Genomic DNA, 55449 nt, shown 5'->3' on the forward strand with positions numbered 1-55449 from the left:
TGAGCCGCCTATCGCACGGCCTTTCGCGTTATCGCTGCGCGACCGTGAGCACCATACGAAATTTCACATCGCCGGTTTTCATGCGCTGATAAGCCTCGTTGGCGCGCTCTAGCGGCAAAGTTTCGATCATCGGCCGTACGCCGGTCAGCACGCTGAAATCCAGCGCCTTTTCGTTTTCAAAAGGTGTGCCAGTGATCGAGCCGATTATGCTGTGCTCGCCCACGACGAGCGGCCCCATGGCAACCGCAAGCGGGTCTTTGCCTGCGCCGAGCAATATCGCTTTGCCTTGGGGCGCAAGCGCGCCCAGCAGTGCCGAAACCGTCGGCGCATGGCCTGGCGTCGATATCAACGCCTGCGCGCCGCCCATCGCTTTCAGGCGCTCGACCACGTCATCGCGTTCGGTATCCAGGTACACGTGGGCGCCGAGTGCGAGCACATCGGCGGTGATCGCGGCACCGCGTCCAATGGCGACAACACGATACCCCATGCGCCGCGCGTACTGTAGCGCCAGATGTCCCAGCCCGCCGATGCCGAACACGGCCACGGTGTCGCCCGCCTGCGCACCCGATTTCCTCAGCGCATTGAACGTGGCGATACCTGCGCAGAGCAGGGGCGCGGCTTCTTCGGCGGCGAGTTCTGGCGGAATCGCTACGAGTGCCGTTGCGCGCGCAACCATTACTTCGGCGTAACCGCCATCACAGGTCGAGCCAACAAACGGCTGGTTTTCGCAAAGCTGGAATTGCCCACGCCGACATTGCGCACACGCATTGCAATGCCCGCCAAGACGGCCTACGCCCACGCGTTGACCGGGTTTCCAGAGCGCGGGCACGCGAGCACCCAGCGCAACGATCCGGCCGACGATTTCGTGCCCTGGCACGCGTGGCGGTTGCAGCGCGGGATTGGCGCGATCGATGTCGGCGATATCGGCGCCGCAGATTCCGCAGGCTTCGACGGCGAGAAGGACTTCGTCGTCGCCGGGCATGGGTGTTACGCGTTCCACAAGTTCCAGAATGCCGGGCTGCGCAATCTGCATCGCACGGTAAGTGGCTTTCATGATCGGCTCTCTCGCGATAGGGATATCGATTCAATGGCTGCGTCTACGGCGTCGATAGCACCGGCGACGTAGCCCGGGTAGCGCGCCGACCACTCGCTGCCGATTCCCGCCAGGCGGCCGCGCCAGCTACCCGCAACAGCTTCGCTTTGCGGTGCGTGCCAGTGATGCGGCGTGGCCGTGCGGTCGGCGGCGGTTGCGCTCAGGCGGGACGCGGTCCAGTCCTTGATGATTTCGAAGTGCGGATCGCGGGCTTCGTCGCCGAACAGCCGTATGAGTTGGGCGCGGCACGCGGCGAGCAACGCGGGTTCGCCAATCCGTGCGCGCCCATCGGCTGGAATGCCGATAAAGCCGAACAACGCGGCTGCGCCTTCCAACGTAGACACGTCGTGGATTTCCGTAAGCGGGCCGCTCGCGCTGCGCGCCGCGCCGGAAAGGCCGCGTTCGCGCCAGAACGCTTGTGGGTAGACCGCGAGATACTTCGCATGCGGTGCCATCCACGTGGGCGTGTCGCGCCACGATTGCGCGAGGGCTTCCGGCAGGGGCGGATCGAATACGATCGAGGTTGAGGCCAGGCGCGGCGGCAATGCCAGCAAAACATGGGCAACGCTGTGCGTGCTCATGTTTCCCTGCGCATTAATGCTCTGAATCTCGATGGAATGCGTAGCAGCGCCGAGGTGTGTCACGCGCTGATCGAGGCGAAGGCGTTGCATCGAAAGACGTGAGCGCATCGTATCGACGAGCGCGGACATGCCGCCTGCAAGTCGCATCGATGCGGGTTCGTTTGCATACCCGCGCACGCGAACCGGCGGTGCGCCGGGAGCGCGCTCGATTAGCGTGTCGCCGCTCTCGTGTTGCGCGAAACGCGCGATGCCCAGTTCGCGCACGAGCCGGTCCAGTTGCGGCTGAATGCCCGGCCAGAACCACGTCGCGCCGAGATCGAAGCGCGCGTCGTTCGGCCCTGCGGATATGGTCTCGATTCGGCCGCCAAAGTGATCTGCTGCTTCCAGCAGCATGTAATCGTCGATGCCGCGCGATTGCAACTGCATTGCCGCGTAAAGCCCCGCAATACCGCCACCGACGATGGCAATCCTCGCATTCATGACGAAACCTCTATTGGCAGGCCGCGAAACGCACCCCTCTTCAGATAAATCATTGCGCCACCCGCACCGGCGAATACATCGCGATGCGTACCGGCAGGCAGGCGTAGCCAGCCGCCGCGCAGCAAATGCGTGTGCTCCGCAATGACTTCGCCGTCGAGCACCAGCAACTCCGCACCTTTAACGGCATCGGTCAATACGCGCTCGCCGGGCGCAAGTCGCGCGAGCATGACGCGCTCGTCTTCATCCGCAAAAAGCGGGCAAACCTCGCGGCCTTGTTCGCGTTTCCATGCATCCGGCGCATAGGTGTCGATACGCACGCTGCGCTGATCGGAAGGCATCATCTGCCCGAGTTTGACGAAGATAAGCGCGCCTTCCCGACTGGCCGGCCGATGCGATGAACCAGGCGGATTGCGCAGATACCAGCCTGCCGGATAGTGCGCCTCGTCTTCGGAAAAGCAGCCGGAAAGCACGAGAATCTCCTCGCCGCCATCGTGTGTATGGCGAGGGAAATGCGAGTCTCGCGCGTATCGCACAAGACTCGTGGCCCGTGCTTTTTCATGGCCGCTCGCGCCAGTGACGCGGTCGAGCATCACGCGCTCGACGCCGTTTTGCGGCGAGCGTACCCATTCGAAGGATTCGCTCGCGACCACGGCGCGGCGCGAAAAGTCGGCGTTGACGAGCATGGCCGTTCAGGTGGTCGGCAGCGCAGCGTGGGCATCGAGCACACGCGCCGAATACGTGAGCGCCGCGCCCGCATTCAACGCGATGGCTACGCCCAGCGCTTCGGAGACTTCCTCCAGTGTCGCGCCGTGTTCGACGGCCTTTTTCGTATGCACGGCGATGCAGCCATCGCAACGCGTGGTCACGGCGACGGCCAGCGCAATGAGTTCGTGCATCTTCGGTTCGAGCTTGCCGGTTTTCGTGGCGGCGCCGTCGATGATCATCAGGCCGCGCATGACATCGGGCGTGATCTTCGCGTAGTCGCCTACACGTTCGAGCAGGGCGTCGCGGTAGCTGTTCCAGTCTTGCATCATGATGTTCGATTCCAGTGAGTTGATGAATGACTTCGCGACTGATTTGACGAATGAGTGCGGCGCTTTCAGGCGTGACGTCCGGCCATCACGCCGCCATCCACCGGCAGCACCGTGCCCGTGATCCACGAAGCCTGCGATGATGCGAGGAACAGGATCGCATCGGCGATATCGGCGGGTTGGCCGTTGCGGCCAAGCGGATGGAACGCGTTGAAAGCGGGCAGCGTTGCCTTCACTTCGGCGTCGCTCATGAAGGTGTTGTAGACCGGCGTTTCCACCACGCCCGGCGCGACCGTATTGATGCGGATATTCGAGGCCGCAAGCTCGATCGCCAGATTGCGCGTGAGCGCATGCACGCCCGCGTTGGCGGCGGAATAAGCGGCCGAGGGCGTTGCGCCAATCGCCTGCAGCGCCCACAGTGAACCGGTCTGCACGATCGCACCGCCGCCGCGCAGTTGCATGGCCTTTGCGGCCGCCTGCGCCATGAAGAATTTGCCCTTGAGGATCGTGTCGAGAAAGCCGTCGTATTCGGCTTCGGTCACGTCCAGGAACGCTTTGGGGCGGAAGATGCCCGCGTTGTTGACGAGAATATCGACGCCGCCGAATGCTTCGGTGGCGAGCGCGACCAGCGTGGTTGCCGTGGCGGGCAGCGCGATATCGCCGGCCAGATAGCGCACGTGCACGCCGCTCGGGTCGATCTGCGCGGTGGCCTGCTTGAGTTTGCTTTCATCGCGCCCGCCGATCACCACCTTGGCGCCAGCCTGCACGAGACGCAGCGCAACTTCCTTGCCGATACCCGAACCGCCGCCAGTGACGATCGCTACCTTATTAGAAAAACTGTTACTCATGAACGACTCCTGAAATGTTCGCAAGAGACAGAGACGAAGGGTTTGATCTCTGTGACGGATACATTCTGGGCGCTCGGCAGGGCCCGCTCAAATCAGATATTCTGTGCTTTGCTGATAGAAAATCTTTCAGATATGACGACTCCGGTTTATCTCAACGCATTGCGCGCCTTCGAAGCCAGCGCGCGCCACCAGAGCTTTTCCGCTGCGGCGGCGGAACTCAACGTCACGCCCGCAGCAGTGGGACAACTCGTGCGCAGCCTGGAGGAGTGGCTGGGCGCGCCGCTGTTCGTGCGCGGCACGGGCGGCCGCGCCCGGCTGATGGCAACGGAAGTCGCGGAACGCGCCTTGCCCGATATCCGCGCCGGTTTCGATCGATTGACGCTGGGGCTGGAACGGCTCAAAGAAGGCGCGGCGAATGGCGTGCTGACGGTAACGGTCAGTCCTGCCTTCGCGGCGAAATGGCTGCTGCCGCGCATCGAGCGCTTTCACGCGCAATGTCCGGAGACCGATCTGCGGCTCGATACCAGCCTGAAGCTGATGGATTTCACCGCGCAAGGTATCGATATCGGCGTGCGTTATGGTGCCGGTACTTGGCCCGGTCTCGCGGCGGAAAAGCTGATGGACGAGGAAATCTATCCCGTCTGCTCGCCGGCGTTGGCCAAAAGCAGTCAATGGCGCACGCCGCGCGAACTTGCGGGCGAAACGCTGATTCACGATCTTTCGGTGGATAGCCATGCGGGCTTTGCCACATGGCAGGCGTGGTTCGAGGCCGCGGGCATGCCGGACGCAGCAACGCGACGCGGGATGAAGATCAACAATTCGGCGGCCGTACTGCAGGCGGCTATCGACGGACAGGGAATTGCACTCGCGCGTAGCGTGATGGCGCGTGACGACCTGGCGGCAGGGCGGCTGGTGCGCCTCTTTGCGGCGATATCGTATCGATCTGCGCTGGCGTATTACGTGGTGTATCGGCCGGAATGTGCGAGCCTGCCGCGGCTAATGACGTTTCGCGACTGGTTGATGAGCGAAGCGCGCAAGGAAACGCTGGCACGCAAGCCGCGAAGTGAAAAGCGGGCTTTGGCTAAAAGCGGCAGCACCCGATAGTCGCGTCACACGTTTGTGCACGATACATGCGAGCGTGCGCCATGACCGCCTGGGTAAAATGAAAAGCCGCTTCACGTAATCCCGACAAACCGCGCCCACGTTACGGACGAAATCGCATGCCGCTGTCCAGGATCGACCTGAATCTCTTTATCGTGTTCGAAGCGGTCTATCGCACGCGTAATCTCACGCGCGCGGCGGAACTGCTGTTCATCACGCAGCCGGCCGTCAGCAATGCGCTCGCGCGCATGCGTAAAACCTTCGACGATCCGCTGTTCGTGAGCACGCCCGCAGGCATGCTGCCCACTCCGGTTTCGGAGAACATCATCGGCCGTGTGCGCGAGGCGCTGCAATTGCTCGATTCCAGCACGCACGCGGGCGAGCGTTTCGATCCGGCGACTTCACAGCGCACTTTCCGGCTCAGCATGAACGATCTGACCGAGGCCATGCTGCTGCCCGCGCTCGAAGAAGTGCTGCAGCGTCACGCGCCCGGCATCCGCATCGAGAGCTATTTCACGACGCGCCGCGAAGTGCCCGAGGCGCTGGCGAGCGGCGAAGTGCATCTGGCCATCGACGCGCCGCTGATCGACGATCCGCAATTGGAGCAGGCGCCGCTCGGCGGCGATCACTACGCGTGCCTGCTGCGCAAGGATCATCCGTTCCGCAAAAAGAAACTGACGCTCGACGATTATCTTCGGCTGGGCCATATCCACGTTTCCAGCCGACGTCAGGGGCTCGGTCTTGTCGATACGGAACTCAACAAACTCGGCCAGCGCCGCAATGTGCTCACGCGCGTGCAGCACTACCTGGTCGCGCCGCTGATCGCCATGCGCACGGATCTCGTGCTGACCGCGCCGCTCAAACTGCTGCAACGTTACGATGCGCGCATTCTCAAGCTGCCGTTCGATTTGCCGGGGCTCGAATCGCATGGTTACTGGCATCGCAGCGTGGCGGGCGATCCGGCGCATCGCTGGCTGCGCGAGCAGATCGGTGAGTTGATGCAAGCGCAGAATCTGCAGGCGTTTGGATAGCGTCCCGGCACGCTATAGATTTCACCCGGTATCGGCTGCCGGTATCACCAGCCGGTATCACCATTAGTTATCGAGATATATAAATAGAATAAACTTCCTGAATGCCGCGCGGCCCGATATCGTACTAGCCATCTTCACGCGAGGACGGCATGGCGGATCTCTATCTGGTACGGCACGGGCAGGCGTCGCTGGGCGCGCAGAATTACGACGCGCTGTCGCCTTCGGGGCATATTCAGTCGACGTGGCTCGGCGAATATTTCGCGCAGGCCGACATGCAGTTCGACCGCATTGTGACCGGCACGATGCGCCGTCACGAACAAACTGCCGAAGCGCTGCTCGCCGGCATGCGTGCACCGAAGATCGATGTCGTGCAGGATGCCGATCTCAACGAATACAACTTTCACGCGCTGTTCGAAGCCCTCGAGGCGAGCGGCCTCATGCCGCCCGCACCTGCGGATGGCGCGATCAAGCACTTCTACAAGGCGCTCAAGTACGCGCTGCAACTCTGGTCCGAAGACCGTTTGCCGGGCCCGCTGCCGGAAAGCTGGCAGCAGTTTCAGGCGCGTGTGGCGCGCGCTCGCGAAGCCATCCAGCGCATGGGCGGCAAGCGAGTGCTGGCAGTGAGTTCGGGCGGCGCGATTGCGGTGTTCACGCAGCAGATTCTTGAGGCACCGGCATCGGCCGCTATTGCACTCAATATGCAGATCCGCAACAGCAGCGTCTCGCAATACGTTTTCAATGAAAGCGCGATGTCGCTGGTTGGCTTCAACGCGCTGCCGCATCTCGAACGCGCCGAACGGCGCAAGCTCGTCACTTACGGTTAGAAGCCGGTAAAAAGCAGGCTAAAAGAACGGGCGCAATCGCATTCACACTCTCGCAGCATGACTATGTCCGATCCAATCGACGTTGATGTCCTGAGCCGCTATCTGGCGGCGCACGTGGCCGGTTTTCAGGGGCCGATAACGCTGGAGAAGTTCGCCGGCGGTCAGTCCAATCCTACCTTTTTACTGAGCGCGCAAAGCGGCCAATACGTTTTGCGTCGCCAGCCGCCAGGCACCTTATTGAAATCCGCTCATGCCGTGGACCGCGAATTTCGCGTGATCGAGGCATTGGGACAGACTGCCGTGCCAGTCGCGAAAGCGTTGCACCTGTGCAAAGACCGCGAGGTAATCGGCAGCCTGTTTTATGTCATGAGTTTCGAGCAAGGCGAAATTCATTGGGACCCGGCGTTGCGCGATTCGAGCGTCGGAAAACGTGGCGCGTATTTCGACGCGCTGCTCGAAACGATGGCGGCGCTGCATAACGTCGATGTCGAGGCCGCCGGTCTCGCCGACTACGGCCGTGCGGGCAATTATTTCGCGCGTCAGATCGATTTGTGGACCACTCAGTATCGCGCCGCGCAAACCGGGCAACTCGACGCCATGGAAGCGCTGATTGCGTGGCTGCCTGCGAATTGCCCGGCGGAATCGGGCAAGCCTGCGCTGGTGCACGGCGATTTCCGTATCGACAATTTCATTTTCCATCGCGGCGAGCCGCGTGTGCGCGCGGTGCTCGACTGGGAATTGTCCACGCGTGGCAATCCACTCGCAGATCTCGCGTATTTCTGCATGTGTTTGCGCTTGCCGCGTCAAGGGCATATCGCCGGGCTGGCGGGGCTCGACCGCGCTGCGCTGGGCATTCCCAGCGAAGAAGCGATGGTCGCGCAATATTGCCGCCTGCGCGGCATCGACGCGATCGGGCACTGGAACTTTTATCTGGCCTTCAGCTTCTTCCGTCTCGCGTCGATTGCGCAAGGCGTGAAAAAGCGTGCGCTTGGCGGCAATGCGTCGAACGCGAAGGCTCGCGAGGTCGGCGAAATGGCGGGTGCGCTCGCGCAAATGGGCGTCGACCTGATCTGAAATCACCTTACGTTTATCCACTTTCCGGGCTTTAAAAATGTTACTTAAGATGACTAATCTATTTGATCTGAAATCGAAGATTGCGCTGGTGACGGGCGCAAGCCGTGGCATTGGCGAAGAAATCGCCAAATTGCTCGCGGAACAGGGCGCACATGTGATCGTGTCCAGCCGCAAGATCGACGACTGCGAGGCGGTGGCGCGCAGTATCCGCGAAGCCGGTGGCAGTGCCGAGGCATTTGCCTGCCACGTGGGCCGTATCGAAGATATTCACGCGATCTTCGGGCATATTCGCGAGCGTCATGGGCGGCTCGATATTCTCGTCAATAACGCTGCCGCGAATCCGTATTTCGGCCACATTCTGGATACCGATCTCGCTTCGTTCGAGAAGACCGTCGAAGTCAATCTGCGTGGCTATTTCTTTATGTCGGTGGAAGGCGGCAAGCTGATGCGCGAAAACGGCGGCGGCGCGATCGTCAATACCGCGTCCGTCAACGCGTTGCAACCGGGCGACCGCCAGGGCGTGTATTCGATCACCAAGGCGGGCGTGGTGAACATGACGCGTGCGTTCGCGAAAGAGTGCGGGCCGCTGGGTATCCGCGTGAATGCGCTGCTGCCTGGCCTTACGAAAACGCGCTTCGCAGGCGCGCTGTTCGCCGATCAGGATCTGTACGCGAGCGCAATCGGCAAGATTCCACTGCAACGGCATGCCGAGCCGCGCGAAATGGCCGGCACGGTGCTGTATCTCGTCTCCGACGCGTCGAGCTATACCAACGGCGAGTGCATCGTCGTCGACGGCGGACTGACGATCTGAGTGCCGCTATTCAGCGTGCTAGAGCACGATCGAGCATGACCGGGCACGACCCGATTCAAACCGATTCAGGAGAGCAGAATGGACTTTGCGTATAGCCCGAAAGTCGAAGCGCTGCGCGCGCAGTTGAGCGCATTCATGGACAAGCATATCGTGCCGCGCATTCGCCAATGGCACGACGAAGTCAGTGCGGGCCAGTATCCCGTATCGTTTATGGAGTCGCTCAAGGACAAGGCGCGCTCGGAAGGCCTGTGGAATCTCTTTCTGCCGCATCTGCACGACGACGAACCAGGCACGCGGCTGAGCAACCTCGACTACGCGCCGCTGGCGGAAATCATGGGCCGCATTCCCTGGGCCTCCGAAGTATTCAATTGCAACGCACCGGACACGGGCAATATGGAATTGCTCCATATGTTCGCCACGCCCGCGCAGCGCAAGCAATGGCTCGAACCGCTGCTGGGCGGCAAGATCCGCTCGGCGTTTGCGATGACGGAACCGGCCGTGGCTTCATCGGATGCGACCAATATCACCACGCGCATTCGCCGCGACGGCGACGATTATGTGATCGACGGACGTAAGTGGTTTATCACCAATGCTGCGCATCCGAATTGCGAAATCTTTATCGTGATGGGCAAGACCGATCCCGATGCGCCCAGCCACAGTCAGCAAAGCATGATTCTCGTGCCGCGCGACACGCCGGGCGTGACGGTCGTGCGCAATATCACGGTGATCAATCACACTGCGCCCGAAGGCCATTGCGAAATCGTGTTCAAGAACGTGCGCGTGCCGAAAGAGAATCTGCTCGGTACGGAAGGGAGCGGTTTTGCGCTTGCGCAGGCGCGGCTCGGGCCGGGACGTATTCACCACTGCATGCGCTCGATCGGCGCTGCGGAACTGGCGCTCGAACTGATGATCGAGCGCGCCCAGGCGCGCACGGCCTTCGGCAAGCGTTTGCACGAACACGGCTCGGTGGCGGAATGGATCGCGAAATCGCGTATCGAAATCGATCAGGCGCGGCTCCTCGTGCTGAAGGCCGCGTGGATGATCGATACCGTAGGCGCGAAGAGCGCGCGCAAGGAGATTTCGATGATCAAGGCGCTCGTGCCGACCGTGCATACCGCCGTGTGCGAGCGTGCGATGCAGGTGTTCGGCGCGATGGGCCTGAGCCCGGACACGCCGCTGGCCGATAGCTGGACCTGGGGCCGCGCGCTGCGCTTCGCCGATGGCCCGGATGAAGTCCATCTGCAAAGCATCGCGCGCATGGAGATTCAGGCGCACCCGCATGAAGCGGGCCGCGTGAGTCCTTATCTGACGACGCCGGTTTGAGCCCGCGTTTTCAAGCTTGATTTGCGGCTGCCCGCGCCCGCTCCAGCAAGTGATCGACGTCTTCGAAAGTGGTCGAGAACGCCGTCACGAAGCGCACGACGTTGGCGCCCCAGCGATCGTGATAGAAGCGGAATCCTGCATTGAGCAGCGCTTCGATCAAGGGCGCGGGCAGGCGGCAAAACACGATGTTCGCGGCGGGCGCGCCCAGAATCTCCACGCCTTCCAGTGCCGCAAGACCTTGCGTGAGACGTTGCGCGGCGGCGTTCGCCTGACGCGCATTGCGCAGCCACAGATGGTCGCTCAGATACGCGTCGATCTGCGCGGCGAGAAAACGCATCTTCGAAAACAGATGTCCGGCGCGCTTGCGGCGGAACGCGAGTTCCTTCGCGAGCGAGCGGTCGAACAGCACGATGGCTTCGGCGGCGAGCACGCCGTTCTTGGTCGCGCCCAGCGAAAGCGCGTGCACGCCGGCCTTCCACGTCATCTCCGCGGGCGAGCAGTCCTGCGAAACCAGTGCATTGGCAAAGCGCGATCCGTCCATATGCAGGCGGATATTCGCGGCCTTGCAGGCATCGCCGATCGCCTCGATTTCCGCGAGCGTATAGACGCTGCCTTCCTCGGTGGCCTGGGTGATGCTCGCGCAGGCGGGCTGCGTCGAATGGACGTCGCCAACCTTGGCGCTGGCGGCTTCCAGCAGCTTTGCCGGGTCCATCTTCGCGGCGGGGCCGTCGACGCTCACGAGCTTCGCGCCGTTCGTGTAGAAGGCCGGCGCGCCGCATTCGTCGTTATTGATGTGGCTCGATGCGTGGCAGTAGATGTTGCCCCAGGGCGGCGTCATGGCGCTCAGGCATAGCGCGTTGGCGGCCGTGCCGGTGGGTACCAGCAGCACGTCGACTTCGCGCTCGAAGATCTCGCACAGGCGGCGCTCGACGCTTGCCGTGTAGGGGTCCGCGCCATAAGGGTTGGCCTGCCCGGTGCTGGCGGCCACCAGCGCTTCGATCACTTCGGGCGATGCGCCCGCGATGTTGTCGCTCGTGAAACCCAGGGACAGCGCCCTGTTACTGCTCGTCATGGTCGTTTCCTCAACTCGGCAGGGGCATGTGGCCCCGGATGCAGACATCGTATGCCGGCGAGGGTGACGGCGCTTGTAAAAAATTGACGGAGCCGCGCTCGCGCGCCGAACGCCAGCTAGCTGCGAAAGCGCGAGGGCGCGACGCCATAGGCCTGGCGGAACGCGCGATTGAAATGGCTCTGATCGTAAAAGCCCACGGCCTGCGCGACCGTGGCAATGGCCTGCGAGCCTTGCAGCAGCAGTTCGCAGGCGCGTTCGAGGCGCAGGCGCAGCAGCCACGCGTGCGGCGTCATGCCGATGCTCAGCTTGAACTGCTTGAGGAACTGGAAGCGGCCGAGCCCGCACAGGCCCGCGAGTTCTTCGAGCGTGATTTTTTCCGCGAGACGGCTGAAGCAGTAGTCGCGCACGCGATTCCACTGAGCCAGCGACAGCGCGCCGGGCACGCGCTCGGGCACGATCGCGCGCGACTGGCGCAGCAGGTTTTCGAGCAGGGTGAGCCATTGCGTCTGCGCGTCCAGACTGCCCGCGCCGCCGTCGTGCTGCATCGAATCGTGCAGGCGCACCAGCTGGGCGGCGAGCCGCGTGTCTTCGAGCACGGCGCTGGTGAGTTCAGGCGCGCGCGGCTTGCCGCTGATTTCCTCGGCCACGCTCGCGATCAGTTCCTGCGAAAGCCGGAACGTCTTGAGCGTGTACTGGCCGCCGTCCTGCGCCATGCCATCGTGAATCTCGCCGGGCGGCATCAGCGCAACGCAGCCGGGGCCGAGCAGAACGGTCTTGCCCTTGCTGCCCTGACGCTGGATGCCCTCGCTCACGAGTCCCACATGAAAATCCAGATGGAAATGGCGATCGAAACTGAATTCGGCGAAACGCGCCGTACTCAGCACGAGGCCGGGCACCTCGGATATCTGCTGGTAATGGACGTATTCGCTCATGAATCGGGGCGCGATAAAGCGGCGCAAAGGCGTGGATAGCGCGAAGTATACCGCTCGCGCGCGGCGGCCCGAAGCGCTTCACAGCACCGGCAGCACCGCGCGAATGTGCTCCGCGAACGCGGCCGTCAAATGCGAGGGCCGCTTGCGCCCGAACTTCACGGTGATGCCTACGGCCGGCAAAGGCGGCAGGGCGGGATCGCCGTTGAGGATCGCGAGATCGGGCGGCACGGCGGTTTGCGTCATCACGGCGAAGGCCTGGCCCGCGCGCACCAGCGCCGTGAGCCCCGAAAGACTGCTGCTCGCGCAAGCGATGCGCCACGCGCGCCCGGCTTGCTGCAGCGCCTCGCAGGCAGCGATGTGGTCGAGCGTATCGGCATCGGAAAGGGCCAGCGGCAAGGGATCGAAGTGCGCCGGATCGAGGCCGGGATAGCCGATCCACACCAGCTGCTCGCGGCGGATCAGATCTTCGCCGGGCGTGGCATCGGGCAGCGAGATCATCGCCAGATCGACCGCGCGTTTGTCCAGCAACTCGACGAGCCGGGGCGTGGGCGCGCAGACCACTTCCACCAACGCATGCGGATGCTGGCTCGAAAACTGGCGCAGCAGCGCGGGCAGGAACACGGCCGCGTAATCGTCGGGGCAACCGAAGCGCACGCTGCCCGTGAGGCCCGTGCCGCTGAGATCGGCCAGCGCTTCGTCGTGCAGCCGCAGCATGCGCTGCGCGTGCACCAGCAGCCGCTCGCCCGGATGCGTGAGCACCACGCCGCGCCCGGTGCGCTGGAACAGCGGTTGATCGACGATCGATTCGAGCCGTTTCATCTGCTGGCTCAGCGCGGACTGCGTGCGCCCGACGCGCTCGGCTGCGCGGCTGAGCGCACGCACTTCGGCAATCACGGCGAAGGAACGCAGCAGATCGATTTCGAGGATGCGGCTCACGGGCGGGTCCTGAGGTATTAGCGCCGTTTTTGGCTCCCATTAATACTATTCGATTTTATAAAAGCTGGGCGCGACCTAGACTGCAAGACATCACGCCATTCCGGCCCGATCACAAGGAGAAGCACGGTGTCCCGCAACGACGATGCAACCTTCTGGCACAACGCCAGGCAGCACCTGATCCGCTACGGCGGCACCTTCGAGCCGATGATCATCGAGCGCGCGAAAGGCAGCTTCGTCTACGATGCCGACGATCGTCCGATCCTCGATTTCACGTCCGGCCAGATGAGCGCGGTGCTGGGGCACAGCCATCCCGAGATCGTTTCGGTGATTCAGGAGTACGCGGGCCGCCTCGACCATCTGTTCAGCGGCATGCTCTCGCGGCCCGTGGTCGATCTGGCGACGCGGCTGGCCGACATCACGCCCGACGGTCTCGACCGCGCGCTGCTGCTGAGCACGGGCGCGGAGTCGAACGAAGCCGCCATCCGCATGGCGAAGCTCGTGACCGGCAAGTACGAGATCGTCGGCTTTGCGCAGTCGTGGCATGGCATGACGGGCGCGGCGGCGTCGGCGACCTATAGCGCGGGGCGCAAGGGCGTGGGGCCGGCGTCGGTGGGTTCGTTCGCGATTCCGGCGCCGTTCACCTACCGGCCGCGTTTCGAGCGCGAGGGCCAGTACGACTATCTCGCCGAACTCGATTACGCCTTCGATCTGATCGATCGCCAGTCGAGTGGCAATCTCGCGGCCTTTATCGCCGAGCCGATCCTGAGTTCGGGCGGCATCATCGAATTGCCGCCGGGCTATATGGCGGCGCTCAAACGCAAGTGCGAAGAGCGCGGCATGCTGCTGATTCTCGACGAAGCGCAGACCGGCGTGGGCCGCACGGGCACGATGTTCGCCTGCCAGCGCGACGGCGTGACGCCCGACATTCTCACGCTCTCGAAGACGCTGGGCGCGGGGCTGCCGCTGGCGGCCGTGGTGACGTCGGCGCAGATCGAGGAAACCGCGCACGAGCGCGGCTATCTGTTCTACACGACGCACGTGTCCGATCCGCTGCCTGCCGCCGTGGGGCTGCGCGTGCTGGATGTGGTCGAGCGCGAAGGGCTGGTGGCGCGGGCGAACGTGATGGGCGAGCGGCTGCGCAACGGTCTGCTCGATTTGATGGAACGTTACGAGTGCATCGGCGATGTGCGTGGGCGCGGTCTGCTGCTCGGCATGGAGGTCGTCAAGGACCGGCGAACCAAGGCGCCCGCCGATGGACTCGGCGCGAAGATCACGCGCGAGTGCATGAACCTCGGCCTGAGCATGAACATCGTGCAATTGCCGGGCATGGGCGGCGTGTTCCGCATTGCGCCGCCGCTGACCGTGAGCGAAGAGGAAATCGATCTGGGCCTGTCGCTGCTGGATCAGGCGATCAAGCGATCGATTTAAATCCGCTTTAAACCGGTTTTAAGGCGGGTTTAAAACCTGGGATGGCATTCGAAGCGCAGCACGGAATCCTGCTGGGCGAGCGCTTCGACGCCATCGGTACGCTCGACGGCAAAGCTCGTTTGCATGCCGCGCGTTTCGCAGTAATCGGTGGCTTCGGCCTGCGCACGACGGTGCGCACGCGCCCACGCAAGACGTCCGCCCGAAGCGGAGGCCGTCACCATATAGGTGTCCTTGCCCGTTGCGGTTACGTCGCCCGCCGAAGCACAGGCCGATAGAACCGAGGCAGTCGCGCACAGCGAAGCGAACAAACTGAAAAAGCGGAAAGACATGCGGGGGTACATCGACAACGGTGTATTGGACTGCATTTTTTTAACTTCGTATGGGGATCAAATCTTTATCGAGCAGGGTTGTCATTCGGGCGGCGCAAGGCCGCCCGAAGCGCATCAGCAAACAGTCGTGGCGACGCGGCGATTCGTTTTATTGCGGCATTCCTGAATCGCGCGCAGCTTCACATGCTCGACGATTTTCTGGCTCGTGACGCGCCCGGCAGTGCTGCGGAATTTGCGTGCGGCCCGCGAGAGCAGGCGTTCATCGTGGACGCGATGCGCCCAGGCGCGGGCCGCGAACCAGCCCACAATCGTCCATCCCAGCAGGATATTGACCACTGTGATAGCCAGTGCGTCGCTGTGATTGCGCGCATCGGCTTCAATCGACGGAATCAGATAAAGGCTCAATGCGGCAATGAGTGCGGCGCCTTCTAAAACCTGGAACATGTCTTCACCTCAGAATTAAGCTGCAAATCTGCGAAGCACTTGTCTTGAGTGCGCCGCCATTGCGATGGAGGTGAGTTTAGGACGTTTCTATCGCAAGACAATGCTAATAGAACGAAATCAGAGTTGCGCTCAGGAAAACAATCGCGCTGTAGGTTCGCATTGGGTTGAGCGACGCGCGAAATAAAAAAGGGCAGTGAATCAATGCATTCAATCTGCCCCTTAAAGCAATGAGTTTGGAACGTGTTTTAGCGCCACATCGCCTGAAATACGCCGTCGCGGCGCACGAGCGCGTGGAATAGCGCCGCCGCCAGATGCACGACGATCAGCGCAAAGAAGCACAGCGCAAGAAAGCGATGTGCATTCCACAGCAGCGAATGCAGTGCATTGCTATGCGGCAGGATCGCGGGCAGCCGCACGCCTGCGACGACGACCGGGTAATCGGCGGCCGAAAGCATGCCCCAGCCTATCAGCGGCAACGCAATCATCAGCACATAGAACGCCAGATGCGAGAGCCTCGCGGCGAGTTTCATCGGCTCCGGCATATCGGCGGGCAGCGGCGGCGCGCCTTTGATCAGACGCGTGACCAGGCGGATCAGCGCCAGGATCAGGATGGCGATGCCGAGCGGTTTATGGATCGAGACCAGCGTGAGGTAATCGGGCCGGATGGTCGACACCATGCCCACGCCGATAAACAGCATCGACAGAATGCAGATCGCCATGATCCAGTGCAGGGCGCGTTGCAGCGGCGAAAAGCGCGCGTGAATGGGGCTCATGGCTTCGCTCCTTCCGGGGGCGTGTGCGGATAATCCTTGTCCTCCGCGGTGCGGCGGTTGAACGAGACCGAATAGGCGGCCGAGCGGGCGGCGGGGAACGGATCGTCGGATACGTGCATGCCGGCGGGCAGCACCGTGGGATCGAAGTTCAGGTCGCGGCAGGGGCCGTCCGGTTCGGGCTCGATCGCGCTGACCACGAGCGTGCCCGCTTCCACCTTGCGGCGCTCGGCGGGCCAGGCCTTGCTGGGATCGGCGGTGGGATCGCCGGGATCGGCCACGGTGACGGACAGCGTCCAGCGTTGCGGCGCGGCGTGCACGCGTTCGGTGATATCGGTGTCGAGGAAGTTGGTGCCGCGTTGCTTGAGGGCATCGGGCGAGACGGTTTCGGGCTGCTGCGCTGGCACGAAGGACCAGCGTACGACGTGGTCTTCGCCCTGCGCGTTGGTGAACACGAAACTGTTGAGGCTGTTGTAGCGCTCCTGCGCGTAGGAGGCCGTCCACGGCGCACTGCCGGCCCATGCGCCGAAGGCCGCGAACTCGGGATGCGCGCCGATGAAGTTTTTCATCGCGTCCGGGTCGGTCTTGTTGCCGGCAGCCTGCAGCAGCGCGTAGAAAGCCTGTGGCGTGGCGACGGGGAAGAACGGCGCGTCGATCATCGCCGTGCGCCATTCGCTGCCATCGGGCGCGACGATGCGCAGGCTCAGGCCGCGCACGCGCACGGTGGCCTCGGCGGCTTTGGCATCGGCGGTGGCCAGATTGAAGCGGCCGGTGACGGGATACGAGCCGGCCGCGAGCATCGGCGCTTTGGAGAGCGCCGCGCCTGCACCGTTGGCTTCGAATGTGCCTGTAAAACAGATGCCTTTGGCGTGATTGCGCCGGAAGCCGAGCGCGGGGCCGCCCGGCGGCGCGAGCCCGTTGACGACCTTGGCCGGAGTGATGCGCCCCGGCGTGAGCCAGCCGCCGGTGTAGGCGAATGCGGCCACGAGGACCACGACGACGACGGCAATCAGGACGAAAGCGCCTGCATTGGAGCCGTTAGAACCGTTAGAGCCATTGGAACCGCCAGAACCTGGTCGATCGGACATGGAACCCTCGTTGTTGGGCACAGGCACTACTGGGGACTAAGCCGCAGGATAGTGAATTTCTGCCCGAAGGGTTGCGTGCGCGTGCGAAGGCTTTAAAGCGGGTTTCGGCTTACTGGATTGAAAGCATTTGAATCGTGCGCGCGCGATTCAATGCACGATCAACGAATTGGACTGCGCATTGCCTGCACCGGCCGCGATATTGATGCCGATATTGCCGCTCGCGCCCGCGAGTGCGCCTGCACCGAGTTGCGCGATGGAACTGCCGCCCGCCATCTTGACGACGGCATTCGTGCTCTGCGTCGTAACGATTTCCGCTTGCGAAGTGGTGGCAATGACGAGTTGATTCGTCTGCGCATTGAGCGCGCCCGCGCTGAGATTCACGCCGATATTGCCGGTCGCGCCGCGCAGCACGTCCGCGCCCACGGACGCGGAAGGCGCGTCGATCGTTGCGCTGCCGGTGACGTTCTGCAGCGTGCTCAGCGTGACCGACGAGAACACGGTCGAGCTGTCAGCGTCGGACAAAGTGGCCGACGTGCCTGCAAAAGACGAAGAGGCGCCCGCGCACGCGGCGGCCCAGATGACTGCGGCGATGATCGAACGGACTTTCATTGGCGGCTCCCCAGCGTGTGCGAATCACACGGATAGATTCGATAACGACCGTGGAGCGGGGAGGTGGAGTGAGGGTTTTCCCTGGGGGGGGCGATACCGGGGCGTGGCCGAAAAAATAGCGATACAGACCGCAGCCCATATCGCCCACTTACGCATCAGTGGCAAACACCGGCAGGTGGAGTTGCCGGATAGCGTGACCAGGCGATGATCGGCATTACTCCACTTCGAGGCCGATCATCACGCTGCCGCCTTCCGTCTTGACCGGATGCGTGGCGAGATTCACGCACACTGGCGCGCCTTGCGCCTTGCCGCTCGGAATATCGAAACGCCCCATATGCATGGGACATTCGATGATTTCGCCGAACACGAAGCCATCCGCGAGCCGTGCCGTTTCGTGCGTGCACACGCCTGCCGTCGCGTAAAAGCCCGAGGGCGTGTGATAGATCGCATAGAGTTTGCCGTCGTGCGCGTATTCGATGACGTCTTCTTCGTCGATGTCGCTGGTCGCGCAGACGTGATGCCATTGCAGAATGTTCATGGTATTTCCCGGAGAGAAGAGAATTCACGCAAAAGACTCACGTAAAAAGTTCACGCAACTGCGTCGCCATGACGGCCCGGCGGCAACTCGCGCACGACCACGAACTCGGGATCACGCTGCTGCCTTGCGAAGATCGCCAGAATCTCGCGCCATGCAGGCCACAGGCCGCGATACGGCGCGGGCATCTGCGCGGCAACCGTTGCATGGAATTGCGGTAAGGCATGAAACGGCACACTCGGAAACATGTGATGTTCGATGTGGTAATTCATGTTCCAGTACAGAAAGCGCACGACGGGATTGAGCATCACCGTACGGCTCGACACGCGATGATCGAGCACGTTCTCTTTGAGGCCCGTGTGTTGCGTCAGTGCGCACAGTTCATGCAGCCACGTGCCATACGCGCGCGCCACGAACAGGAACACAATCGGCAGCCAGCTATGCGCGAGCAGTGCCCACGCGAATACGCCCAGGTAGCAGGCCAGCAGCACGCGCGAGTTATTGCACATGCGGCGATACTCGCTTTCGGGCACGACGGCTTTCGCGCCCTTCGTAACGATGCCAAAGCTATGCAGCACGATCGCGCCGAGAAACTGGATGCCATGCGAGATCCGCACGAAATCCGTCACCAGCTTCAGATAACTCAGTGGGCGCTTGAACGCTAGTTCGGGGTCCTGATAAGGGTCTGCAGTCAAGTGCGTATAGGTGTGATGTTTCGCATGCAGCCAGCGGCTATAAACCTGTTCGCGCCACGACATGAAGCAGATCACCCAATAAACCGCTTCATTGATCCAGCGCGTCTTGAAGGCCGTGCCATGCCCGAGTTCGTGGGCAGCGGCTTCGCTGAAGGCGAACACGGTTCCATACAGCAGGAAGGCCGGGATTGCCCATGCGGTGCCCAGCGACCACCACGCCAGCGCGCCTGTCGCGAACACGAGCGCGAAGAAGCCGCCTGCCCGCACGAGCCCCGGCGCGTCCGAGCGCGCGGAAAGGTCCTTGAGCGCCTTGCGGTCGATGTCCACCCGGTACCAGGACTGCATGTCGATATTCATTGCTTGACTCCGTCGCGGCAGAGGGATTTATCGGTACGAGCCTGCGTATTGCTGGACCACGGCGAGGTTGTCGCGCGTGACGAAGCTCGGCCCGGAACTGACGGTCGAGCCGGTATAAACAGGTTTGAGGCCGTATTTATCGAGGCGTGCCGTCACCTTTTTGTCCGCCTTGAGCGCGGCGACGATGTGCGTGGGATCGCTGGTCTTGTCGCGAACGGCGATAGCCATGGCGGCCACCGACAAATACCCCTGCAAATAAGGCTGCTGATCGATTGCGAAGGCGATATGGCCTGCCTGAATCGCTTTAAGAATGTCGGGCGAAAGATCGAAGGTGGCCACATAGATCTTGCCGGTCTTGCCCGCGTCCGCCACGCCGCGTAGTACGCCCATCGCCTGATCGGGGCCGAGCGCGAGAATCGCCTGTGTATCGGCATGCGAGCGCAGATAGGCGGCAACCTTGCTCTGGATGATCGTGGGATCTTCGCCGCTGTCCATGGTCGACTTCTTGTAATCCGCGCCGATGGCATCCGCGAAACCCTTGCAGCGGTCCCACAGCGCCTGGATATCGGCGCCATGATTTACGCACAGGAAGGTATGGATGCCCGCGGCTTTCGCGCGTTCGCCTGCTGCCTTGCCCGCTTCGTATTCGGGCTGGCCCACATGCAGGATCGCGCCCAGTTTCATGCCGTCGGCGGGGCCGCCGTTGATCGTCATGAGCGGAATGTGTTTCGCTTTCACGCCGCTTAGACCCTTCTGGATCATGTCGAAGTTCGGCACCGTCGTGATGACGCCCGCGTAATTGCGCGCGGCCGCCTGTTCGAGAATGCGCACCATGTCGCCGGTATCGCCCGTGGGTGGATTGCGGTAATCGACCGGCACGTTGAAATCTTCGCTCGCGTCGCGCATGCCGTTCTTGACGGTGTTCCACCAGACATTCGAATCCGAGCCGTGGCTCACCATCACGAAGCGTTCTTCGGCCATTGCGCTGCCTGCGCCGAAAGCGGTGACTAGCGTGAGCGCGCTGAGCGCTGTGATTGCGGTGGCCCGCGTGAACGCCGCGAGCGCGCGCCTGGTGCGGACTGAACCGTTCCTCTTCATGATGCTGTCTCCTGTGAATTGTCGTGTGCCGTCATTGCCAGGTTTTCTACTGCCGCTTTTCTTGCGGCTTTCTCGTGAAAACCCTCTGCTCGAATGCTGGCGAATGACGAATAGAATGTAGTTGATGGAATTCTGGCTCTCAAACGGAATGTTGAGGACTTTTCCTCAGTTCCTTCCGAACCCGAGGTACGCATGACGGCGAGAAAAAAGCCCACCATGGAGGACGTCGCGAAGGCGGCGGGCGTGAGTTACGCAACGGTGGAGCGGGTGCTGAACGGGCGCGGCGGCGTGTCGCGCGCGAAGGAAGCGGGCGTGCTGGAAGCGGCGCGCACGCTCAAGATCGACCGTGCGCTGCACGAGGTTTCGGTGCGCTGGTTGCGCATTGCCATCGTCACGCAGAATCCGGCGTCTGCGTCGCCGTATTACGCGGCGCTGCAACAAGGTTTCGAACTGGCGCAGAAGTCATTCGAGACATATCGCGTGCTATGCAGCGTGACGTTTTTCGATGATCTCGAACCGCAGTCGCTTGCGAAAGTCATTGAGCGCGCCGCGCAAAAAGCCGATGCGATGATCGTCGTGGCTTACGAACATCCGCTTGTGGTCGATGCGGTTTCGCGCGTCGCGAAGAAGATGCCCGTGGTGACGGTCGCGAGCGATTTGCCCGATAGCGGCCGCCTTGCCTACGTGGGCATCGACAATCGTTGTGCGGGGCGCATTGCGGGCGAATTAATGGGGCGCTTCGTGGGCCGCGAGGGCGGCCAGATCGTGGTGATCGCGGGTCTGCGTACCTATCTCGGCCACGAGGAGCGCGACGGTGCGTTTCGCTCCGTGCTGCGCCGTCGTTTTCCCGCGTGCGAAGTGGTGGCGACGGTCGAGAGTCGCGAAGACGCGCGCTCCACCGAGCGCCTCACGCGCGACGCCATTGCAAAGTATGCGGATTTACGTGGCATCTACAATATTTCCGTTGGCGATGAAGGCGTGGCGCGTGCGCTCAAGGCGAAAAAGCGCGAGCACGAAACGGTGTTGATCGGCCATGAACTCACGCCGGTCAGCCGCGCGCTATTGATCGAGGGCGTCATGGATGCGGTGCTCGATCAAAGCCCGTTTGTGGAGGCCGTACGCGCGGTCGAAGTCATATTGGGTCACTACAATCGCGGCACGCCTTCCGGCTTGCCATTGCAAACGCCGATTTCGATTTATATGCAGGAAAATCTGCCGGCGCAGTTTTAATCGATGCTCAATCAAAAAGGAACGCTGCGATGAAAAGATTTTGCTTCGCATTGGCCGCGATTTTGACGATGGCGGGCGCGCACGCGAACCCGCTCGATCATGGCGATTTCGTTTCTATTCCCACGCGCGCGGGCGTGACGCAAAGCCTTTTTGTCGCCACACCGGCGCAGAAGCCCGCATGGGTGATCGTGTTGTTTGGCGGCACGCCAGGCGCACTGCATCTCGGGCCGAACGGCGCCACCACGCTCAAGGGTAATTTCCTGATCCGCTCGGCGCAGCATTGGATCGACGACGGCGAGGCGGTCGTGCTGGTGGATACGCCGTCCGATCACACGGAAGGTGTCGATGATGATTTCCGCTACGGCAAGGATTCGTTCGTCGATACGCAGGCAATTGCGGCGAAGGTGCGCGAGCGCTTTCCAGAGGCGAAGATGGCGTTTGTCGGCACCAGCGCGGGTACGGTGTCGGTGGGCAATGCGATGAAGCGCGACGCGAAAATCGCCGATGCCTTTGTGCTGACTTCACCCGTGACGGTCTCGCGCAAAGGCGAGGCCACTATCGCCGATCTCGATACCGATGGCACACAAAATCGCGTGCTGGTCGTGGCGAATGCGGGCGATCAATGTCCATCGTCGCCTCCCGATGTCGCGAAACGGCTCGCGCAGAATCGTCATTATGCGTATGTCGAAGTGAATTCGAACGAAGGCGATTCGAATGGCGCCGGCCGTTGCGGCGGTCATTCTCCGCACGGCTTTCTGGGGATCGAAATGGATGTGCTTAAGGCGATTCAGGGGTGGTTGAAAGGGCAAGGCAGCGGCAATTAGCTTTCCGCTTGCCACGGCGTAAAGCCGGATTCCAGCGCAATGCAATCGCCACCGCTACCACTACCCTCAGGCAGCATCCCAACGCGCCTGCGCCACGGTCAGCTTCTTCGGGATCAGCTTGAGGTCGGTGAAAGTATCGGCGATCTGCTGCTGATAGGCGAAGGTGGCGGCATCGACTGGCTGCACGCCGAAGCTCGCGCGTCTGAGCGCGACTTCCAGCGTGGCGGCATCGAGCCCAACCAGTGGCGAGAGTTGCGTGGCCACACTGGCGATATTGTCGCGTGCATAGGCGTCCACTGCCGCGATCTCGTCGAGCAGCGCGTGAACAACCGGCGCATGCGCAGTCGCGAACTTGCGGCCTGCGAGGTAGTACTGCGTATTGCGCACCAGACCTTCGCCGGTGGCAATCGCGCGCGCATTGGCCTGACGCTCGATGGCCGCGAAGTACGGGTCCCAGATCGCCCACGCATCCACGCTATGGCTCGTGAAAGCAGCGCGCGCATCGGCCGGTGCGAGATAAACCGGCTGAATATCTTCGTAACGCAGACCGGCTTTTTTCAGCGCTTCGACCAGCAGGTAATGCACGTTCGAGCCGCGATTGAGCGCCACGCGTTTGCCGCGCAAATCGGCGACGGTGCGAATCGGCGAATCCTGCTGCACGACGATGGCTTCGCCGCGCGGCGCGGGCGGTTCGCTGCCGATATAGACGAAATCCACGCCACCGGCCTGCGCGAAAATCGGCGGTGTCTCGCCCACGGCGCCCACATCGACGGCACCGGCGTTGAGTCCTTCGAGCAATTGCGGGCCGCCGGGAAATTCCAGCCATTGCACGGCGAAACCCGATGAAGCTAGGCGTTTTTCGAGCGCCTTCTGCGCTTTCAGCACCACAAAGTTACCGTACTTCTGATAGCCGACGCGCAGCACTTTCGTGTCGTCCGCACGCGCCGCGCGGCTGCCGAAAGACAGCGCCAGAGCGCTGGCTGCGCCGGCTTTAAGAAGTAGACGGCGCGTGTCATTCGCGCTGGAGCGGTCGTGCGGGGAATTCGACATCGTAGTGTGGCCCGGAAATGAAGTAGCTCGAATGCGTGCATGCACGGCGAACGCGCATGATGCACGGCGAACGCGCATGATGCGCGGCGATTCGCGCGCCGGTCAACGAATCGCTTCGAAGTATTTCTGCTACTTATTTCGTGGGAGAGAAATAGGGGCGGCGGCTCTCTGGGTGTATAGTTGTTTGACGAAACGATATGAGCGATAACGCGACCATGTACCGTAAAAGCTTCGAAGGAATGAACTGCTCGATCGCACGCGCGCTGGAAGAAGTGGGCGAGTGGTGGAGTTTGCTCATCGTGCGCGAGTGCACGCAGGGCACGACACGGTTCGACGAATTCCAGAGCCGTTTGGGGATTGCGCGCAACGTGCTTACTGCCCGTCTCGCGCGCTTGATCGAACTCGACATTATCGAGCGTTATCCGCTGGCGGAGCGCGCGAATACCGATGGTTATCGTCTGACCGAAAAAGGCGACGATCTCTATCCGGTACTGGTCGCGCTAATGCAATGGGGCGACCGCTGGCTGGCGAAAAACGGCAAACCGCCCATCGAACTGGTTGACCGCGTCAACGGGCATCCGGTGGAAACGCTCAAGGTGCAAGGCAAGAATAAACGCCGCCTGGGCTTCAAGGATGTGCGCTTCGTGCCTGGGCCGGGCGCGACGCCCACCACGCACGAAGTCATCGACGATCGCAATCAGCGCGTGTTAGGCGAATCCTGATGGTGATAGCGCGCGCCCGAAATTAACGCCCTCAATTATCGAAAGTCCCCTGATATTCCGGCGCCGCATCCACCCGCGTATTCATTTCGAACATCACGCCGCCAGGTGCGCGGCAGAAGAAACGCGAGCCGCGTCCGTTATTGAACACGTCTGTTTCCATCTGCACGCCTTCGGCCTTGAATCGCGCATAGAGCGTTTCTACGGCTTCCAGATCGGGCAATTCAAAGCCAAGGTGGAAATTCTCCGGCCACGCGGGCGTATCCGCACCTGCATGATCGATCACGACGTCGTAGCCCGGGCGCTTGAGGATAAACGAGCGGTCCCAGCTACCGGCGATCGTAAAGCCCAGATAGCGCTCGAAAAATGCCGCCGTGGCCTAGGTATCGGCTGAGGGAAAGCTCAGATGATTGAGCTTCATGGTTTGCATCACATCTTGAGTGGCTTCTTTCATGGTCTGTCTCGCTTGCTGTGGCGGCGGCAAAATTGCTGCGCCATTCAGTGAGAACAGAATAAGAGAAGCGCCTGGCTTCGCATACTCGCATTGCCGCTCCATGCGCGGCGCAACGAAAAGCCCTTGCTACAAGGGTCTTTACGACGAAAAGGCAAGCTGAGGAAAGTCGATGCTCGCGTTTGGCGCGATGCAGGCGGGAAGGTCGGCCCGGCGAAAACCGGGCCGACCGGAAACTACATGGCGTTAAGCCGCAAGCGCGAGCGCCTGCGAGAAGTCAGCGATCAGATCGTCGATATCTTCGATGCCCACGGACAGACGCAGCATGCCGTCCGAAATCCCCATGGCTTTGCGCGTTTCGGCGCCGGCTTCGAAGAAGATCGTCGGCGCGACGGGAATGATCAGCGTGCGCGTGTCGCCCAGGCCGGTGGCCTTGATCGGCAATTGCAGCGCGTTGACCACGTCGACCATGCGTTCCGTGTTGAGCAGTTCGAACGAAAGCAGCCACGACGAACCCTTGAACAGCGTCTGCGCGACTTCGTATTGCGGATGGCTCTTCAGGCCCGGATAAAACACCTTGCCGATCGCCGGATGCGCTTCGAGGAACTGCGCGAGCGCGAGCGCATTGTCGCTGCTCTGCTTCACGCGCAGCGCCAGCGTTTCCGCGCCCATCGCAATGGTGTGCGCCTGTTCGGAAGACAGCGCCGCGCCCATGTCGCGCAGGCCCTTCTTGCGGATCTGCAGCAGACCCTGGTCCTTCGCAGCCGAGCGGCGATAGTCGTCGGCGATGTTCGGATACGCGCTCCAGTCGAACAGACCCGTGTCGGTGACCGCGCCGCCCAGCGCCGCGCCATGACCCGCGATCGTCTTCGTCAGCGAATTGATGACGAGGCTCGCGCCCACGGCCTTCGGCTTGAACAGGGCGGGCGAGGTGATGGTGTTGTCGACGACATACACCACGCCATGCTCGCGGCACACCGCGCCAATACCTTGCAGGTCGGGAATCTGCGTGCCCGGGTTGGCGACGGTTTCGACGAACATCATGCGCGTGTTCGGGCGGATGGCGCTCTTCACGTTCTCGACATCGCAGGCGTCGACGGTCGTGACTTCGACGCCCAGCGTGCGCAGCGTGCCGAACAGGCTGTTGGTGTTGCCGAACACGTAGCGGCTGGAGACGATGTGATCGCCCGCGCGCAGCAGCGTGAGGAAGGTGGCCGTGATCGCAGCCATACCGGTGCCGAAGCAGATCGTGCCGACGCCTTCTTCCAGGCTCGTGATCTTGCGCTCGAGCGCGGCCGTGGTGGGCGTGCCCTGGCGCGCGTAGTTGAAGCCGCCTTTTTTCGTGCCCTGAAACACGCCGATCAGATCCTCGACGCGTTCGAAACCGTATTGCACCGAGGTGTGGATCGGCTGGCGCACGCCGCCGTGCTCGCTGCCCGAAATCCGGTCGCCGTGAACGATGCTGGTGGTGAAGCCTTGCTTGCTCATCCTTTCTCCGCTTGTCTAATCCGCATTCAAATCGGCATTGAAATCTCTAACCTGTCGGCGATTATCGCCTGTAACCGGTGGGTCGCGAAGTCCTGGGCGCGGCTGGGAGCCTGACCCCGTCTTAACATTTTCTTGAGACGCCCTTGCTTACCATTGCAAATCACAATCATTCTTATTTGCATTAGGTGAGTACATGCAGTTGAATCGGGGAACGTGGGGCTGTCCGTCCAGCCTGCTGGTGAATCTGCTGGGCGCGACGCTCGGCTGCGCGGCGGTGCCGTCGGCGCACGCACAGGCGGCCCAGACCGCACAAGTCGCTCAAGCCACAGCAGCCACTCAAGCGGCGCAAGTCGCGCAGACAACGAGCGCGGACACAAAAACCAAGGCCAAAGCGGCCGAATCCGCGCCCGCCAAGGCCGGCGAGACGCTGCCCACGGTCGTGGTGAGCGGGAAATCGTCGGCGTATCAGACGCAGTTCGTCCAGTCCGATCTGTTCACCGCGCCCATTCTCGACATGGCGCAGAGCGTCGCCATCGTGCCCAAACGCGTGCTGGACGAGCAGCAGGCGCAGAGCCTGCAAGACATCCTCAAGAACGTGCCGGGCATCACCTTCACTTCGGGCGAGGGCAATCTCGGCTGGGGCGATATGTTCACGATTCGCGGCTTCTCGGGCGAGCAGAGCATCACCATCGACGGGATGCGCGATGCGGGCCTCGCGAATCGCTCAGACACTTTCGACGTCGAGCGCGTCGAGGTTTTCAAGGGCACCGGCACGATCGAATCGGGCGTGGCCGCGCCGGGCGGCAGCGTCAATCTGGTCACGAAAGAGGCGCATCTGGGCGATGCGTATCATCTGTCGACGACGCTGGGTTCGGCCCGCTATCGGCGCGTGACGGCCGATCTGGACAAGCAGATCGGCGAGACTTCGGCGCTGCGCCTGAACCTCATGCGCCACACGCAGGACGTGGACGGCCGCGCGATCGTGCACGACGACCGCTGGGGCGTGGCGGGCTCGCTCGCCATGGGGCTCGGCACGCCTACCACGGTGACGCTCGACTATCTGCATCAGCAGGACAACAACGTGCCCGATACCGGCGTGCCGATCGAACGCGGCACGGGCGGCCAGCGCATGCCGGGCGTGCCCAGCAACGGCTGGTACGGCGACCCCGATCTCTACAAGGATCATTCGACCACGGACCGCGCGAGCATCCGTATCGAGCACGAATTCAGCGACAACCTGCGCATCTCGAACTTCACGCGCTGGGAGCAGACCGATCGCACGACGGTGCTCGCGCCCGCGCGTTTCAATTCGACTTCGGGCACGTCATACGGTTATGTGGGCACCGGTTCGCTCGTGACGAGCGCTTCGGGTGTGCTGTCGTACAGCGGCTATGCGGCCGACCCGAATCTGTCGTCGCTGGCGGTGCTGCGCGGCAGTAATTACGGCACGTCCAAGCGTTACGACATCGTTGCGAACGAAACCAATGTGAACGCGTCGTTCGACACGGGCGGCGTGCATCACGATCTGGTGGTGGGCGCGGAGTTCTATCACGAACGTTATGGCGATCTGCCGCGCAGCGTGATGGCGCCATCGACGAATCCGGTGATGGATCTCACCAACGCCTACGGCACGAGCATGAGCGGCGTCTCGACGATGGAAGGCACCACCGGCGATTACGCAGCGGTCAGCGACGGCGGGGTCTACGTGCGCGATACCGTCACGCTCACGCCGAAGTGGATTCTGGAAGGCGCGGCGCGTTACGACCGCTTCTCGGTGAAGCAGGTGAGCGGCGCGGCCAATGCGCATAGCGTGGCGCGCAGCAATGACGGTGCGTTTAGCGGGCGTATCGGCGTGACTTACAAGCCGTTGCCGTTCGGCAGCATTTACGCGAGCTATAGCCGCGCGTCGCAGCCCTCGGCGGTGGGGGCGTCGACCAATAACGTGATTTACGGCGACACCTCGAGCGCGAGCGCCACCCTGAAACCGGCCGTCGCGCAGACCTGGGAAGTGGGTTCGAAATGGGACTTGCTGGAGCGCCGTCTTTCGCTGACCGGCGCGCTCTTTCGCACGGAGTTGAGCGATTCGTGGGATTACGGCGATACGACGTCGAGCGTGGTGCGTGCGTTGCCGCCCAAGCGCGTCGATGGCATCGAACTGGGCGTGTCGGGCAACATCACCGATAAATGGTCTGCATTTGCAGGGGTTGCAGCGATGCGCGGGCGCATCACCAAGGGCGCCAACGCGGGCCAGCGCCCGGCCAATGTGCCCAATGCCACCTTCAATATGTGGACCACCTATGAAGTGACGCCGAAATTCTCCGTGAGCTATGGCGTGCAATACGTCGGCACGCGCCGCTATACCGACAATGAATACGTGGGCGGCCAGAGCAATAACAGCAGCACGGTGAGCGGTGCGAGCGGCACGCATCCGACCTATGTGTACGACGCGGAAAAAGCGCCTGCTTTCTGGCTGCATTCGCTGGCGGCGCATTACACGGTCAGCAAGAACCTCTCGTTGAGCCTGAATGTGCAGAACCTGTTCAACAAGTTCTATTACTCGGCGATTGGCGCGTCGCTCGACGGCTTCCAGCTTTATGGCGTGCCGGGTGCGGGCCGTACGGTGCTGCTGTCGGCGGACGTGCGTTTCTGATGGCCGCGTAGAAGCCCGTAAAGGCGCATAGAAAGGATAAATCGATGATCGTGGAAATACCGGGCGTCTTTAGCCCGCAGGAATCGGCCGTGCTGGTCGAACGGTTGCGCGCCGCGCAATGGGTCGACGGCAAGGTCACGGCGGGCGCGCAATCGCAGCGTGTCAAACAGAACCGGCAACTGGCAGGCGACGACCCGCTCGCGCGCGAAATTGGCGATGACATTATCGACCGGCTCGCAAAGGATGCCGTGTTTATGTCCGCTGCGCTGCCCAAACGGATTTATCCGCCGCTATTCAATAGCTATACGGGCGGCGAGGCGTTCGGTTTTCATATCGACAATGCCGTGCGCGGTATTCGGGCGTCGCGTGAACGGGTACGCACGGATCTTTCGGCCACGCTGTTTCTGAGTGATCCATCGACTTACGACGGCGGCGAACTCGTGATTCGCGATACCTATGGCGAGCAGCGCGTGAAGCTGCCCGCCGGGCACATGATCCTGTATCCGGGATCGAGCGTGCACAAGGTCGAGCCGGTGACGCGGGGCGAGCGTATCGCCTCGTTTTTCTGGGTCGAAAGCCTGGTGCGCGAAGATGCGCAGCGCTCGCTGCTGCTCGAGATGGATGTCGCGATCCAGCGCCTCACGCAGCAGCAGGCCAGCGACGATGCGCTGATTCAACTCACAGGTTGCTACCACAACCTTCTGCGCATGTGGGCCGACTGCTGACGCTTTAGCGCTGCGTCGTCAGCGCTTCGACAGATCGATCAGGAAGCGCGTGCCCTGGCCCGGTGCGGTGTCCAGCGTCACGCGCCAGCCCTGGTGTTCGCAGATGCGCTGCACGAGTGAAAGGCCGAGGCCCAGGTTGTCGCTGTTCGCCGCGCCGCCGCGCACGAAAGGTGCGAAAACGCGGGGTTTTACGGTATCGGCGATACCTGGGCCATCGTCGGCGACTTCGAATGTGGTTGCGCTTGCGCGTATGGCGATGCACGTGCCGCTGGCGGCGTGCTGCAAGGCATTGCGGATCAGATTGGAGAGCACGATGCGCAGCAGCGCGGCCGGATAGTAGGGCGCTTGCACAACCGCATTCTGTGGCGCAATGGCGCTTTCCATGCGCAAACCGATTTGCGTCGCACGTGGCGACCAGTGAAGGACTTCTTCATTCACGACGGTGGCGATATCGCTTTGCGCGAAGCCGTCTGCTGCGGCGTTGCCGCGCGAGAGCATCAGATACGCCGCAAGCTGCTGGTGAATCTCGCGCGAGGCCGCGTGCATGCGTTGCAGTTTCGCGCGATTCGCAGCGGGCAGCGCAGGATCGTCGAGCAGCAATTCGCATGAACTCGATATCACCGTGAGCGGTGTGCGCAACTCGTGGCTCACATCGGCGGTAAAGAGTTTTTCGCGCTGCAATGCCGCTTCGAGCTGGTTATAGGTGATGTCGAATGCCGCCGCGAGACGGCCGATTTCATTCTCGGGATAAGCTTGTGCCAGGCGCGTTTGCGGCGGCAGTTCGGGACGCGTGACGACCTGTTCCGCGAGTCGCGTGAGCGGCCGCAGAAAGCGCCGCGTGAGCGCGCCGCCCAGCAAAAACGCCACCAGCAGGCCGCCGCCCACGCTGCACACCGTTACCCAGTGCGAGTGCGCGCGACGTTCTTCAAACGCGGTGTAATCGCGTAGCAGCATGTAGCGCACGCCGTCGCGATCGTCGGCCATGACGTGCCAGTCGCGGTCGTTGTGCTCTAGGCGAGTGAAGCCGGGCTCGACCTGACGCAGCCAGCGCGGGAACGTGTCGCCGCCGGGTTCGCCGTGAAAGAAGCGGTCGGGACGGCCCACGTCCTTGCCGGAGAGAAATTCGCCGCGCACGCGTTCGAGCGCCATGCCCATGTCGATCTGCTGAAGATGCCGTTCGAGCCGGTTGACTGTCCACATCGACACCAGCGAAAGCAGCCCGCCAACCAGCACGGCCAGCACCAGATAGGTGAGCACGAATTCGCGCGCGAGCGTGCGCCGCCCGCCGCGCGGCGGCGTTTGAGCGGCGAATTCAGGCGTCATCGGCGGGAGTGTCGGGCGCGCGCAATTGATAGCCGACGCCATGCACCGTATGCAGCAGCGCGTGCGCAAAAGGTTTGTCGATCACCTGACGCAATTGATGAATATGCGTGCGCAGACTGTCGCTATCGGGCGGCGAATCGAGCCAGAGCGACTCTTCCAGCTTGCTGCGCGCAACCACGGCAGGACTCGCTTTCATCAGCATTTTCAGCAGCGTCATGGGCGCGGGCGGCAAGCGTAATGGCTGGCCCGCGCGCGTGAGTTCGCGCGTGTCGATATCGAGCACGAGATCGCCAACCTGCAAGGTACGCGCGGTCGAACGGCTGCGCGGACGCTGCATGAGCGCCTTGACGCGCGCGCCCAGTTCCGCGAGCGCGAATGGCTTGATGAGGTAATCGTCGGCGCCGGCGTGAAAACCGGTAAGCCGGTCGTCGAGCGTATCGCGCGCCGTCACCATGATGAGCGGCGTTTCGCAGCCCGCATCTTCGCGTAGACGGCGGCACAACTCATAGCCGTCGAGACGCGGCAAGGCCAGATCGAGAATGATGACGTCGAATTCGCCCTGCGCAGCCAGCGTGTAGCCGTGCATGCCGTCCATTGCGCAATCGACGATGTAATTTCGCGCGCCGAGATAACTGGCGATATTGCCGAGAATGTCAGGATCGTCTTCGATCGCAAGAATACGCATGATTGACCGGAAAAGACCTGTGATTAAGTACGACGCGCGATTTTATCATTTTGAGTCGATATCGATGGCTAATCGCGTCGAATAGCCCTGCTTTTAAAGCAGGCATCCTGATTAATGAATTCGCGCCTGGGTGGGGATTGATCGGGTGCTTATTTTCATTCGCATATTGCAACTAACTGCCAGTTTTTTCGGGCACTGTTTGAACCGCGCGATCCTTATCAGGATCGCGCGGCAACCAGCTTGTTTTCCAGCGAGTGAGTTTTAGACTAACGCGGTTGCGTGGGGACGATGCGCGTCGGCAGATAGAGCGTGAAAACGAAGCACAAGAGATGGAGCAATGCCAGCGCCAAGAAAGCGGCCAGAAAATGATGCGGTAATGCTATTGCCGTGTGGCTCGCAGCCGACGAAAGCGCTATCGAAACCAGCGTCGTTGCAAAGGGGCCGCCAATGCGTTGAGCGATATTGAGCGCGGTATTGGCCACGGCCATGCGTGCTTTGGGAAGCGAAGCATAAGCCGCCGCAATCGCGGGTACGCTGATAGTGCCTTGCCCCAGACCTGTGACGAAAAGGCTCAGCGTCGCCCAGACCGGCGAGTACGCGTGGATGCTCATCCACACGAATACGAGCGTGCCGACCAGCGCCAATAGCGCACCGCCTGATGCAACCGGGCGGCATCCGAATCTATCCGTAAGCACGCCAAGCACTGCGAACGAACCCATCATGCCGATGCCGATCGCAGCGACAAGCCAGCCTGCTTGCGCGGCAGACAGCCCGCATCCGGCGATAAGAAAAAGCGGCACAGCAAGCTGGCGACCGAACAACATGCCGTTAGCGAAGAATTGCGTGAAGGCGGCGACGCGGAACAGGCGCACCGAGAAAATGCGAACGTCGATCAGCGCGGAATCGCCTTTATTTAGCGCATGTTTGACAAAGGCAGCAAGCAGGACGATACCCGCTGCGATAAACGCAATGCCTTCGAAATCCGTTGCACTCTGCAAGCCATACACCAGCGCAACGAGGCCCGGCGAAATCAGCGCAAAACCTGCGTGATCGAATTGGCGCGCTTGCGCAATGGCGGTATCTCGCGGCAGCATCCGCGCGGCTAATGCAATACCCAATACGCCAATCGGCACGTTGACAAAAAAGAGCCACGGCCACGATGCGTGCGCGAGTATCGCGCCAGCCAGCACGGGCCCGAGGATCGGCCCGAGCAGAATGGGCAGCGTCGTATAGCCCATCACGCGCTGCATGTTCTTGCCGCCTACACGTCCTATCATCATCTGCGCCATCGGCGCGAGCACGCCCGCGACGAGCCCCTGAAAGAGTCGCGCGCCTATGAGCATAGCGATGTCGTGTGCCAATCCGCAAAGCGCGGATGCCAACGTGAACGTGGCGAAGCAGAACAGATAGAGACGCCTGGCGCCCACGCGGTCGACCAGCCAGCCGTTGAGCGGCAGCATCAGCGCCATCGCCAGCAGATAGCCGCTCACGATCCACTGCGTTTGCGCGATGGGCGCATCGAGCGTGCGGCCGATCGTGGATAGCGACACGTTCACGAGCGTCGCGTCCATCTGCGCCATGAACGAGCCTATCGACACGACAAGCGCAACTTTCCAGATGCGCGGGTCGATGCGCGAGGGCGTAGGCGTGCCGGTCATGTCCTGCTGGTTCTCGCTATTGGGTTTCTGTCGAAACACGAATATAACCGCTCGAACGTGCCACGCCACGGAATATCGATCTGCCAATCGCTCGTTTGGCGCGCGCGAGGTTCGTTGCTAGATTGTCCGCACCTTCATTGACGCGGAGAAAATCATGGCAGAGACCGGAGAGCAGGGCCAACACGCAGGGGCGCAGGCAGGCGTGCATGTCATCGCCACCGACGAAGAGGCGATTGCCGTCGCGCGCGAGCTCGCCGTGCGTCTCGCCCAGGGCGCCGCCGAGCGCGATCGCGAACGGCGTTTGCCGCGCGAAGAAATTGAATGGTTTTCGCAATCCGGGCTGTGGGCGATTACGGTGCCGAAAGCTTATGGCGGCGCAGGCGCCTCATTCGTCACGCTGACGGAAGTGATCAAACTCATTTCCGCCGCCGATCCTTCGCTGGGTCAATTGCCGCAAAATCACTTCGGCCTTGTCGATGTAATTGCGCTTACGGGCACGGAGGAACAGAAGCGCTATTTCTTCGGCGAAGTGTTGGCGGGCAAGCGATTCGGCAATGGATTTTCCGAAAAGGGTACCAAAAACGTACTCGATCTGAAAACGCGCGTGCGCCGCGATGGCGACGATTACGTGGTGGACGGCACCAAGTTCTATTCGACGGGCGCTCTATTCGCGCATTACGTGCCGGTGCTCGGGCTCGACGAGGCGCGCCGTGGCTGGCTGGCCTATATTCCGCAGGGCACACCAGGGCTGACGATTACCGACGATTGGTCCGGTTTCGGCCAGCGCACCACGGCAAGCGGCACGGTCACGCTGGACAATGTACGCGTGGCTGCTTCGCATCTGCTGCCTGCGTACCGCGTCTCCGATCTGCCCACGCTGAACGGCCCGGTTTCGCAGATCATTCAGGCTGCCATCGACGCGGGCATTGCCAAAGGCGCAATCGACGATACGCTGGCTTTCGTGCGTGAACGTTCGCGCCCATGGGTGGATAGCGGCGTGGAGCGCGCGAGCGACGATCCTTTAACGGTACGCGAAATCGGCCGTCTTTATATTCAGTTGCATGCGGCCGAAGCGTTGCTCGAACGATCGGCAAAGGTGCTCGATGAAATTACTGCGCAGGAAACGGTCAGCGAAGACGATGTGGCGCGCGCATCGGTAGCGGTGGGCGAGGCCAAAGTGCTCACTACCGAAGCCGCGCTGCTCGCCGGTGAAAAGCTATTCGAGCTGGCGGGCACGCAATCGACACTGGCTGCGCACAATCTCGACCGTCACTGGCGCAACGCGCGTACGCATACGCTGCACGATCCTGTGCGCTGGAAGTATCACCTCGTCGGCAACTATTATCTGAACGGGACGAAACCCGCGCGTCACGCGTGGAATTGAGTAAGTTTCGCGGCAGGCACGTTGCATAAAAAGCGGGACGGGCAATCGAATGCTCGCCCCGCTTTTTTGATTGCCCGGAATTTCGCGTTACTTGCGATCGGAATAGATCTGGTCGAATGTGCCGCCATCGGCGAAATGCGTGGCTTGAGCCTTTTGCCAGCTACCGAAAACCTGTTCGACCGTGAAGGTCTTGAGCGGCTTGAATTCGTCGGCGTGTTTAGCGAGCACGGTTTTATCGCGCGGACGCAGATGATGTTGCGCGATGATTTCCTGCGCGGCAGGCGTGTACAGATACGTCAGGTAGGCCTGCGCTTCCTTGCGCGTGCCGCGCTTGTCCACCACCTTGTCGACAACGGCAACGGGCGGTTCGGCCAGCAGACTCGTCGATGGATACACGGCTTCGAAGTCCCTGGCGTTATCGCCTGTTTCAATCAAGCCGACTTCGTTTTCGAAGGTAACGAGCACATCGCCGATGCCGCGCTGCGTGAAAGTCGTCGTCGCGCCGCGTCCGCCTGCATCGAGCACGGGCACGTTCTTGAGCAACGCGCGCTCGAAGTCGAGCGCCTGCGCGTCGCTTGCGCCTTGCAGCTTGCGAGAGCCCCACGCGGCCAGATAGGCGTAACGGCCGTTGCCCGAGGTCTTCGGATTGGCGATCACCACCTGCACACCGGGCTTGACCAGATCGCTCCAGTCCTTGATGTGTTTCGGGTTGCCCTTGCGCACGAGAAACACCATCGTGGTGGTATACGGCGCGCTCGCATCGGGCAGCCGCGTGCGCCAGTCGGCGGGCACGAGCTGGCCGCGTTCGGCGAGCAGATCGATATCGTTGGGCTGGTTCATGGTGACGACATCGGCCTGCAGACCTTGCAGCACAGAAAGTGCCTGCGCGCTGGATGCACCATGCGACTGGCGGATCGACACGGTTTCGCCGGTCTTCTGTTTGTACTCGGCGATAAAGCTCGCGTTGATGTCCTTATAGAGTTCGCGCGTGACGTCGTATGAAACATTGAGAAGCGTAACGTCTGCATGCGCGAGCGGTGCGGCGAATGCGGTGCCTGCAACGATGCTCGCGCCAATAAAGCGCACGGCGCGCCCGATTCCATTCATGGTGGTCCCCGAGTGATCTGTTCGATGATGCCGATGTGATGGCGGCGGTGCCGCCTGGACGAACCATTTTATCGACGGCGTGCGTACGCCTTATATCGATCGCTGCGTTGCTTTCCCGAATTGGCGATAAAGACGCTCGTGCCGGCACGGGTTATATCGATGTGCCGAATCGTTATTGGCGTGGCGCGCACCGCGTTTTTATACTGCGTCGAAGGCTTGGCGATCAGACGAGATTAGGGTAGCCGAATGCGCGGGCTTCATCGGCGAACTGCTGGATACGCGCGTAATCGGCGGGCGCAAGACGCATGAAGCCACGCAGGCGCAGTGTTCGTGCGCGTTGTGGGTCAGCCGCGCACGCGTGGTCGAGCGCATCGCGCAGCAAGGCAGCCTGTTGTTCCGGCAAGCTGCGCGAGGCGATGAAGGGCAGGCCCGGCGCGGCAGCGCTCATCCCGATCGTGCAAACGTTTTGAAGCCATGCCGGCAGTGCATCGCGCACGTAGGCCAGTGTCACGCAATCTATGGCGGCCACATCCGCTTCGCCCGCGTCCAACGCGCGCAACGCGTTCAGATGGGAGCCAACCCACTTAACCGAAGAAAAGAAGCGGCCCGCATGAGCGAGCGGCGCAATGGCGTGACGCAAGGCGTTCATGCCGCTATGTGAATCCGCGCTGTTGCAGGCCGCACGCAGACCGCGGCAGGATTCGAGCGAGCGTGCGCCCTGATCCCATGCTTGCCGCGATACGACGAACACGCTGCGATAAAGCGGGCCATCGCAGCCTTCTGCATCGAATACCGGCGTGGCGAGCAGATGCGTGGTATCTGCGATGCCCAGCAGGCGATACGGAAAACCGCAAGTCTGCGAAATCAGCAGATCCGGGCGACGCCAGAACGCGAGCAGATCGTCGGGGATATCGGCGGGCAGATTCACATCGCGTGGGCCACCCGCGCGAGCGAAAGTATCGAGCGTGTCACGCAGCAACGCGCGCCACAGCGCGTCGTGCTGCGGCGTGACGTTGTACATCGGCAAGGCGGCGATCCATTGGCTCATCGCGACAGTTTAAGCAATTGCGGGCGACTTTGCCCGTGCGGGAAATCATGGCTGAATATTTCGATGCCGATCACGCGCGGGAAGTTGCCGCGCTGAAGGCGGGTTTCATTGCCCGCACGGAATGGCCCACCTGGCTGTTGATCGCGGCTGTCTATGGCGGCTGGGGCGCCACGGTGTTGCTGGTGCATAACCACACGCTGCCGCTCGCGGGAGCCACGCCCATTTTCATCCTGCTGTGTGCGTGGCATATGTCGATGCAGCATGAACTCCTGCATGGTCATCCCACATCGTATGGATGGCTAAATAAGATGATGGGTTATCCACCGCTGGCAATCTGGTTTCCCTATACGCTCTATCGCGATACTCATCTCGAACATCATCGCGACGAAGCACTCACGCTGCCCGGGCTCGACCCCGAGAGCAATTATGTGCCTGGGCTGCAGTGGCAAAGCTGGCCGCGATGGCGCCGTGCAATGTGGCACGCACGCAAGCGCTTTGTGGGCCGCATGCTGGTTGGTCCGCCGATGAGTGCTGCGGCCGTCGTTGCCGCTGCGTGGCGTGCGCTGCGCGACGGTGATCGACGCTATACGCCGATGTGGATCGCGCATGGGCTCAGCGTTTCCTTATTGCTGTTCGTGCTCGATCGTTGGGCAGGAATTCCCTGGTGGTATTACCTGCTGGCCGTCACGTGGCCTGCGCTTTCACTCGCGACGATCCGCTCGCTCTACGAGCATCGCGCGGCGCCGGAGCCCAAGGCTCGGATCGTCATCAACGAAGCAGGGCACGTTATGCGCCTGCTGTTCCTGAACAACAATTACCATCTCGTGCATCACGATCTGCCCGCGTTGCCCTGGTATTTGCTTGGGCGTGTCTATCGCCTGCGTCAGCAGGACTACGCGAGAAAATGCGGCTATTTTGTGATTCGCGGCGGCTACGGCGAACTGTTGCGCCGCTACGCGTGGCGCGCCACCGATGCCGTCGTGCATCCGTTCGACGCGGCGAACGAAACGCACGACGTTCAGGGCACGGCGCAGATTACAGCCTGATCAATCAGGTTGCCGATGCAAGTGCACCGGTTTTCACCTCTTGCTGCGCGCCTTCGTCTGCAAGCTCGGCTTCGATATCGTGCAGCCGATGCGGTGCGAAGATTCGCAGCGCGATGAACCAGGCGAAACCGGCGGCCAGCAGCGCGGCAAACACATAAGGAAGGGCTGCATACGCACCCGGCGCGGCCGGATAGATGCTGCCGACGAACGGAATGCCAATCAGCACCACGGCAATCACGCTGATCGCGATATGCTGCGGCTTGAGTTCGCCACGACGGTGCAGGAACACCGGCGCAGCAACGGCGACGATCACATAAGTCAGCAGAAAGCCGAACGTGGCAATCGTGCTGAGATAGCCATAAGCGTCGAACAGCGACGTGCCGCACCATTGAAACACCACGCCCACGACGAGCGAAAGCAGCGCAAGCAGCGTGACGGCGACGTGCGGCGTGGCGTTGCCTGCGTGAGCGCGTCCGGTGGCGGAATGCAGCAATCCTTGACGCGCGAAAGTGTAGAGCAGTCGCGCCGCCGCATTGATCGACGAGAAGAACGCGGCGAAGAAACTCAATGCGACGCCAGCGTCGATCAGCACGCCGAGTGCGCCAAGATGGATACCATGCGCGACGGCGGAAAGCGGTGCGTTCGCCTGGTCGAGCGGCGTGGCCGCGCCTTGAAACAGCGCAACCAGCCCATACGACGCGACGAGAAACAAGGCTGCCGGTCCCAGAATACTGACGATCACCGCGCGCGGGATCAGCCGGAACGGCTCGCGTGCTTCCACGCCCAACGCCGTCACACTTTCAAAACCCGTGAAGCTGAAAAAGGCCAGCACCATGCCCAGACGCAATTGATCTGGCCTCACGGCGGCCAGTGTGATCTGTTTCGGATCGACCCAGCGGCGATGCAGAAACAGCGCCGCGCCAATCACAAACAGAATGAGTACGACGGTGCTGATCTCGATCCAGAGCGTCGTGCGCGTCGATAGACGGATATCGCGCCACGTAATGAACCACGCGCCGACCGTCACCGCTACGGTGATCGTAACGGTCGCGACCAGTCCCGTGCCCGCCGCGCCTACGCCAATGTCCTTGAACAGCACGACGACTTCGTTGACGGTGCCTTGCAGAATGCCCGCCGCGCCGATACCGTAGGCAATCAGTAGCGACCAGCCCGCGACGACGCCCCAGATCGGGCCGAGTCCGCGTGCCGCGTAGGTGTACAGAGCGCCCGGCGATGCCGTGCGTTTAGCGAACTGGGTAATACTCCACGAAGTAAACAATAAGCCGATGGTGGCAAGCAGATAGGCGAGCCAGGTGCCGTTGCCGGCCGTGGCGAATACGGCTGGAATCAGCAGGCCAGCACCGCCGGCCGCGCCGACAAGACCAATCGATTGCGCAATTAATTCGGATAGCGAAAGATAGCCGCGCCGCAAAGCGCCGCCGTCTCGCGCCTGAGCGGCGAGTTCGGACATGATGTGATTCCGGGAAGTTTTTCTAAAGGAGGGTGTCCCACGCCGGGCGGCGCGGGACCGATTTCATCAAGCGGTTTCGGCGGTTTCCGCATGCTGGGCGACGGCCTCGCGCTTCACGCGTTCGATGTCGCGGTAGTGGGCGGCGGGGTGATCGTCCGGCAGTTTGGCGCCGTCGCCGAAGAGCTTTTCGCGCAGCGTGCCGGGCGCATACTCGCGCGCATACACACCGCGACGCTGCAATTCCGGCACGAGATGCTCGACCACATCCTCGAAGGTTTCGTGCGCGATTGCGTAGGCCAGATTGAAGCCATCGACGTCGGTGAACTCGACCCATTGCTGGAGAATATCCGCGACTGTGCTGGGCGAACCCACGAATACCGGGCCCAGGCCGCCTACACCGCCCCAGCGCGCCAGTTCCTCGATGGTCCAGGCCTTGTCGCCGCCTGCCAGGTGTTCGACGGCGGAAACGATCGCATTGGTTTGCACGCGGCGCACGGTGTCGGTCGGCAGATACTGGCCGAAGTCGATGCCGGTCCAGCCCGACATGAACACGAGCGAGCCATCGTAAGAGACGTGGCGCTGATAGTCCTCGAACTTCGCCTGAGCCTTTTCATCGGTTTCGTCGACGATCACCGTGACGAGGTTATAGATCAGCAACTTGCGTGGGTCGCGGCCCGCGAGTTCGGCCTGCCGGCGCACTTCGGCCACGTAGTCGCGCAACAGCGTCTGCGTGGGCGCGGCAACGAACACACATTCCGCGTGCTGGGCGGCAAAGGTTTTACCCGGCCCTGACGCGCCCGCCTGGAACAGCACGGGCGTACGTTGAGGCGAAGGTTCGCAAAGATGATAACCAGGGACTTCGAAGTATTTTCCCTTGTGGCCGATCTCGTGGACCTTCTCGGGATGCGTGAATACGCCTTTTTCCCGATCGCGTACCACCGCACCATCTTCCCAACTGCCTTCGAAGAGCTTGTAGAGCACTTCCACATACTCCGCCGCCACTTCATAGCGATTGTTGTGATCGGCGAGACCGCCCTGGCCCACGTTCTTCGCGCCGCTTTCCAGGTAGGACGTCACCACGTTCCAGGCGAGCCGTCCCTTGGTGTGATGATCGGCCGTGGAAAGGCGGCGCGCGAAAGTGTAGGGATGCTCGAAGCTGGTCGAAGCCGTAATGCCGATACCCAGATGCTCGGTCGCCAGCGCGAGCGGCGCAGCAAGCTGGAGCGGATCGTTGACGGGAATCTGCGCGGCCTGATGCAGCGCGTGATAATTGCCGCCCTTATAGACATCGTAATAGCCGATCACATCGGCGATAAAGATCGCGTCGAAAATACCGCGTTCGAGAATCTTCGCGAGATCGGTCCAGTATTCCAGATCCTTGTATTGCCACGAACGATCGCGCGGGTGGCGCCACAAACCGGGCGACTGATGGCCCACGCAATTCATTTCGAAGGCGTTAAAGCGGATGTTTTTGCTCATGACGCTCACTTGCTCCCACGGCCAGCGCCGTTGCCGATCTGCCAGACGAAGGGCGGCTCCGTGCCATTGATGGTCCAGTCGCCCACGATGCGGGCCTTATAAACCAGCGGATTGTGCGACGACACCGTACGCGCGTTGCGCCAGTGGCGGTCGAGGGCAAGCCGCTTGCTGATAGCCGAAGCACCCAGCGCATCGAACAGATGCGTGGCCGCGCGCAAAGCGAGTTCGGACGTCACAAGCTGGCTTTGTGCCGAAGCGATTTCCGCATCCACATTGGCTGCGCGTTCGGCTGCATCGTCGCCGCCGAAACGCGCCTCATAGGCGCGCTGCGCGGGTTCGGCCGATTGCAGCGCGACGGCCTCGGCGGCATAAGCCCACGAGGCGATCTCGCCCACCACCTGCTGGATCTGCGCATCTTCGCTCACGTGCGGCGCGTTGCCGTGGCTATAGACGCGCGTGCGGTTGCGCACGAGTGTGGCGGCATCGCGCTTCACGGCTTCGGCGATACCCGCGAGCGTGGCGACGTGGAAGAGTTGATAGAACGCGGTCTGGTATTTGAAGCGGCGTTCGAAGTCGATGATATTGCGCGCTTCGACTGTAGCGTCCTTGAACAGCGTGGTGCCGCTGCCCGTGGTCGTCTGGCCGAAGCCGTCCCAATCGTCTTCGCGCACGACGCCGCCTTGCTGCGTGCTCACCGCGGCGATCACGTCACTGCCGTCCTCGGCGCGCTGGGCGTAGACGTCGATCCAGTCGGCGTAGATCGTGCCGGTACTGTAGTACTTCGAACCATTTACAAAGTAATGGCCATCGCGCTGGGAAACCTTGGTGTTCGTCTGGCCGACGGCCACATCGCCCACTTCCGACCATGCGCTGCCTACGATCTGGCCGCTCACGAAGCGGTCGAACCAGAGGCGCTGATCGGCATCGGCCGGTGCGTTCAACCAGTCTTCGACAAAGGCGAAATGCGCGCGCAGTGCTTGTGGCAGATTCGAATCGGCGGCGGCCAGTTCGATCAGCAACCGGAACAGTTGCGGGATGGACGCGCCTGCGCCGCCATATTGAACAGGAATGCGCACTGCACCAAAGCCCGCTGCCTTGAGTGCTGCAATGGCTTCGTGCGGCAGGATGCGTTCACGGTCGCGCTCGGCGGCGCCACGTGCGATGTCGGCGAAGATCGGGCGGAAACGGGCCGCGAGCGTGTCGTAATCGGTGCCCGTGGAGCGTGCGATGTCGGGTCTGGATGCAGTCATGCTGTCTTCCTCTGAGCGGTCTTGGGCGATGGAGACATGGGTTCGTCGATAAATAACCCATGAATAGCGAATGAGTTTGCCAATGGTGTGAGCGACGAGTATAGAAAGCCGCGCAGTCGCGTTCCAATAACGGATTCTCGAAACGATATGGGCGTTATCGATTTGCGTTGGCCCCAATTGCGTTGACTTCATTGGTTATCGCTTTCTCTGCTTTCCATGTGAGCGAATCTTGGTTCTGTTCCCGCGTGGATTTTTCTAAGCTCGGAGATTACGCGGCCATGCCGTCCAATACGACACGCATAAAAAGGGGAAAACAGATGCAGGACCAAACGACCAAACCGACGCTATTGCATCGTATTGCGGCGCCATTGCGCGGCTGGCGCAGACTCGCGGCGCTGGCGCTTTTGAGCGTGCCGGCGGTTTCGGCATGGGCCGCCGGCGCTGTGCCTGCGGAAATTAAGCTCGATTACGCTTATTACTCGCCGGAAAGCCTCGTGATCAAGCGCAATGGTTGGCTCGAACAGGCATTCGCACCGGATCACACACAGGTGCGTTGGGTGCTGAGCCTGGGCAGTAATCGCGCGCTGGAATACCTCAATAGCAGCGCAATCGATATCGGTTCGACGGCGGGGCTCGCGGCCGTGCTGGCCAAGGCCAATGGCAATCCGATCAAGACCGTTTATATCTTCTCGCGTCCTGAATGGACGGCGCTGGTCGTGCGCAAGGATTCGCCGATCAAGACGCTGGCCGATCTCAAGGGCAAGAAGATTGCAGCGACCAAGGGCACCGATCCCTATCTCTTCACGCTGCGCGCGTTGCACACCGCCGGTCTGTCGCGAGACGACGTGGAGATCGTCAATCTTCAGCATCCAGATGGCCGCACGGCGCTCGTCAACGGGCAGGTGGATGCGTGGGCCGGACTTGATCCGCACATGGCCGCAGCGCAGATCGACAACGGTGCGCGTCTACTGTATCGCAACGTCGACTTCAATACCTGGGGATTCCTGAATGTTCGTGAAGACTTCCTCAAACAGTATCCGGACGCGGTCACGCGCGTGCTCAAGGTCTACGAACGGGCCCGCGAATGGATCGGCGTGCATCCCGATGAAGCGGCGCAGATCGTAGCGGAAGACTCCAAGGTGTCGCTCGCAGTAGCAAAGCTGCAATTGAGTCGCAATGACTTCAGTCAGCCGGAACCGGGCGCAACGCAGATTAAGGCACTGGAAGCCGCCGCCCCCATTCTCGCGCAGGAACAACTCGTGAAGCCCGGCACGGATCTGAACCGCGTGATCGAATCGCTGATCGATACGCAGGCGGCGCAACCTGCGCTGGCTTCGGCGCAGCGTCCTTAAAGGCAGAGGAGCAAGGCGATGGGAGCCGATGAAACCGCATTGCGCGCGTTGCGGCCAGCGCTGGACATAGCGGCCGAAGCGCAGCCTGCGAACAGCGTGCGTTCGCTATCACGCGGCTGGTGCATCGCCGGGACATGGCTGCCCGTGGCGTTTCTGCTCGTGATCGAAGCGCTGGTGCGCCTGCGCGTGCTGCCCGATAACCTCGTGCCCGCGCCATCGTCGATTGCCGAAGCGCTCTGGCAACTGGGCGCGGACCATTTGCTGCGCCATATCGCGGCCAGCACCGCGCGCGTGGCGGCCGGTTTTGGTTGCGGCGCGGCGCTGGCCGTCGCGGTGGGCGCGGCAATGGGTTTGAGCCGCCGTCTGGACGCGCTGCTCGATCCCAGTTTTCAGGCCTTACGCGCCATTCCCTCGCTTGCGTGGGTGCCTGTGCTGCTGTTATGGATGGGCATCGACGAAGCGCCGAAAATCACTCTCGTTGCAATTGGCGCGTTTTTTCCCGTGCATTTAAGCGTGGTGTCGGGCATTCGCAATGTGGATCGCAAACTGCTCGAACTGGGCGCGATTTACCGGCTTGCGCCATCGCGCCTGTTCCTGCGCATTCTGTTGCCGGCCGCTTTGCCGCAGATTTTCACGGGCTTGCGCACGGCGCTCGCGGTGTCGTGGATGTTCGTGGTGGCCGCCGAACTGATTGCCGCCACGCGCGGCCTCGGCTATCTGCTCAGCGACGGACGCGAAACCGGGCGGCCCGACATCGTTTTCGGCGCAATCATCTTATTGGGCCTGCTCGGCAAACTCACGGATAGCGCCATGCGCGCGCTCGAATCCCGTGTGCTGGCCTGGCGCGATACCGCAATAGAAGGAGAGCGCGCATGACTCATTCGGCTTTACTCGATGTCGATATTCGCGCGAAGCGTTATGGCAATCGCACGATCCTCGATAACGTGCGGCTTACGCTCGCACCCGGAAAAATCACGGCATTGCTGGGCCCGAGCGGTTGCGGCAAGAGCACCTTGCTGCGTATCGTGGCCGGGCTCGACCGCGATTACACGGGCAGCGTGGCGCTCGACGGTGTGATGCAACGCGGACCGTCGCCGCTTGCGGGCGTGATTTTTCAGGAGCCCCGCCTGCTGCCGTGGCTGCGCGTGGCGGACAACATTACCTTTCCCGAACGCGCGCGCGGCGCAGCACTGGCGCATGCCCGGGCGCTGCTCGACGAAGTCGGCCTGAACGCCGACGATGCCGAGCGTTGGCCCAAACATCTCTCGGGCGGCATGGCGCAGCGCGTGGCGATTGCGCGCGGACTGTTCGCGCAACCGCGTCTGCTGCTGCTGGACGAACCCTTTAGCGCCGTCGATGCCATGACGCGTATGCGTTTACAACAATTGCTGCTGACAATTGTCGAGACGCATCACATGGCAGCGCTCGTTGTCACCCACGATATCGACGAAGCGCTTTATCTGGCCGATCGCATCGTGCTGCTCGAACCGGCCAAAGGCCCGTTCACAAGGCCTTCGAGTCATCTATTCGAGCTTGGCGCGGCTCGCCCGCGGCAGCGCGAAAGCCTTGTCGCGCATCCGTTGCGCGCGATATTGCTAGAGCGGCTGGAAGCTGCGGTAATGGCATGACGGCGGCCAACCTAGCTAAATATGAAACAAATCGCATATTTGATTGACCGAATGCCAGGTGAAACGATATCGTCATACTTTTGACACTTTCGCAATACGCAATACCTTGGCTTCAGCAGAATATGAAACCACGCACTCATTGCGTGTGGAACTGGATGGCGTCAGTTATTCCGGTTCTTATCGAGTGATGACGGGCAGCGTCATCGTCTACTTCGAGAACGAAATCAAGTTTGCTCCCTACGGCAAGAACCGGCCCGAGCAGATTGCGCGCTGGCTATTGACCGATCTATGCCGCAAGGCGGAATCGCGCAAGCGCAAAGTCGCGCTAAAAATGTAATCGGTTTTCTGCCAGGCGTTCCCCAGCGCGTTTATCCGGCGCGTTGGGCGGGCGTATCATGAGCGTCATTTTCGTGGGCTTTGGCTTGTTGAAGCCAGATCAGTCAGGAATCGAATATGACGCATGGTATCGACGAACGAAAGCGCTGGGTCGCGCTGATGGTGCTCTGCCTCGGCGTGCTGATGATCGTGCTGGACACGACCATCGTGAACGTTGCCTTGCCGTCCATACGGGCGGATCTGCGCTTTACGGAAACCTCGCTGGTGTGGGTCGTCAACGCCTATATGCTGACCTTCGGCGGCTTCTTGCTGTTAGGCGGCAGATTGGGTGATCTGTTCGGCCATCGACGCTTATTTCTGCTGGGCATCACGGTATTCACGCTTGCTTCGGCCGCCTGCGGTCTGGCCAATTCGCAAGGTATCCTGATCATTGCGCGAGCCGTCCAGGGGTTGGGTGGTGCGGTGGTGTCGGCGGTATCGCTCTCGCTGATCATGAACCTGTTCACTTCGCCGGAGGATCGCGCGAAGGCCATGGGCATTTATGGATTCGTAGGCGGTGGCGGCGGCAGTGTCGGCGTGCTGCTGGGCGGCTTGCTGACCAGCGCATTGAGTTGGCACTGGATCTTTCTCGTCAACTTGCCGATCGGCGTGGCCGTCTATGCGGGCTGTGTGGCGCTGCTGCCCAAAGGCAGACCACTGGCTGATCGCGCGAAGCTCGATGTTGCGGGCGCCGTAGCCGTGACGGCTTCGCTGATGCTGGCTGTTTATGCGGTTGTGCACGGCAACGAAGCGGGCTGGACCTCCCTGCAAACCTTGCTGCAACTGGGCGTGGCCGTCGCGCTATTGATTGCGTTTCTTGTGATCGAGTCGCGCGTATCGCATCCGCTCATGCCGCTGCATATGTTCGCGCTGCGTAACGTGGCCACGGCCAATGGCGTGGGCGTACTCTGGGCGGCGGCATTGTTCGCGTGGTTTTTTATCTCCGCACTCTACATGCAGCGCCTGCTGAATTACAGTGCGATGCAGGTGGGGCTGGCGTTTTTGCCCGCCAATATCATCATGGCCGTGTTTTCGCTGGGGCTTTCGGCCCGGCTGGTGATGCGCTTTGGCATTCGCGCGCCGCTCGCGCTGGGTTTATTACTTGCCGCGCTGGGCTTGCTAGTGTTCGCGCGCGCGCCTGCCGAGGGCGCATTGCTGTCGAGCATTGTGCCCGGCATGGTGCTGATGGGGTTGGGCGCGGGCGTGGCGTTCAATCCGGTATTGCTGGCTGCAATGAGCGATGTCGCGCCCGAAGAGTCGGGCCTCGCGTCCGGTGTGGTCAACACGTCTTTCATGATGGGCGGCGCGTTGGGGCTGGCCATTCTGGCGAGCCTGGCTTCTGCGCGCACGGAAGCATTGACGGCGGCGGGCGTCGATACGGTCAGCGCGCTCAATAGCGGTTATCACCTCGCGTTTCTGCTGGGCGCGATTGCGGCATTGATCGGCTGCGTACTGGCGGCGGCGTTCGTGCGCACGCGTACACCGCAGCAAACTCCGGCGCAGCAGGACCGCATCTCGGGCACGTGAATGTCTCGTGAACGCCTCGTGAGATTGGCGCGCGGCCGGAGCCCGCAAGCCCCGGCGGCACGCACTTATCTCATGCGTTCACTCAGCCGATAGGCCATTGCAGCACTACGCACGAGTCGTTGTAATCGGTATCCACGCCATCTTCGGACGCGAGAATGCCGAACCACGTGCGCTTCGACAGCGGCGCGAGACGGCCATCGGTGGCCGACTTCTTGCCGTTCGCGAACACTTCGACGCGCAGGTTGCCTTCGCCGGAATTCAGGATCGTGCCGCGTACCTCGTCCTTCGAGTTGCCGGCATACGTCCATGCGGGCTCTTTACTGTCTCCGATATAGAGTTTCACTTCCTGGCGGAAAGCCGCATTGGCGAAAAAGACCGCGCGGAAGTTCGTATTCGGCGGCAAGCGGAAATTGCCGTTGCGATCGGAAAACGGTTGAAAGTCAGACATGTTTCGCTCCTGTCTCAAGCTATGCATTAAGCGGGAATAGTGCATCAGACATGGTGTTTCGTCCCGCTACCTACTGGAGTAGGTGTGAGTATCGTATCGATTAAAAATCGAAAAAAATTCCAGGCAATTAAATAATATGGAATGGGTATTTATTCGATTTGAGTGGGATTTGAAATAAATCTGAATTAATGCGATATGTCGATTTAATCGTTATCGAATGACTTTTCGCGCGACGCGAAGCGCATTTGCATGGCCGCGTCTCCCTCCTTGCATTCGTCCGCGATGGATCGGATCGGACCGCAACGGACCGTGTTCGATCAGCGTGCCGCGAATGCGATAGAACGTCGTGCCCGGTCGGCCCGCACGTTCGTGCAGTCCTCAGGAACGGTGGTGCAATTTTTTTTCGTTTCAGGAATAGAAGATGCTAAAGAGCGATTTAAATCGCTCTTTTCCGCTAGCGGGAAACCCTTGCATCGAAAATGCATAGGTCCTATCTTCGCGGCATCTATGACCGGCTTTAAAGCGGCAAGAATGAAAGAACATTACAGATCATTGAATAATTACCGATTCCCCCGCAAGCGATGCGAATTCCGTGCCGAAGGCGAGCCTTCTGCGATAACGACTGTTGACCGCCTCGCGCGATCGATTGATTAAATCAATTCGTATGAATATTGACCAGAAAGTGTCCGGCGGACTAATCTGCAAATAACAAACATCTAGTCAGCGTTTGATCTATCGGCCTTCATTCGGACCGCATCAACGCAGAATAGCCGGATGAAGTGAGTTATGCATTTAGCGTAGGCGTCGAAGTTCAGCGATCGAGGCTAATAAACATGAACTCTCTCGACATTCAGGAAAGTATTCGCGAAGTCAATCTCTCTTACCTCATGCTGGCGCAGCGTATGTTGCGCGAGGATCGGGCAATCGGCATGTTCCGGCTTGGACTGGCCGGCGAAGTGGCAGATGTGCTGGCCGGCCTGTCGCTGTCTCAGGTCGTGAAGCTCGCTTCGTCGGATCATCTGTTGTGCGCGTTCCGCTTCAACGATCACATGCTGCTGTCGTCACTCACGCAGCCTTCGAAGCACATCGAAATCGCATCGGCCCATGCTGCCATTCTGATGGCTGGGCATCCCGTCGAACTCCTGGTCTAGGCTCGCACATAACGTCATGAATACAGTGGCCAGAAAGAGCGTCACCGAAGACGCGCAGGAAGTGTTTCGCGCCGTCGCGCTCATCGAACTCGGCGCGCGCATGCAGGTGCTCGAGAGCGAACTCACGCTGTCGCGCGATCGCCTGATACGGCTTTATCGCGAAGTGCGCGGCGTTTCGCCACCAAAAGGCATGCTGCCGTTTTCCGCCGATTGGTACATGCCGTGGATGCCCAATATCCACGCCTCGCTGTTCTTCAATACGTATCTGTTTCTGAAGAAAGAGGCGAGTTGCTCGCATCTCGATGCGCTCACGAAGGGATATCGGCTCTATCTGGAGCATTGCACACGCACCGATGCCGAACCCGTGCTCGACTTGACGCGCGCGTGGACGCTGGTGCGTTTCTTCGAAGCGGAGATGCTGCAACTCACTGCGTGCTGCCGTTGTACGGGCAAGTTCGTCGCGCACAAGCACGATCTGCAGAAGGGCGTGGTGTGCGGCGCGTGCCAGCCGCCGTCGCGTGCGGGCAAGACGCGCAAGGCTGCAGCACGGGCAGTGGTCGAGGCATCGGTGGTGCAGACCTTCGTGGAGGTCGCGGACGACATCGCCATCGAAGCCGTGAACGAGGAGACCGTGCAGGCGGCGTGAGTGTCTATGCCGCCTGGCACTGCCTGCAACGGGCGCGCAATCAGAATCAGATCTGCTGCTGGCCGCCATCGACGAACAGTTCGATGCCGTTCACGAAGCTCGCATCGTCCGAAGCGAGGAACAGCGCGGCGCTGGCGATTTCGTTCGGCTCGCCCAGACGGCCCATCGGGATTTGCGCGGCCAGATAATCGGCGAGACCCTGGCGTTGGGCGGCGTCGTCGCCGGCGAGGTCGAGCAGGCCGGGCGTGCGCGTCGCGCCGGGGCTGATCGTATTCACGCGGATGCGGCGGTCCTTGAGATCCAGAATCCAGCTACGGGCGAAGGCGCGCACGGCGGCCTTCGACGCCGAATACACGCTGAATGCAGCGGTGCCCGCGCTGCCGGCCGTCGATCCAGTGAGGATCACCGAAGCGCCTTCGGCCAGCAGCGGCAGCGCTTTTTGCACCGTGAACAGCACGCCCTTCACATTGCGATCGAAGGTGTCATCGTAATGTTCTTCGGTGATGCTGCCGAAGGGCAGCATCGAGCCGCCGCCTGCGTTGGCGAACAGCACATCCAGACGTCCCTGTTCTTCCTTGATCTGTGCGTACAGCGCGTCGAGTTCCGTGAGCTTCGTGGAATCGACGCGCACGCCGCTCGCCTGGCCGCCCGCTTCGCGGATGCTCTTCACGGCTGCATCGAGTTCGGCCTGACGACGGCCCGTGAGGTAGACGTGCGCGCCTTCGGCGGCGAAACGTTGCGCAGTGGCGAGGCCGATCCCGCTGGTTGCGCCGGTGACGAGTGCGATCTTGTTGTCGAGTTTGCGTGCCATGGTGTTGCTCCTTTCATCAAGTCAGTGGATGGGTGTGTTGGGTGTTGCGTGCTGCGATGAGAGGAGAATATCGATGTCCCGCACATTTCGAAATAGAATTGGTTGCAAGCCAACGTTGCAAAAATGAAATGATGGGAGGCGCTGCCTGACCAGGCGCTTGCACAACGCACACGCAAAAAAATTCTCACGTCGGCCACAATATTCTTTGCGCTGATTCGTCTTCAGCAGCATGGAACCGCCACCCACTTCGCAGCCGATGACCGACCGAGATAGCGACATCACCGCGACTGTGGTGCGCGAGCGTACAAGGCTCGTGAATTTCATCCGGCGTCGCATTCGCGACCCGGACGATGCCGAGGACATCCTGCAGGATGTCTTCCATGAATTCGTGCAGGCCTACCGGCTGCCCGCGCCAATCGAGCAGGCGAGCGCATGGCTGTTTCGCGCCGCGCGCAATCGTATTGTCGATCGCTTTCGCAAGAAGAAAGAGCAACCGCTGGCGGAACTGGCGCAAGCCGAATCAGAGGACGAAGCGGGCAGTGAATATCGGCTCGACCTGGCTTTGCCTGCACAGGACGCCGGGCCAGAAGCACTCTATGCACGCACGCTGGTGCTCAAAGCCTTGCAGGACGCGCTCGACGAATTGCCGCCGAATCAACGTGAAATCTTTATCGCCCACGAACTGGAGGGGCGCTCGTTCAAGGAAATGGCGGAGCAAAGCGGCGTCACGCTCAATACGCTGCTCGCGCGCAAACGCTATGCGGTTTTGCATTTGCGCACGCGCCTGCAGGCCATTTATGAAGAACTGGATATTTAAAGGAGTCGATGGATGAAATTCCGAATCCGATGTGCGGGTAAGGCCTTGTTTTTGATCGTCGCTATCGGCGTGCTGGGTTGGGTTGTGATGTCGTTGTGGAACTGGGTGATTCCGGCGCTTTTTGTCGGCGCGCGCACGATTGACTTTGCCCACGCGCTCGGACTGCTGGTATTGAGCCGCATCCTGTTCGGCGGATTTCGGGGACACGGCGGCGGCTGGCGGCAACGCCGTCACTGGCGCAAATGGGAAGCGATGACGCCGGAAGAGCGCGAGCACTTTCAGTCGGCATGGCGTTCGGGACGCGCGCGGCGCAGCGGGGAGGAAGCATGAGCGCGACATTGACGCGCGACTGCAAACAGGCACCGGGCGTGATCGCGCCCGTGGTGGACCTGAAGCGTTGCGAAGGCAAGGGCGATTGCGTGGAAGTCTGCCCAGAGAATGTGTTTGAAATACGCCGTATCGATGAGGACGATTATCGCAAGCTCGATTTTCTTCATCGGCTCAAGCAGCGCGTGCACGGCATGAAGGTCGCCTATACGCCTAATGCAGACGCTTGCCGCTCGTGCGGACTGTGCGTGACGGCATGCCCCGAGCGCGCGATCAAGCTCGCCAGAACGGCTTGAGGTGCTCATTCCGTACGCAGATGAATCATCTGAATGATTAGGCATGCTACTCATCAATAAAAGGAGCGTTTATGGAAACTTCTACTGCCGCTCTGCTGCAGCGGCTTCACGCACAGAGCCATGCCGAAGTGATCGCGCGCGCCAAAACGCAATTGCAGGGATCGAACGAGGGCTTCCTGAATATCGCGGACGAATATGAAACGCTCGCGCCCCGGCTGCGTGGACGGTATCTCGAAGCGCTCGGTCTATCGAGCGAAGACTTCGAATCTTCGCAGGGCACGCCGCTTTCGCTGGCGGTATCGGCGGAAACGGGCAGGCTGTTGCGCAATATGGTGTTGTCGAACCGTCCCGCGCGCATTCTCGAACTCGGCAGTTCCTGCGGCGTTTCCACGCTTTATTTCGCCGAGGCGTTGTGCACCCTGGGCAGTGGCGTGGTGCTCGCCACCGAACTCGATACGCGCAAATGCACGCAACTGCGCGCCCACGTGAGCGCGGCGGGCCTGGAGGATTACGTCGATCTGCGGGAAGGCGATGTGTTCCAGACCGTAGCAGGACTGGACGGCACGTTCGATATGGTGTTTATCGACGTCTGGGCCGATACCTATCTGAGCCTGTTCATGCGCATCGAGCGCCTGTTGCGGCCCGGATCGATCGTGCTGGCGGACAATATGTACACGGCCGAATACGCGGTTCAGCCTTTCAAGCAATACATCGAAGACAATCCACGCTTCTCAACCACGACGCTGGATTTCGAATCCGGCGTTGAATTCACCGTTGTCGTGGCTTAGGTGCTTATACCGAAGAAGCCGATAAAGTCGATAAAGCGTGGATGCCGGTGATCAGGCCTTGCGCGCCAATACGTTTGCCGCGAAAGTTTTTGCGTGCGCTACGGCTTCCTGTGCATTGAGGAAGATGCCAAGCTCATCCCAGTTCTCTTCGACCGCATAAGTGCCTTTCGTGGCGAGCGCCCGCTGAACGCGCAATTGTGCCGCATAGCGGCCGTCGTCCAGTGGCCGCGCGGTGGCGACGATCTTGTGCGGAGGGCCCGATCTTTCCGGCTGGATAAACTCGTGAGGACCGCCAGGTATGCCGATATCGCGCAGTGCATTCCTCGCGCGGCAATCCGGGCAGTAGAAGCACCAGCCCGCATCTTCCTGCTTTGAGCGGACCTGACCGCGAGCCAGCACGGCACGGCATTCAACGTTTTCGCAGATGAACGGCATCGCAGTCTCCGAAGTGGTTTGAGGGCAAGCCTAGCACGTCGGAGGCCGCTCAACCATTGGCATTGTTGCCCTGGTGGTGGCTATGGAAAACCCTTAAATGCCGAATTGGACTAACCGCCAAGCGCAATGATGGCGGCAGTCAGCACGGTGCCGAGCAGCGTCATGGCAAAGCCGGCTTTCAAGGCGCCTGCACCGGTATAACGACCGAGCGCGAAGCCCGCGGCGAAAAGCATGGCCAGCGTGAGCACGCGCGAGATGACCAGTGCGGTCACGTGATCGCTCACGAGGAGGAAGGGCAGCGCAACCGGAAATGTCGATATGACCACCAGCAGAAAGATGCCGATTGCGCCGATAAAATCGTCGCGCTGGAAATGCGCGCGCGGCGGCAGCGTAGTGGCGGCGGCCAGGCGCGAGCGGATGAGTTCGAGTTCGTTGTCGTCGACGAGCGGTTCGAGCGCCGGCGGTAAAGCGTTGCGCAATACCTGGACGGCGGTGGCCGGGTCTTGTTCGCGCTTCACGGTCAGCGCCAGACTCAGGCGCTGACCGCGATCGGCGAGCGTGCGAACCAGAAACATCACAGCATCGGCGAGACCCCAGGCGAGATTGCATCCGAGCGCGGCAAAAAAGAGTTTGCGCCCGGCGTCTTCGCCTGCCGTCACGGCCTTGATGGCCCCCACGAACGTCAACGCCATAAACAGCCCAAAGCACAACTCGGTCACGCGATCGACCGTATTGAGAACGGGCTCGCGCTTGTCGGGGAGCGGCTGGCGTGACGGCGTGGTGGTACTCATGGGGCCTCGTGCGGGAGCAGATGGAGACTTGCAGAAGATACGCCATTGTTTGAAATGGCTCGCTGCAAATCGCTCATCGGCGCAGTGATCGGCGAGTGACGCCCGCCTAGAACATATAACGCAGCGATGCCGATCCGGCGAGCGACGCCGCGCCATGATGGCCGGCCGTGCCGGACACGCGGATTTCCGCGCTGGTCGGGCCTTTGCGCGCGGCCAGCCGGAGCGCTGCCACGCCGAGATAACGCGTGTCATAGGCGGCGATCTGGCTGATGCTATAGCCTTCTACCGTGCCCGTGCTGGTGACCGTCGGCGAATTCAGGGCTTCTTCAAAGCCCAGCGTCATGCCGGGCGTGAATGTCCATTTGCCGAGCGCAAGATCGTTGATATCCAGATCGACCATGGCACGCGCAGTCAATTGATCGTGCTTGATGGCCTGCATATCGAGCGCGACTTCGCTGCCCGTTTCCTGGAAGCCCTTGATTTTCGCCTGCGTATAACGCAAACCAATCTGCGGCGTAATGGTGAATGACTTCAGCTGGAAGCGCTTGCCGAACATGCCCGTTGCGCTGTACAGCCATTGATGCGAGCCGCCGGTCGCGGTGCCCAGGCCGTCGCCGAGCACGCGCGTGGAGTCGTACGTACCTTCGCTGGCCATCAGCATGCCGCTCACGAACGTGCCGCTATTGACTGCGCCCAGTGCGTATCGCGCACCGCCGACGATCTGCACGCTGTCCATCGAAGCGGTCGCGCCTGCGCTTTCGGGACGCTGGTTTTCGCTACCGACCGCTGCGTAGAGCGTCAGGCGAGGCGTGACGCGTTGGGTCGTGCCGATCAGAATGCCGCTTTCTTCGGATTTGCTATTCGCGCTGCCGGTTGCCCCCGAGGCCGTAGCAATATCGCTCCAGACGGAAACCCAGACCGGATGCTCGGGCTTGCCATCGGTCGAGAGCGAGCCGAAATCGCGAATGGCCGATTCGACCGCGAGGGGCTGATTCATCAGGTACGCCAGCGCGTCCGCGTGAATCTGGCCGCCGATGCGGTTTTCCATGCCATCGAGCGTGCCCGCATCGATCGCCGATTGCAGGAAATAATTGAAGGCGGTGTAGTTGCCGGAGAGCGAACTGTTCTGCAGATTCTGCAGAAGCGCTGCGCCAGCGGATGCATTGCCGCGCATCGACGCCTGGCCGGGCAGTGAGTTGTAATAGACCATTTTCGCGCGCAGCACGTAAATATCGGCCATCGACAGGCCCAGGCCTTCAGTCAGATAGTTCGTCACCGAGCCATATTCGGAAACGACTTCGGCCAGTGCGGAAGTCAGCCAGCTCGAATTGACGCTGTAGATTTCCTTGATGGCCTCGGCCATTTGTTCGCCCACGGTTGAGCCGTAAAGCGCCGAATAGTAAGTCAATGCCGCTTCGTAATAGGCCTCGATGGTGGCCGCCGAATACGAATTGGTGGCCAGATAATCGGTCATGATCTGGCTCGACGAAACCCCCGCGATACTTTCGAGCAGCACGGCCGCCCAGCCCGTGCGGTCCTTGCCCGAGGTGCAGTGAATCAGCGCGGCGCTGTCGCCGTGTGCGAGTGCGAGCAGCAGTTGCGCGAACTCGCTGCGCTCGCTGGCGTCGGTCACGAAGCTGTCGTACATCGACGTCATGTAGGCATCGGCGCCCGCGACCGAGGTGTAGGCGCTGCTGGTCGCGGTCACGGTAGTCGACGCGAGGATGTTGATGTTGGTGTCCGTCGCGCCGGACACGCTCGCATCCGGCGCGGCGGCAATTTCGCTGGTGGTGCGCAGGTCGTAGATGCTCGTGATGCCGAGTGCCTCGAGCGTGGCGGCATCGGCCGCGCTCAGACTCGACAGTGCGCTCGAACGATAGAACACGCCCGTGCGCATCACACCGTCGTTGGCGACGCTGTTGCTATAGCCGGTCCCGCCGTACAAGGTCGAGATGCCGGCGATGTCGCGGAAGTTCGCG

Annotated in this window: 57 protein-coding genes and 1 pseudogene (1 of these 58 only partly in view); 26 read left to right on the plus strand and 32 right to left on the minus strand. The window is 61.5% G+C overall.

Annotation, left to right across the window (positions count from 1 at the left end; translation table 11 throughout):
- Nucleotides 1-28: 28 nt before the first annotated feature.
- From U5A67_RS17380 to U5A67_RS17400, 5 genes are all read right to left on the minus strand, one after another.
- Nucleotides 29-1054: an alcohol dehydrogenase catalytic domain-containing protein gene (locus U5A67_RS17380; protein ID WP_321815452.1), complete on the minus strand. Its 1026-nt coding sequence runs from the start codon at nt 1052-1054 to the stop codon at nt 29-31.
- Complete coding sequence (locus U5A67_RS17385) at nt 1051-2154, minus strand: flavin monoamine oxidase family protein (RefSeq protein WP_321815453.1); 1104 nt, start codon at nt 2152-2154, stop codon at nt 1051-1053. Before U5A67_RS17385 ends, U5A67_RS17380 begins: the two co-directional genes overlap by 4 nt.
- Nucleotides 2151-2837 (minus strand): cupin domain-containing protein, encoded by a 687-nt coding sequence (locus U5A67_RS17390; RefSeq protein ID WP_321815454.1) that lies wholly within the window; start codon nt 2835-2837, stop codon nt 2151-2153. Before U5A67_RS17390 ends, U5A67_RS17385 begins: the two co-directional genes overlap by 4 nt.
- A 6-nt stretch (nt 2838-2843) precedes the next feature.
- Nucleotides 2844-3188: a carboxymuconolactone decarboxylase family protein gene (locus U5A67_RS17395; protein ID WP_321815455.1), complete on the minus strand. Its 345-nt coding sequence runs from the start codon at nt 3186-3188 to the stop codon at nt 2844-2846.
- A gap of 65 nt (nt 3189-3253) precedes the next feature.
- Nucleotides 3254-4033, minus strand: a complete 780-nt coding sequence (locus U5A67_RS17400; RefSeq protein WP_321815456.1) for an SDR family NAD(P)-dependent oxidoreductase — start codon at nt 4031-4033, stop codon at nt 3254-3256.
- Nucleotides 4034-4165: 132 nt separating this feature from the next.
- On the opposite strand from U5A67_RS17400, the gene gcvA reads away from it, so the two are divergent.
- The 6 genes from gcvA to U5A67_RS17430 all read left to right on the plus strand — a co-directional run bounded on the left by gcvA (nt 4166) and on the right by U5A67_RS17430 (nt 10197).
- Nucleotides 4166-5137 (plus strand): transcriptional regulator GcvA, encoded by a 972-nt coding sequence (gene gcvA / locus U5A67_RS17405; protein ID WP_321815457.1) that lies wholly within the window; start codon nt 4166-4168, stop codon nt 5135-5137.
- A 116-nt stretch (nt 5138-5253) separates the two neighbouring features.
- Nucleotides 5254-6165, plus strand: a complete 912-nt coding sequence (locus U5A67_RS17410; protein ID WP_321815458.1) for a LysR family transcriptional regulator — start codon at nt 5254-5256, stop codon at nt 6163-6165.
- A gap of 149 nt (nt 6166-6314) precedes the next feature.
- Entirely contained in the window at nt 6315-6989 is a 675-nt protein-coding gene (locus U5A67_RS17415) for a histidine phosphatase family protein (protein ID WP_321815459.1), read from the plus strand.
- Between the two features lie 57 nt (nt 6990-7046).
- Nucleotides 7047-8063 carry a phosphotransferase gene (locus U5A67_RS17420; RefSeq protein ID WP_321815460.1) on the plus strand — a complete coding sequence of 339 codons (1017 nt, stop codon included), beginning with the start codon at nt 7047-7049 and terminating at the stop codon, nt 8061-8063.
- A gap of 49 nt (nt 8064-8112) precedes the next feature.
- Nucleotides 8113-8874 (plus strand): SDR family oxidoreductase, encoded by a 762-nt coding sequence (locus tag U5A67_RS17425; RefSeq protein ID WP_321815461.1) that lies wholly within the window; start codon nt 8113-8115, stop codon nt 8872-8874.
- A gap of 78 nt (nt 8875-8952) precedes the next feature.
- The gene (locus tag U5A67_RS17430) at nt 8953-10197 is read left to right on the plus strand and encodes an acyl-CoA dehydrogenase family protein (RefSeq protein ID WP_321815462.1); all 1245 of its coding nucleotides are present in this window, start codon (nt 8953-8955) and stop codon (nt 10195-10197) included.
- A 10-nt stretch (nt 10198-10207) separates the two neighbouring features.
- On the opposite strand, the gene U5A67_RS17435 is transcribed toward U5A67_RS17430, so the two are convergent.
- The 3 genes from U5A67_RS17435 to U5A67_RS17445 all read right to left on the minus strand — a co-directional run bounded on the left by U5A67_RS17435 (nt 10208) and on the right by U5A67_RS17445 (nt 13137).
- Complete coding sequence (locus tag U5A67_RS17435; RefSeq protein WP_321815463.1) at nt 10208-11269, minus strand: low specificity L-threonine aldolase; 1062 nt, start codon at nt 11267-11269, stop codon at nt 10208-10210.
- A gap of 116 nt (nt 11270-11385) precedes the next feature.
- Nucleotides 11386-12201, minus strand: a complete 816-nt coding sequence (locus U5A67_RS17440; protein WP_321815464.1) for an AraC family transcriptional regulator — start codon at nt 12199-12201, stop codon at nt 11386-11388.
- A 78-nt stretch (nt 12202-12279) separates the two neighbouring features.
- Complete coding sequence (locus tag U5A67_RS17445) at nt 12280-13137, minus strand: LysR family transcriptional regulator (protein WP_415767857.1); 858 nt, start codon at nt 13135-13137, stop codon at nt 12280-12282.
- A 126-nt stretch (nt 13138-13263) separates the two neighbouring features.
- Here U5A67_RS17445 and U5A67_RS17450 point away from each other — a divergent pair, with 126 nt between their 5' ends.
- On the plus strand, nt 13264-14565 hold the full coding sequence (locus U5A67_RS17450) for an aspartate aminotransferase family protein (protein WP_321815465.1): 1302 nt from the start codon (nt 13264-13266) through the stop codon (nt 14563-14565).
- A 29-nt stretch (nt 14566-14594) separates the two neighbouring features.
- Here the strand turns inward: U5A67_RS17450 and U5A67_RS17455 are convergent, their stop codons facing one another.
- The 8 genes from U5A67_RS17455 to U5A67_RS17490 form a co-directional block, all read right to left on the minus strand.
- Nucleotides 14595-14894 carry a hypothetical protein gene (locus U5A67_RS17455; RefSeq protein WP_321959726.1) on the minus strand — a complete coding sequence of 100 codons (300 nt, stop codon included), beginning with the start codon at nt 14892-14894 and terminating at the stop codon, nt 14595-14597.
- A gap of 114 nt (nt 14895-15008) precedes the next feature.
- A complete protein-coding gene (locus U5A67_RS17460; RefSeq protein WP_205980547.1) occupies nt 15009-15338 on the minus strand; it encodes a superinfection immunity protein in 330 nt (109 codons plus the stop codon).
- Nucleotides 15339-15583: 245 nt separating this feature from the next.
- Nucleotides 15584-16111, minus strand: coding sequence for a cytochrome b (locus U5A67_RS17465; protein ID WP_321815467.1), 528 nt, complete (start codon nt 16109-16111; stop codon nt 15584-15586).
- Nucleotides 16108-17196, minus strand: a complete 1089-nt coding sequence (locus U5A67_RS17470) for a catalase family peroxidase (protein ID WP_321815468.1) — start codon at nt 17194-17196, stop codon at nt 16108-16110. Before U5A67_RS17470 ends, U5A67_RS17465 begins: the two co-directional genes overlap by 4 nt.
- Nucleotides 17197-17343: 147 nt before the next feature.
- On the minus strand, nt 17344-17805 hold the full coding sequence (locus U5A67_RS17475) for a hypothetical protein (protein ID WP_321815469.1): 462 nt from the start codon (nt 17803-17805) through the stop codon (nt 17344-17346).
- A 214-nt stretch (nt 17806-18019) separates the two neighbouring features.
- Nucleotides 18020-18343 (minus strand): Rieske 2Fe-2S domain-containing protein, encoded by a 324-nt coding sequence (locus U5A67_RS17480; RefSeq protein ID WP_205980551.1) that lies wholly within the window; start codon nt 18341-18343, stop codon nt 18020-18022.
- A gap of 50 nt (nt 18344-18393) precedes the next feature.
- Nucleotides 18394-19392 carry a fatty acid desaturase gene (locus tag U5A67_RS17485; protein WP_321815470.1) on the minus strand — a complete coding sequence of 333 codons (999 nt, stop codon included), beginning with the start codon at nt 19390-19392 and terminating at the stop codon, nt 18394-18396.
- 27 nt (nt 19393-19419) lie between these two features.
- Nucleotides 19420-20490, minus strand: coding sequence for a sugar ABC transporter substrate-binding protein (locus tag U5A67_RS17490; protein ID WP_321815471.1), 1071 nt, complete (start codon nt 20488-20490; stop codon nt 19420-19422).
- Nucleotides 20491-20682: 192 nt separating this feature from the next.
- Between U5A67_RS17490 and U5A67_RS17495 the strand changes: the two genes are divergently transcribed.
- Nucleotides 20683-21720: a LacI family DNA-binding transcriptional regulator gene (locus tag U5A67_RS17495; RefSeq protein WP_205980554.1), complete on the plus strand. Its 1038-nt coding sequence runs from the start codon at nt 20683-20685 to the stop codon at nt 21718-21720.
- Between the two features lie 29 nt (nt 21721-21749).
- A complete protein-coding gene (locus U5A67_RS17500) occupies nt 21750-22544 on the plus strand; it encodes a hypothetical protein (RefSeq protein ID WP_321815472.1) in 795 nt (264 codons plus the stop codon).
- 66 nt (nt 22545-22610) lie between these two features.
- Here U5A67_RS17500 and U5A67_RS17505 read toward each other — a convergent pair whose 3' ends face one another.
- On the minus strand, nt 22611-23594 hold the full coding sequence (locus U5A67_RS17505; RefSeq protein WP_321815473.1) for a sulfonate ABC transporter substrate-binding protein: 984 nt from the start codon (nt 23592-23594) through the stop codon (nt 22611-22613).
- Between the two features lie 197 nt (nt 23595-23791).
- On the opposite strand from U5A67_RS17505, the gene U5A67_RS17510 reads away from it, so the two are divergent.
- A complete protein-coding gene (locus tag U5A67_RS17510; protein ID WP_321815474.1) occupies nt 23792-24316 on the plus strand; it encodes a helix-turn-helix domain-containing protein in 525 nt (174 codons plus the stop codon).
- Between the two features lie 31 nt (nt 24317-24347).
- Here the strand turns inward: U5A67_RS17510 and U5A67_RS17515 are convergent.
- Both U5A67_RS17515 and U5A67_RS17520 read right to left on the minus strand, forming a co-directional pair.
- Nucleotides 24348-24734 (minus strand): annotated as a pseudogene (locus U5A67_RS17515) (VOC family protein).
- Nucleotides 24735-25010: 276 nt separating this feature from the next.
- Nucleotides 25011-26252 carry a cystathionine gamma-synthase family protein gene (locus U5A67_RS17520; protein ID WP_205980557.1) on the minus strand — a complete coding sequence of 414 codons (1242 nt, stop codon included), beginning with the start codon at nt 26250-26252 and terminating at the stop codon, nt 25011-25013.
- A 193-nt stretch (nt 26253-26445) separates the two neighbouring features.
- On the opposite strand from U5A67_RS17520, the gene U5A67_RS17525 reads away from it, so the two are divergent.
- Nucleotides 26446-28902 carry a TonB-dependent siderophore receptor gene (locus U5A67_RS17525; protein ID WP_321815475.1) on the plus strand — a complete coding sequence of 819 codons (2457 nt, stop codon included), beginning with the start codon at nt 26446-26448 and terminating at the stop codon, nt 28900-28902.
- A gap of 44 nt (nt 28903-28946) precedes the next feature.
- Nucleotides 28947-29627, plus strand: coding sequence for a Fe2+-dependent dioxygenase (locus U5A67_RS17530; protein ID WP_321815476.1), 681 nt, complete (start codon nt 28947-28949; stop codon nt 29625-29627).
- 18 nt (nt 29628-29645) lie between these two features.
- Here U5A67_RS17530 and U5A67_RS17535 read toward each other — a convergent pair whose 3' ends face one another.
- The 3 genes from U5A67_RS17535 to U5A67_RS17545 form a co-directional block, all read right to left on the minus strand.
- Complete coding sequence (locus U5A67_RS17535) at nt 29646-30950, minus strand: HAMP domain-containing sensor histidine kinase (protein WP_321815477.1); 1305 nt, start codon at nt 30948-30950, stop codon at nt 29646-29648.
- Entirely contained in the window at nt 30940-31635 is a 696-nt protein-coding gene (locus tag U5A67_RS17540; RefSeq protein ID WP_205980561.1) for a response regulator transcription factor, read from the minus strand. The genes U5A67_RS17535 and U5A67_RS17540 overlap by 11 nt, the downstream gene beginning before the upstream one ends.
- Before the next feature lie 266 nt (nt 31636-31901).
- Nucleotides 31902-33332, minus strand: a complete 1431-nt coding sequence (locus U5A67_RS17545) for a DHA2 family efflux MFS transporter permease subunit (protein ID WP_321815478.1) — start codon at nt 33330-33332, stop codon at nt 31902-31904.
- 115 nt (nt 33333-33447) lie between these two features.
- Between U5A67_RS17545 and U5A67_RS17550 the strand changes: the two genes are divergently transcribed.
- Complete coding sequence (locus U5A67_RS17550) at nt 33448-34677, plus strand: SfnB family sulfur acquisition oxidoreductase (RefSeq protein ID WP_321815479.1); 1230 nt, start codon at nt 33448-33450, stop codon at nt 34675-34677.
- 87 nt (nt 34678-34764) lie between these two features.
- Here U5A67_RS17550 and U5A67_RS17555 read toward each other — a convergent pair whose 3' ends face one another.
- Nucleotides 34765-35784: a sulfate ABC transporter substrate-binding protein gene (locus U5A67_RS17555; protein WP_205980563.1), complete on the minus strand. Its 1020-nt coding sequence runs from the start codon at nt 35782-35784 to the stop codon at nt 34765-34767.
- 223 nt (nt 35785-36007) lie between these two features.
- Entirely contained in the window at nt 36008-36832 is an 825-nt protein-coding gene (locus tag U5A67_RS17560; RefSeq protein WP_321815480.1) for a phosphate/phosphite/phosphonate ABC transporter substrate-binding protein, read from the minus strand.
- Between the two features lie 47 nt (nt 36833-36879).
- On the opposite strand from U5A67_RS17560, the gene U5A67_RS17565 reads away from it, so the two are divergent.
- Nucleotides 36880-37878: a fatty acid desaturase gene (locus U5A67_RS17565; protein ID WP_415767858.1), complete on the plus strand. Its 999-nt coding sequence runs from the start codon at nt 36880-36882 to the stop codon at nt 37876-37878.
- A gap of 4 nt (nt 37879-37882) precedes the next feature.
- Here U5A67_RS17565 and U5A67_RS17570 read toward each other — a convergent pair whose 3' ends face one another.
- From U5A67_RS17570 to U5A67_RS17580, 3 genes are all read right to left on the minus strand, one after another.
- The gene (locus U5A67_RS17570) at nt 37883-39349 is read right to left on the minus strand and encodes an APC family permease (protein WP_321815481.1); all 1467 of its coding nucleotides are present in this window, start codon (nt 39347-39349) and stop codon (nt 37883-37885) included.
- A 66-nt stretch (nt 39350-39415) separates the two neighbouring features.
- Entirely contained in the window at nt 39416-40828 is a 1413-nt protein-coding gene (locus tag U5A67_RS17575; RefSeq protein ID WP_321815482.1) for an LLM class flavin-dependent oxidoreductase, read from the minus strand.
- Nucleotides 40829-40833: 5 nt separating this feature from the next.
- Nucleotides 40834-42078, minus strand: coding sequence for an acyl-CoA dehydrogenase family protein (locus U5A67_RS17580; protein ID WP_321815483.1), 1245 nt, complete (start codon nt 42076-42078; stop codon nt 40834-40836).
- 317 nt (nt 42079-42395) lie between these two features.
- Here U5A67_RS17580 and U5A67_RS17585 point away from each other — a divergent pair, with 317 nt between their 5' ends.
- The 5 genes from U5A67_RS17585 (at nt 42396) to U5A67_RS17605 (ending at nt 46960) form a co-directional block, all read left to right on the plus strand.
- Nucleotides 42396-43430: an aliphatic sulfonate ABC transporter substrate-binding protein gene (locus U5A67_RS17585; protein ID WP_321815484.1), complete on the plus strand. Its 1035-nt coding sequence runs from the start codon at nt 42396-42398 to the stop codon at nt 43428-43430.
- An 18-nt stretch (nt 43431-43448) separates the two neighbouring features.
- Complete coding sequence (locus tag U5A67_RS17590; RefSeq protein ID WP_321815485.1) at nt 43449-44306, plus strand: ABC transporter permease; 858 nt, start codon at nt 43449-43451, stop codon at nt 44304-44306.
- Nucleotides 44303-45058 carry an ABC transporter ATP-binding protein gene (locus U5A67_RS17595; protein WP_321815486.1) on the plus strand — a complete coding sequence of 252 codons (756 nt, stop codon included), beginning with the start codon at nt 44303-44305 and terminating at the stop codon, nt 45056-45058. The genes U5A67_RS17590 and U5A67_RS17595 overlap by 4 nt, the downstream gene beginning before the upstream one ends.
- A 58-nt stretch (nt 45059-45116) precedes the next feature.
- Nucleotides 45117-45395 carry a hypothetical protein gene (locus tag U5A67_RS17600; protein WP_321959727.1) on the plus strand — a complete coding sequence of 93 codons (279 nt, stop codon included), beginning with the start codon at nt 45117-45119 and terminating at the stop codon, nt 45393-45395.
- 116 nt (nt 45396-45511) lie between these two features.
- Nucleotides 45512-46960 (plus strand): DHA2 family efflux MFS transporter permease subunit, encoded by a 1449-nt coding sequence (locus U5A67_RS17605; protein ID WP_321815487.1) that lies wholly within the window; start codon nt 45512-45514, stop codon nt 46958-46960.
- An 82-nt stretch (nt 46961-47042) separates the two neighbouring features.
- Here U5A67_RS17605 and U5A67_RS17610 read toward each other — a convergent pair whose 3' ends face one another.
- The gene (locus U5A67_RS17610) at nt 47043-47408 is read right to left on the minus strand and encodes a fucose-binding lectin II (protein WP_205980573.1); all 366 of its coding nucleotides are present in this window, start codon (nt 47406-47408) and stop codon (nt 47043-47045) included.
- A 309-nt stretch (nt 47409-47717) separates the two neighbouring features.
- Between U5A67_RS17610 and U5A67_RS17615 the strand changes: the two genes are divergently transcribed.
- The 3 genes from U5A67_RS17615 (at nt 47718) to flhC (ending at nt 49205) form a co-directional block, all read left to right on the plus strand.
- The gene (locus U5A67_RS17615; RefSeq protein WP_321959728.1) at nt 47718-48062 is read left to right on the plus strand and encodes a hypothetical protein; all 345 of its coding nucleotides are present in this window, start codon (nt 47718-47720) and stop codon (nt 48060-48062) included.
- Between the two features lie 179 nt (nt 48063-48241).
- A complete protein-coding gene (gene flhD, locus U5A67_RS17620) occupies nt 48242-48559 on the plus strand; it encodes a flagellar transcriptional regulator FlhD (protein ID WP_321815488.1) in 318 nt (105 codons plus the stop codon).
- Between the two features lie 16 nt (nt 48560-48575).
- On the plus strand, nt 48576-49205 hold the full coding sequence (gene flhC, locus U5A67_RS17625) for a flagellar transcriptional regulator FlhC (RefSeq protein WP_415767859.1): 630 nt from the start codon (nt 48576-48578) through the stop codon (nt 49203-49205).
- Nucleotides 49206-49251: 46 nt separating this feature from the next.
- On the opposite strand, the gene U5A67_RS17630 is transcribed toward flhC, so the two are convergent.
- Nucleotides 49252-50016: an SDR family NAD(P)-dependent oxidoreductase gene (locus U5A67_RS17630; RefSeq protein ID WP_205980575.1), complete on the minus strand. Its 765-nt coding sequence runs from the start codon at nt 50014-50016 to the stop codon at nt 49252-49254.
- A 229-nt stretch (nt 50017-50245) separates the two neighbouring features.
- Between U5A67_RS17630 and U5A67_RS17635 the strand changes: the two genes are divergently transcribed.
- The 4 genes from U5A67_RS17635 to U5A67_RS17650 all read left to right on the plus strand — a co-directional run bounded on the left by U5A67_RS17635 (nt 50246) and on the right by U5A67_RS17650 (nt 52244).
- Nucleotides 50246-50833 (plus strand): RNA polymerase sigma factor, encoded by a 588-nt coding sequence (locus tag U5A67_RS17635; RefSeq protein ID WP_321815489.1) that lies wholly within the window; start codon nt 50246-50248, stop codon nt 50831-50833.
- A 12-nt stretch (nt 50834-50845) separates the two neighbouring features.
- Nucleotides 50846-51163 (plus strand): hypothetical protein, encoded by a 318-nt coding sequence (locus tag U5A67_RS17640; protein WP_321815490.1) that lies wholly within the window; start codon nt 50846-50848, stop codon nt 51161-51163.
- The gene (locus U5A67_RS17645; RefSeq protein WP_205980578.1) at nt 51160-51456 is read left to right on the plus strand and encodes a 4Fe-4S dicluster domain-containing protein; all 297 of its coding nucleotides are present in this window, start codon (nt 51160-51162) and stop codon (nt 51454-51456) included. The genes U5A67_RS17640 and U5A67_RS17645 overlap by 4 nt, the downstream gene beginning before the upstream one ends.
- Nucleotides 51457-51527: 71 nt before the next feature.
- Entirely contained in the window at nt 51528-52244 is a 717-nt protein-coding gene (locus tag U5A67_RS17650) for an O-methyltransferase (RefSeq protein WP_321815491.1), read from the plus strand.
- Between the two features lie 51 nt (nt 52245-52295).
- Here the strand turns inward: U5A67_RS17650 and U5A67_RS17655 are convergent, their stop codons facing one another.
- The 3 genes from U5A67_RS17655 to U5A67_RS17665 all read right to left on the minus strand — a co-directional run.
- The gene (locus U5A67_RS17655; RefSeq protein WP_321815492.1) at nt 52296-52679 is read right to left on the minus strand and encodes a hypothetical protein; all 384 of its coding nucleotides are present in this window, start codon (nt 52677-52679) and stop codon (nt 52296-52298) included.
- A 110-nt stretch (nt 52680-52789) separates the two neighbouring features.
- Nucleotides 52790-53470, minus strand: coding sequence for a VIT1/CCC1 transporter family protein (locus U5A67_RS17660; protein ID WP_321815493.1), 681 nt, complete (start codon nt 53468-53470; stop codon nt 52790-52792).
- A gap of 106 nt (nt 53471-53576) precedes the next feature.
- On the minus strand, nt 53577-55449 hold the 3' portion of the coding sequence (locus U5A67_RS17665; RefSeq protein ID WP_321815494.1) for a tyrosine-protein phosphatase. 113 nt of this gene lie beyond the right edge of the window; 1873 of the gene's 1986 nt are visible here — the last part of the coding sequence; its start codon lies off the right edge, out of view; it ends in the stop codon at nt 53577-53579.

The organism is Paraburkholderia sp. J69-1, assembly GCF_905220255.1.
Lineage (GTDB): Bacteria > Pseudomonadota > Gammaproteobacteria > Burkholderiales > Burkholderiaceae > Paraburkholderia.

What these genes read in the sequence shown, in the direction of transcription:
- flhD (WP_321815488.1), top strand. Translation starts at nt 48,242, where the DNA reads ATGAACTCTCTCGACATTCAGGAAAGTATTCGCGAAGTCAATCTCTCT.
- U5A67_RS17565 (WP_415767858.1), top strand. Translation starts at nt 36,880, where the DNA reads ATGGCTGAATATTTCGATGCCGATCACGCGCGGGAAGTTGCCGCGCTG.
- U5A67_RS17550 (WP_321815479.1), top strand. Translation starts at nt 33,448, where the DNA reads ATGGCAGAGACCGGAGAGCAGGGCCAACACGCAGGGGCGCAGGCAGGC.
- U5A67_RS17390 (WP_321815454.1), bottom strand. Translation starts at nt 2,837, where the DNA reads ATGCTCGTCAACGCCGACTTTTCGCGCCGCGCCGTGGTCGCGAGCGAA.
- U5A67_RS17475 (WP_321815469.1), bottom strand. Translation starts at nt 17,805, where the DNA reads ATGAAAGTCCGTTCGATCATCGCCGCAGTCATCTGGGCCGCCGCGTGC.
- U5A67_RS17495 (WP_205980554.1), top strand. Translation starts at nt 20,683, where the DNA reads ATGACGGCGAGAAAAAAGCCCACCATGGAGGACGTCGCGAAGGCGGCG.
- U5A67_RS17580 (WP_321815483.1), bottom strand. Translation starts at nt 42,078, where the DNA reads ATGACTGCATCCAGACCCGACATCGCACGCTCCACGGGCACCGATTAC.
- U5A67_RS17385 (WP_321815453.1), bottom strand. Translation starts at nt 2,154, where the DNA reads ATGAATGCGAGGATTGCCATCGTCGGTGGCGGTATTGCGGGGCTTTAC.
- U5A67_RS17435 (WP_321815463.1), bottom strand. Translation starts at nt 11,269, where the DNA reads ATGACGAGCAGTAACAGGGCGCTGTCCCTGGGTTTCACGAGCGACAAC.
- U5A67_RS17465 (WP_321815467.1), bottom strand. Translation starts at nt 16,111, where the DNA reads ATGAGCCCCATTCACGCGCGCTTTTCGCCGCTGCAACGCGCCCTGCAC.
- U5A67_RS17420 (WP_321815460.1), top strand. Translation starts at nt 7,047, where the DNA reads ATGACTATGTCCGATCCAATCGACGTTGATGTCCTGAGCCGCTATCTG.
- U5A67_RS17525 (WP_321815475.1), top strand. Translation starts at nt 26,446, where the DNA reads ATGCAGTTGAATCGGGGAACGTGGGGCTGTCCGTCCAGCCTGCTGGTG.
- U5A67_RS17660 (WP_321815493.1), bottom strand. Translation starts at nt 53,470, where the DNA reads ATGAGTACCACCACGCCGTCACGCCAGCCGCTCCCCGACAAGCGCGAG.
- U5A67_RS17455 (WP_321959726.1), bottom strand. Translation starts at nt 14,894, where the DNA reads ATGTCTTTCCGCTTTTTCAGTTTGTTCGCTTCGCTGTGCGCGACTGCC.
- U5A67_RS17425 (WP_321815461.1), top strand. Translation starts at nt 8,113, where the DNA reads ATGACTAATCTATTTGATCTGAAATCGAAGATTGCGCTGGTGACGGGC.
- U5A67_RS17485 (WP_321815470.1), bottom strand. Translation starts at nt 19,392, where the DNA reads ATGAATATCGACATGCAGTCCTGGTACCGGGTGGACATCGACCGCAAG.
- U5A67_RS17650 (WP_321815491.1), top strand. Translation starts at nt 51,528, where the DNA reads ATGGAAACTTCTACTGCCGCTCTGCTGCAGCGGCTTCACGCACAGAGC.
- U5A67_RS17610 (WP_205980573.1), bottom strand. Translation starts at nt 47,408, where the DNA reads ATGTCTGACTTTCAACCGTTTTCCGATCGCAACGGCAATTTCCGCTTG.
- U5A67_RS17655 (WP_321815492.1), bottom strand. Translation starts at nt 52,679, where the DNA reads ATGCCGTTCATCTGCGAAAACGTTGAATGCCGTGCCGTGCTGGCTCGC.
- U5A67_RS17380 (WP_321815452.1), bottom strand. Translation starts at nt 1,054, where the DNA reads ATGAAAGCCACTTACCGTGCGATGCAGATTGCGCAGCCCGGCATTCTG.
- U5A67_RS17500 (WP_321815472.1), top strand. Translation starts at nt 21,750, where the DNA reads ATGAAAAGATTTTGCTTCGCATTGGCCGCGATTTTGACGATGGCGGGC.
- U5A67_RS17595 (WP_321815486.1), top strand. Translation starts at nt 44,303, where the DNA reads ATGACTCATTCGGCTTTACTCGATGTCGATATTCGCGCGAAGCGTTAT.
- U5A67_RS17540 (WP_205980561.1), bottom strand. Translation starts at nt 31,635, where the DNA reads ATGCGTATTCTTGCGATCGAAGACGATCCTGACATTCTCGGCAATATC.
- U5A67_RS17635 (WP_321815489.1), top strand. Translation starts at nt 50,246, where the DNA reads ATGGAACCGCCACCCACTTCGCAGCCGATGACCGACCGAGATAGCGAC.
- U5A67_RS17410 (WP_321815458.1), top strand. Translation starts at nt 5,254, where the DNA reads ATGCCGCTGTCCAGGATCGACCTGAATCTCTTTATCGTGTTCGAAGCG.
- U5A67_RS17605 (WP_321815487.1), top strand. Translation starts at nt 45,512, where the DNA reads ATGACGCATGGTATCGACGAACGAAAGCGCTGGGTCGCGCTGATGGTG.
- U5A67_RS17570 (WP_321815481.1), bottom strand. Translation starts at nt 39,349, where the DNA reads ATGTCCGAACTCGCCGCTCAGGCGCGAGACGGCGGCGCTTTGCGGCGC.
- U5A67_RS17480 (WP_205980551.1), bottom strand. Translation starts at nt 18,343, where the DNA reads ATGAACATTCTGCAATGGCATCACGTCTGCGCGACCAGCGACATCGAC.
- flhC (WP_415767859.1), top strand. Translation starts at nt 48,576, where the DNA reads ATGAATACAGTGGCCAGAAAGAGCGTCACCGAAGACGCGCAGGAAGTG.
- U5A67_RS17630 (WP_205980575.1), bottom strand. Translation starts at nt 50,016, where the DNA reads ATGGCACGCAAACTCGACAACAAGATCGCACTCGTCACCGGCGCAACC.
- gcvA (WP_321815457.1), top strand. Translation starts at nt 4,166, where the DNA reads ATGACGACTCCGGTTTATCTCAACGCATTGCGCGCCTTCGAAGCCAGC.
- U5A67_RS17395 (WP_321815455.1), bottom strand. Translation starts at nt 3,188, where the DNA reads ATGATGCAAGACTGGAACAGCTACCGCGACGCCCTGCTCGAACGTGTA.
- U5A67_RS17505 (WP_321815473.1), bottom strand. Translation starts at nt 23,594, where the DNA reads ATGTCGAATTCCCCGCACGACCGCTCCAGCGCGAATGACACGCGCCGT.
- U5A67_RS17560 (WP_321815480.1), bottom strand. Translation starts at nt 36,832, where the DNA reads ATGAGCCAATGGATCGCCGCCTTGCCGATGTACAACGTCACGCCGCAG.
- U5A67_RS17575 (WP_321815482.1), bottom strand. Translation starts at nt 40,828, where the DNA reads ATGAGCAAAAACATCCGCTTTAACGCCTTCGAAATGAATTGCGTGGGC.
- U5A67_RS17520 (WP_205980557.1), bottom strand. Translation starts at nt 26,252, where the DNA reads ATGAGCAAGCAAGGCTTCACCACCAGCATCGTTCACGGCGACCGGATT.
- U5A67_RS17400 (WP_321815456.1), bottom strand. Translation starts at nt 4,033, where the DNA reads ATGAGTAACAGTTTTTCTAATAAGGTAGCGATCGTCACTGGCGGCGGT.
- U5A67_RS17555 (WP_205980563.1), bottom strand. Translation starts at nt 35,784, where the DNA reads ATGAATGGAATCGGGCGCGCCGTGCGCTTTATTGGCGCGAGCATCGTT.
- U5A67_RS17645 (WP_205980578.1), top strand. Translation starts at nt 51,160, where the DNA reads ATGAGCGCGACATTGACGCGCGACTGCAAACAGGCACCGGGCGTGATC.
- U5A67_RS17440 (WP_321815464.1), bottom strand. Translation starts at nt 12,201, where the DNA reads ATGAGCGAATACGTCCATTACCAGCAGATATCCGAGGTGCCCGGCCTC.
- U5A67_RS17530 (WP_321815476.1), top strand. Translation starts at nt 28,947, where the DNA reads ATGATCGTGGAAATACCGGGCGTCTTTAGCCCGCAGGAATCGGCCGTG.
- U5A67_RS17510 (WP_321815474.1), top strand. Translation starts at nt 23,792, where the DNA reads ATGAGCGATAACGCGACCATGTACCGTAAAAGCTTCGAAGGAATGAAC.
- U5A67_RS17585 (WP_321815484.1), top strand. Translation starts at nt 42,396, where the DNA reads ATGCAGGACCAAACGACCAAACCGACGCTATTGCATCGTATTGCGGCG.
- U5A67_RS17490 (WP_321815471.1), bottom strand. Translation starts at nt 20,490, where the DNA reads ATGAAGAGGAACGGTTCAGTCCGCACCAGGCGCGCGCTCGCGGCGTTC.
- U5A67_RS17430 (WP_321815462.1), top strand. Translation starts at nt 8,953, where the DNA reads ATGGACTTTGCGTATAGCCCGAAAGTCGAAGCGCTGCGCGCGCAGTTG.
- U5A67_RS17535 (WP_321815477.1), bottom strand. Translation starts at nt 30,950, where the DNA reads ATGACGCCTGAATTCGCCGCTCAAACGCCGCCGCGCGGCGGGCGGCGC.
- U5A67_RS17640 (WP_321815490.1), top strand. Translation starts at nt 50,846, where the DNA reads ATGAAATTCCGAATCCGATGTGCGGGTAAGGCCTTGTTTTTGATCGTC.
- U5A67_RS17460 (WP_205980547.1), bottom strand. Translation starts at nt 15,338, where the DNA reads ATGTTCCAGGTTTTAGAAGGCGCCGCACTCATTGCCGCATTGAGCCTT.
- U5A67_RS17415 (WP_321815459.1), top strand. Translation starts at nt 6,315, where the DNA reads ATGGCGGATCTCTATCTGGTACGGCACGGGCAGGCGTCGCTGGGCGCG.
- U5A67_RS17590 (WP_321815485.1), top strand. Translation starts at nt 43,449, where the DNA reads ATGGGAGCCGATGAAACCGCATTGCGCGCGTTGCGGCCAGCGCTGGAC.
- U5A67_RS17470 (WP_321815468.1), bottom strand. Translation starts at nt 17,196, where the DNA reads ATGTCCGATCGACCAGGTTCTGGCGGTTCCAATGGCTCTAACGGTTCT.